This is a genomic window from Halomonas beimenensis, from assembly GCF_002549795.1.
Taxonomy (GTDB): domain Bacteria; phylum Pseudomonadota; class Gammaproteobacteria; order Pseudomonadales; family Halomonadaceae; genus Halomonas; species Halomonas beimenensis.
This window is the reverse complement of record NZ_CP021435.1, coordinates 1-55750: the sequence shown is the minus strand read 5'-3', so window position 1 is coordinate 55750 and position 55750 is coordinate 1. Positions and strand designations below refer to the sequence as shown.

General features: G+C 69.2%; 51 protein-coding genes and 1 other RNA gene (1 of these 52 cut by a window edge). 23 read left to right on the top strand and 29 right to left on the bottom strand.

From position 1 onward, the window contains the following. A protein-coding gene (gene ispA, locus BEI_RS00265) for a (2E,6E)-farnesyl diphosphate synthase (protein WP_097787629.1) crosses the window boundary here: on the bottom strand, positions 1-122 show its 5' portion. It extends 766 nt beyond the left edge of the window; 122 of the gene's 888 nt are visible here — the first part of the coding sequence; the start codon lies at positions 120-122; its stop codon lies off the left edge, out of view. After that, a complete protein-coding gene (locus tag BEI_RS00260) occupies positions 109-387 on the bottom strand; it encodes an exodeoxyribonuclease VII small subunit (protein WP_097787628.1) in 279 nt (92 codons plus the stop codon). Before BEI_RS00260 ends, ispA begins: the two co-directional genes overlap by 14 nt. Positions 388-724: 337 nt before the next feature. On the opposite strand from BEI_RS00260, the gene serA reads away from it, so the two are divergent. The 4 genes from serA (at position 725) to BEI_RS00240 (ending at position 5941) form a co-directional block, all read left to right on the top strand. Continuing rightward, positions 725-1975, top strand: coding sequence for a phosphoglycerate dehydrogenase (gene serA / locus BEI_RS00255; protein ID WP_097787627.1), 1251 nt, complete (start codon positions 725-727; stop codon positions 1973-1975). A 112-nt stretch (positions 1976-2087) separates the two neighbouring features. Further along, positions 2088-2978, top strand: coding sequence for a DMT family transporter (locus tag BEI_RS00250; RefSeq protein WP_097787626.1), 891 nt, complete (start codon positions 2088-2090; stop codon positions 2976-2978). Between the two features lie 208 nt (positions 2979-3186). Then, the gene (locus BEI_RS00245; protein ID WP_097787625.1) at positions 3187-4542 is read left to right on the top strand and encodes an 8-oxoguanine deaminase; all 1356 of its coding nucleotides are present in this window, start codon (positions 3187-3189) and stop codon (positions 4540-4542) included. A 52-nt stretch (positions 4543-4594) separates the two neighbouring features. Next, positions 4595-5941: a uracil-xanthine permease family protein gene (locus BEI_RS00240; protein WP_097787624.1), complete on the top strand. Its 1347-nt coding sequence runs from the start codon at positions 4595-4597 to the stop codon at positions 5939-5941. Positions 5942-5974: 33 nt separating this feature from the next. Here BEI_RS00240 and BEI_RS00235 read toward each other — a convergent pair whose 3' ends face one another. Continuing rightward, a complete protein-coding gene (locus BEI_RS00235; RefSeq protein WP_097787623.1) occupies positions 5975-7192 on the bottom strand; it encodes an alanine racemase in 1218 nt (405 codons plus the stop codon). Between the two features lie 149 nt (positions 7193-7341). On the opposite strand from BEI_RS00235, the gene bhcR reads away from it, so the two are divergent. After that, complete coding sequence (gene bhcR, locus BEI_RS00230; protein WP_097787622.1) at positions 7342-8178, top strand: HTH-type transcriptional regulator BhcR; 837 nt, start codon at positions 7342-7344, stop codon at positions 8176-8178. 14 nt (positions 8179-8192) lie between these two features. Here bhcR and BEI_RS00225 read toward each other — a convergent pair whose 3' ends face one another. Next, positions 8193-8654 carry a MarR family winged helix-turn-helix transcriptional regulator gene (locus BEI_RS00225; RefSeq protein WP_097787621.1) on the bottom strand — a complete coding sequence of 154 codons (462 nt, stop codon included), beginning with the start codon at positions 8652-8654 and terminating at the stop codon, positions 8193-8195. Positions 8655-8765: 111 nt separating this feature from the next. Between BEI_RS00225 and hmgA the strand changes: the two genes are divergently transcribed. The 4 genes from hmgA to BEI_RS00205 all read left to right on the top strand — a co-directional run bounded on the left by hmgA (position 8766) and on the right by BEI_RS00205 (position 13101). After that, complete coding sequence (gene hmgA / locus BEI_RS00220) at positions 8766-10073, top strand: homogentisate 1,2-dioxygenase (RefSeq protein WP_097787620.1); 1308 nt, start codon at positions 8766-8768, stop codon at positions 10071-10073. A gap of 44 nt (positions 10074-10117) precedes the next feature. Next, on the top strand, positions 10118-11137 hold the full coding sequence (locus BEI_RS00215) for a fumarylacetoacetate hydrolase family protein (RefSeq protein ID WP_097787619.1): 1020 nt from the start codon (positions 10118-10120) through the stop codon (positions 11135-11137). Between the two features lie 10 nt (positions 11138-11147). Then, positions 11148-11792, top strand: coding sequence for a maleylacetoacetate isomerase (maiA, locus tag BEI_RS00210; RefSeq protein WP_097787618.1), 645 nt, complete (start codon positions 11148-11150; stop codon positions 11790-11792). A gap of 88 nt (positions 11793-11880) precedes the next feature. Further along, positions 11881-13101, top strand: a complete 1221-nt coding sequence (locus BEI_RS00205; protein ID WP_097787617.1) for a multidrug effflux MFS transporter — start codon at positions 11881-11883, stop codon at positions 13099-13101. A 7-nt stretch (positions 13102-13108) separates the two neighbouring features. Here the strand turns inward: BEI_RS00205 and BEI_RS00200 are convergent, their stop codons facing one another. Beyond that, a complete protein-coding gene (locus BEI_RS00200; RefSeq protein WP_097787616.1) occupies positions 13109-13543 on the bottom strand; it encodes a hypothetical protein in 435 nt (144 codons plus the stop codon). Between the two features lie 164 nt (positions 13544-13707). On the opposite strand from BEI_RS00200, the gene pyrB reads away from it, so the two are divergent. Continuing rightward, positions 13708-14736: an aspartate carbamoyltransferase gene (gene pyrB, locus BEI_RS00195; protein WP_097787615.1), complete on the top strand. Its 1029-nt coding sequence runs from the start codon at positions 13708-13710 to the stop codon at positions 14734-14736. Between the two features lie 39 nt (positions 14737-14775). Here the strand turns inward: pyrB and ruvX are convergent, their stop codons facing one another. From ruvX to BEI_RS00155, 8 genes are all read right to left on the bottom strand, one after another. Beyond that, positions 14776-15222: a Holliday junction resolvase RuvX gene (gene ruvX, locus BEI_RS00190; RefSeq protein WP_097787614.1), complete on the bottom strand. Its 447-nt coding sequence runs from the start codon at positions 15220-15222 to the stop codon at positions 14776-14778. Between the two features lie 19 nt (positions 15223-15241). Continuing rightward, entirely contained in the window at positions 15242-15799 is a 558-nt protein-coding gene (locus BEI_RS00185) for a YqgE/AlgH family protein (RefSeq protein WP_097787613.1), read from the bottom strand. Positions 15800-15865: 66 nt separating this feature from the next. Continuing rightward, entirely contained in the window at positions 15866-16789 is a 924-nt protein-coding gene (locus BEI_RS00180) for a TonB family protein (protein WP_097787612.1), read from the bottom strand. A gap of 13 nt (positions 16790-16802) precedes the next feature. Continuing rightward, complete coding sequence (gshB, locus tag BEI_RS00175; RefSeq protein WP_097787611.1) at positions 16803-17774, bottom strand: glutathione synthase; 972 nt, start codon at positions 17772-17774, stop codon at positions 16803-16805. Between the two features lie 85 nt (positions 17775-17859). Further along, positions 17860-18528 (bottom strand): CvfB family protein, encoded by a 669-nt coding sequence (locus tag BEI_RS00170; RefSeq protein ID WP_097790943.1) that lies wholly within the window; start codon positions 18526-18528, stop codon positions 17860-17862. Positions 18529-18646: 118 nt separating this feature from the next. Then, positions 18647-19378 carry a 16S rRNA (uracil(1498)-N(3))-methyltransferase gene (locus BEI_RS00165; protein WP_097787610.1) on the bottom strand — a complete coding sequence of 244 codons (732 nt, stop codon included), beginning with the start codon at positions 19376-19378 and terminating at the stop codon, positions 18647-18649. 243 nt (positions 19379-19621) lie between these two features. Further along, complete coding sequence (gene secB / locus BEI_RS00160; RefSeq protein WP_097787609.1) at positions 19622-20140, bottom strand: protein-export chaperone SecB; 519 nt, start codon at positions 20138-20140, stop codon at positions 19622-19624. A gap of 42 nt (positions 20141-20182) precedes the next feature. After that, positions 20183-20605, bottom strand: coding sequence for a rhodanese-like domain-containing protein (locus BEI_RS00155; RefSeq protein WP_097787608.1), 423 nt, complete (start codon positions 20603-20605; stop codon positions 20183-20185). A 199-nt stretch (positions 20606-20804) separates the two neighbouring features. On the opposite strand from BEI_RS00155, the gene gpmI reads away from it, so the two are divergent. From gpmI to BEI_RS00140, 3 genes are all read left to right on the top strand, one after another. Beyond that, positions 20805-22376 (top strand): 2,3-bisphosphoglycerate-independent phosphoglycerate mutase, encoded by a 1572-nt coding sequence (gene gpmI / locus BEI_RS00150; protein WP_097787607.1) that lies wholly within the window; start codon positions 20805-20807, stop codon positions 22374-22376. Then, positions 22373-23518 (top strand): murein hydrolase activator EnvC family protein, encoded by a 1146-nt coding sequence (locus BEI_RS00145; protein WP_227644526.1) that lies wholly within the window; start codon positions 22373-22375, stop codon positions 23516-23518. The genes gpmI and BEI_RS00145 overlap by 4 nt, the downstream gene beginning before the upstream one ends. A 77-nt stretch (positions 23519-23595) precedes the next feature. Continuing rightward, positions 23596-24924, top strand: a complete 1329-nt coding sequence (locus BEI_RS00140; RefSeq protein WP_097787605.1) for a S41 family peptidase — start codon at positions 23596-23598, stop codon at positions 24922-24924. A 123-nt stretch (positions 24925-25047) separates the two neighbouring features. On the opposite strand, the gene BEI_RS00135 is transcribed toward BEI_RS00140, so the two are convergent. The 4 genes from BEI_RS00135 to BEI_RS00120 form a co-directional block, all read right to left on the bottom strand. Next, on the bottom strand, positions 25048-26310 hold the full coding sequence (locus BEI_RS00135; RefSeq protein ID WP_097787604.1) for a UbiH/UbiF/VisC/COQ6 family ubiquinone biosynthesis hydroxylase: 1263 nt from the start codon (positions 26308-26310) through the stop codon (positions 25048-25050). Then, positions 26307-27530 (bottom strand): 2-octaprenyl-6-methoxyphenyl hydroxylase, encoded by a 1224-nt coding sequence (gene ubiH / locus BEI_RS00130; protein ID WP_097787603.1) that lies wholly within the window; start codon positions 27528-27530, stop codon positions 26307-26309. Before ubiH ends, BEI_RS00135 begins: the two co-directional genes overlap by 4 nt. A gap of 63 nt (positions 27531-27593) precedes the next feature. Beyond that, the gene (locus tag BEI_RS00125; protein ID WP_097787602.1) at positions 27594-28931 is read right to left on the bottom strand and encodes an aminopeptidase P N-terminal domain-containing protein; all 1338 of its coding nucleotides are present in this window, start codon (positions 28929-28931) and stop codon (positions 27594-27596) included. A 67-nt stretch (positions 28932-28998) separates the two neighbouring features. Further along, on the bottom strand, positions 28999-29586 hold the full coding sequence (locus BEI_RS00120; RefSeq protein WP_097787601.1) for a UPF0149 family protein: 588 nt from the start codon (positions 29584-29586) through the stop codon (positions 28999-29001). Between the two features lie 154 nt (positions 29587-29740). Between BEI_RS00120 and BEI_RS00115 the strand changes: the two genes are divergently transcribed. The 3 genes from BEI_RS00115 to BEI_RS00105 all read left to right on the top strand — a co-directional run bounded on the left by BEI_RS00115 (position 29741) and on the right by BEI_RS00105 (position 30911). Continuing rightward, positions 29741-30040, top strand: a complete 300-nt coding sequence (locus BEI_RS00115) for a cell division protein ZapA (protein ID WP_097787600.1) — start codon at positions 29741-29743, stop codon at positions 30038-30040. Positions 30041-30085: 45 nt separating this feature from the next. Then, a non-coding RNA gene (gene ssrS, locus BEI_RS00110) (6S RNA) lies at positions 30086-30270 on the top strand. Positions 30271-30278: 8 nt separating this feature from the next. Further along, positions 30279-30911, top strand: a complete 633-nt coding sequence (locus BEI_RS00105; protein WP_097787599.1) for a 5-formyltetrahydrofolate cyclo-ligase — start codon at positions 30279-30281, stop codon at positions 30909-30911. Between the two features lie 392 nt (positions 30912-31303). On the opposite strand, the gene ilvA is transcribed toward BEI_RS00105, so the two are convergent. Then, positions 31304-32824: a threonine ammonia-lyase, biosynthetic gene (gene ilvA, locus BEI_RS00100; RefSeq protein ID WP_265331692.1), complete on the bottom strand. Its 1521-nt coding sequence runs from the start codon at positions 32822-32824 to the stop codon at positions 31304-31306. A 297-nt stretch (positions 32825-33121) separates the two neighbouring features. On the opposite strand from ilvA, the gene rpiA reads away from it, so the two are divergent. Next, positions 33122-33799: a ribose-5-phosphate isomerase RpiA gene (rpiA, locus tag BEI_RS00095; RefSeq protein ID WP_097790942.1), complete on the top strand. Its 678-nt coding sequence runs from the start codon at positions 33122-33124 to the stop codon at positions 33797-33799. Between the two features lie 13 nt (positions 33800-33812). On the opposite strand, the gene waaA is transcribed toward rpiA, so the two are convergent. From waaA to BEI_RS00080, 3 genes are read right to left on the bottom strand one after another with little or no spacing between them, the layout of a single operon-like run. Next, entirely contained in the window at positions 33813-35111 is a 1299-nt protein-coding gene (gene waaA, locus BEI_RS00090) for a lipid IV(A) 3-deoxy-D-manno-octulosonic acid transferase (protein WP_097787597.1), read from the bottom strand. Next, positions 35111-36541 carry a bifunctional D-glycero-beta-D-manno-heptose-7-phosphate kinase/D-glycero-beta-D-manno-heptose 1-phosphate adenylyltransferase HldE gene (gene hldE / locus BEI_RS00085; protein WP_097787596.1) on the bottom strand — a complete coding sequence of 477 codons (1431 nt, stop codon included), beginning with the start codon at positions 36539-36541 and terminating at the stop codon, positions 35111-35113. Before hldE ends, waaA begins: the two co-directional genes overlap by 1 nt. Next, on the bottom strand, positions 36531-37628 hold the full coding sequence (locus tag BEI_RS00080) for a glycosyltransferase family 9 protein (protein WP_097787595.1): 1098 nt from the start codon (positions 37626-37628) through the stop codon (positions 36531-36533). Before BEI_RS00080 ends, hldE begins: the two co-directional genes overlap by 11 nt. On the opposite strand from BEI_RS00080, the gene BEI_RS00075 reads away from it, so the two are divergent. Next, positions 37627-38352 (top strand): 3-deoxy-D-manno-octulosonic acid kinase, encoded by a 726-nt coding sequence (locus BEI_RS00075; RefSeq protein ID WP_097787594.1) that lies wholly within the window; start codon positions 37627-37629, stop codon positions 38350-38352. The genes BEI_RS00080 and BEI_RS00075 overlap by 2 nt on opposite strands. A gap of 7 nt (positions 38353-38359) precedes the next feature. Here BEI_RS00075 and BEI_RS00070 read toward each other — a convergent pair whose 3' ends face one another. Both BEI_RS00070 and BEI_RS00065 read right to left on the bottom strand, forming a co-directional pair. After that, positions 38360-39352 carry a glycosyl transferase family 90 gene (locus BEI_RS00070; RefSeq protein WP_097787593.1) on the bottom strand — a complete coding sequence of 331 codons (993 nt, stop codon included), beginning with the start codon at positions 39350-39352 and terminating at the stop codon, positions 38360-38362. Then, on the bottom strand, positions 39352-40392 hold the full coding sequence (locus BEI_RS00065) for a glycosyltransferase family 4 protein (protein WP_097787592.1): 1041 nt from the start codon (positions 40390-40392) through the stop codon (positions 39352-39354). Before BEI_RS00065 ends, BEI_RS00070 begins: the two co-directional genes overlap by 1 nt. A 96-nt stretch (positions 40393-40488) precedes the next feature. On the opposite strand from BEI_RS00065, the gene BEI_RS00060 reads away from it, so the two are divergent. Continuing rightward, positions 40489-41253 (top strand): glycosyltransferase family 2 protein, encoded by a 765-nt coding sequence (locus BEI_RS00060; protein WP_097787591.1) that lies wholly within the window; start codon positions 40489-40491, stop codon positions 41251-41253. 50 nt (positions 41254-41303) lie between these two features. Further along, the gene (locus BEI_RS00055) at positions 41304-42926 is read left to right on the top strand and encodes a sulfatase-like hydrolase/transferase (RefSeq protein WP_097787590.1); all 1623 of its coding nucleotides are present in this window, start codon (positions 41304-41306) and stop codon (positions 42924-42926) included. On the opposite strand, the gene waaF is transcribed toward BEI_RS00055, so the two are convergent. After that, entirely contained in the window at positions 42923-43939 is a 1017-nt protein-coding gene (gene waaF, locus BEI_RS00050; protein WP_097787589.1) for a lipopolysaccharide heptosyltransferase II, read from the bottom strand. The two genes, BEI_RS00055 and waaF, sit on opposite strands and share 4 nt — an antisense overlap. Further along, positions 43932-44888 (bottom strand): ADP-glyceromanno-heptose 6-epimerase, encoded by a 957-nt coding sequence (gene rfaD / locus BEI_RS00045; protein WP_097787588.1) that lies wholly within the window; start codon positions 44886-44888, stop codon positions 43932-43934. The genes waaF and rfaD overlap by 8 nt, the downstream gene beginning before the upstream one ends. A 286-nt stretch (positions 44889-45174) precedes the next feature. Between rfaD and glyQ the strand changes: the two genes are divergently transcribed. From glyQ to gmhB, 3 genes are all read left to right on the top strand, one after another. Then, a complete protein-coding gene (gene glyQ / locus BEI_RS00035) occupies positions 45175-46122 on the top strand; it encodes a glycine--tRNA ligase subunit alpha (protein ID WP_097787586.1) in 948 nt (315 codons plus the stop codon). A 1-nt stretch (position 46123) separates the two neighbouring features. Further along, the gene (gene glyS, locus BEI_RS00030) at positions 46124-48190 is read left to right on the top strand and encodes a glycine--tRNA ligase subunit beta (RefSeq protein WP_097787585.1); all 2067 of its coding nucleotides are present in this window, start codon (positions 46124-46126) and stop codon (positions 48188-48190) included. A 340-nt stretch (positions 48191-48530) separates the two neighbouring features. Continuing rightward, positions 48531-49091: a D-glycero-beta-D-manno-heptose 1,7-bisphosphate 7-phosphatase gene (gene gmhB, locus BEI_RS00025; RefSeq protein ID WP_097787584.1), complete on the top strand. Its 561-nt coding sequence runs from the start codon at positions 48531-48533 to the stop codon at positions 49089-49091. Positions 49092-49267: 176 nt separating this feature from the next. On the opposite strand, the gene gyrB is transcribed toward gmhB, so the two are convergent. From gyrB to dnaA, 4 genes are all read right to left on the bottom strand, one after another. Further along, positions 49268-51688, bottom strand: coding sequence for a DNA topoisomerase (ATP-hydrolyzing) subunit B (gene gyrB, locus BEI_RS00020; RefSeq protein WP_097787583.1), 2421 nt, complete (start codon positions 51686-51688; stop codon positions 49268-49270). Between the two features lie 11 nt (positions 51689-51699). Then, positions 51700-52815 carry a DNA replication/repair protein RecF gene (gene recF, locus BEI_RS00015; protein ID WP_097787582.1) on the bottom strand — a complete coding sequence of 372 codons (1116 nt, stop codon included), beginning with the start codon at positions 52813-52815 and terminating at the stop codon, positions 51700-51702. 35 nt (positions 52816-52850) lie between these two features. After that, positions 52851-53954, bottom strand: coding sequence for a DNA polymerase III subunit beta (dnaN, locus tag BEI_RS00010; RefSeq protein WP_097787581.1), 1104 nt, complete (start codon positions 53952-53954; stop codon positions 52851-52853). A gap of 71 nt (positions 53955-54025) precedes the next feature. Next, positions 54026-55492: a chromosomal replication initiator protein DnaA gene (dnaA, locus tag BEI_RS00005; RefSeq protein ID WP_097787580.1), complete on the bottom strand. Its 1467-nt coding sequence runs from the start codon at positions 55490-55492 to the stop codon at positions 54026-54028. Positions 55493-55750 lie beyond the last annotated feature (258 nt).

Sequence of the window (55750 nt, the reverse complement as noted above, 5' to 3'; positions counted from 1 at the left end):
CGCATCGCCGCCTCGAGACGGGGCGCCGGGGCCTCCCGTGTCTCGAACAGCGTCTCCAGGCAGGTATCCACCCGTGCCCGGTCCGCGGCCAGCCGGGCCGCCAGGCTATCAGCGTTCACCATCATCCTCCCCGGGTGGGGCGAAGGGCTGGAGGTCGATGCCGCCGTCCTCGCCCTCGGTCAGGGTGCGCACCTTGAGTTCGGCCTCGTCGAGGCGACGCTGGGCGTCACGGGTCAGGCGCACGCCCTGCTCGAAGGCCGCCAGCGATCCCTCCAGCGTCAGCTCGCCGGATTCCAGCCGCTCCACCAGCGCCTCCAGGCGCTCCACGGTCGCGGCGAAATCCCCCGGGGCCGCCTCACTACCGGGCTGTGTGTCCTGTTCCGCCATGGCTTTCCTCGTCGGTCGCTCCCACCATGAGGGCGACAGTATACACGCTCCCCCCGGGGGGTCGTCTGCCCCGGCCCCTTCCGGCGTGAGGCTCGGCGGCCTCAGTCATGCAGATGACTCATGCCTGCAGCGCAGCAATTTCATCTTGGCGCCCTCCCGCTGTGGTAGCATATGGGGCCTCGTTTCGAGCCGGCACCGGCCAAGACCTCCCGATCCCTGGCGGGTTCCGGGCTCACCCACCCTGGGCGTTGTCTGAAGAGTCGACGAGCCAAGCGGCCACTTTTCAGACATGGCCCAACCGCAAGCGGCGCGCACCTAAGAAGGGGTTGAATCGACCATGGCCAAAACGTCCCTGGACAAGAGCAAGATCAAGATCCTGCTGCTCGAGGGCGTCCACCAGAGCGCAGTGGACAATTTCCTCAACGCCGGGTACACCAACATCGAGCACCTGCCGACCTCGCTGGACGAGGAGACGCTGATCGAGAAGATCCGCGACGTCCACTTCATCGGCATCCGCTCCCGTACCCAGCTCAACGAGCGCGTCTTCGACGCCGCCGAGAAGCTGGTGGCGGTGGGCTGCTTCTGCATCGGGACCAACCAGGTGGACCTCGATGCGGCCCTGGAGCGAGGCATCCCGGTCTTCAACGCCCCCTATTCCAACACCCGCTCGGTGGCGGAACTGGTGCTCGCCGAGGCCATCATGCTGCTGCGCGGCATCCCCGAGAAGAATACCCGCGCCCATGAGGGCGGCTGGCTGAAGTCGGCCAAGAACGCCCACGAGGCCCGCGGCAAGACGCTCGGCATCATCGGCTACGGCAACATCGGCGCCCAGCTCTCCGTGCTGTCCGAGGCGCTGGGCTTCGACGTCATCTACTACGACGTGGTCACCAAGCTGGGCATGGGCAACGCCCGCCAGGTGGCCAGCCTGGAGGAGCTGCTGGCCCGCGCCGACGTCGTCAGCCTGCACGTGCCGGACCTGCCTTCCACCCGCTGGATGATCGGCGAGGAGCAGATCGCCCTGATGAAGCCGGGCAGCATCCTGATCAACGCCTCCCGGGGCAGCGTGGTGGTCATCGAGGCCCTGGCCGAGGCCATCCAGGCCGGCCGCCTCAACGGCGCCGCCGTGGACGTCTTCCCGGTGGAGCCCAAGGGCAACAAGGAAGAGTTCGTCAGCCCCCTGCGCGGCCTGCCCAACGTCATCCTCACCCCCCACATCGGCGGTTCCACCCTGGAGGCCCAGGAGAACATCGGCATCGAGGTCTCCGAGAAGCTGGTGACCTACTCCGACAACGGTACCACCATCACCTCGGTGAACTTCCCCGAGGTGGCCCTGCCGGCCCACCCCGGCAAGCATCGCCTGCTGCACATCCACGACAACGTGCCCGGCGTGATGTCCGAGATCAACAAGGTGCTCTCCGAGAACGACATCAACATCCTCGGCCAGTACCTCCAGACCAACGAGCGCATCGGCTACGTGGTCATCGATGTGGACAAGGACTATGGCCCCAAGGCCCTGGAAGCGTTGAGCCGGGTCGACCATACCAAGCGGGTCCGGGTACTCTACTCCGAGACCAGCTACGAGGGCTGAGACCGCCCGAGGTCCTGCCGCCGCCGCGTCCTCGACGCGGCGGTTTTTTTTCGTGCCGAGCAGGCGTCGACGAACGCCCGCTCGCTTCTCCCCATACGACAAGGATGCCGTCATGCCGACCGGACCGGCCTATCTGATCGTGGTGCTGGTGTGGGCCACCACCCCCCTGGGTATCAAGTGGAGCGCCGAAGCCGGGGCACCGATCGGCAGCGTGATGCTGCGCATGTCGATCGCCCTGGTCATCGGCGCGCTGATCCTGACGCTCCGGAGGAGCGGACTGCGGCGCGACCGCCGGGCGCTGGCGAGCTACGGGGCCGCGGTGCCGGGGGTCTTCGGCGCCATGGCGCTGAGCTACCACGCCTCCCAGCAGCTGCCCTCCGGGCTGCTCTCGGTCATGTTCGGCATGGCCCCGCTGATCTCGGGGCTGATCCTCCAGGCCCTGCCCGGGGCCCGACGACTCGGCCGCTGGCACTGGTTCGGCTGCACCCTGGGGGTGATGGGGCTCGCGGTGGTCTTCCTCGACAGCCTCAGGGTCGGCGGCGGCCAGCTCGGCGCCCTACTCATGATGCTCGCCGCGGTCACCCTGTTCAGCGGCAGCGGCATCGCCGTGCAGCGGGTGGCGGCCGGCCTCGGCCCGCTGCAGCAGACCGTCGGGGCGCTGGCCCTCAGCCTGCCCTGCTTCCTCGTCCTCTGGTTGAACAGTGGCGAGCCGCTGTCCATTCCGCTCAGCGAACGAGGCCGCTGGGCGGTGCTCTATCTGGCGCTGTTCGGCTCGCTGGTCGGCTTCCTCTGCTACTACCTGATCCTCTCCCGGCTGCATGCCGCCACCGTGGCCCTGGTGACCCTGATCACCCCGATCCTGGCGCTGGGGCTGGGCATGGCCTTGAACCAGGAACGCCCCTCGGCGTCGATGCTGGCCGGCGCCGTCGTCATCCTGGTGGCCCTGGCCGCCTACCTGTTCGGCGACCGCCTGAGCCGCCGCCGGGCCGCCTCGCCGAACTGAGCCCGGGGTCCCGGGGGACCGGGATGCCCATCTTGACAAGGGCATCAAAGCCGATCATTTTGTACACAATCAATGTTGCTCATTGATCGACACCAGCGTACACACTTGGTCGAAGGCACCTGAACCAAGGCTCTGGTTCGTCGCGAGACTTGGGTAACCCTTGGCCCACGACAGGGGCCGCCGAAGGCGGACACCCGGGAGGACCAACATGACCCCGACCCCCAAGACCCTGTGGATTCGCCACCCCCTGGGCTGCAGCGATGCCCGTGCCGCCGGCGGCGTGGTGATCCGGGACTCGCGAATCCTCGAGGCGGTGCCGGCGGGCGGCACGCCCGCCACCCCGATCGACGAGACCTTCGACGCTCGAGACCATGTGTTGCTGCCCGGCCTGGTCAATACCCATCACCACTTCTACCAGACCCTGACCCGGGCCTATTCGCCGGCCCTGAACAAGGAACTCTTTCCCTGGCTGACCACGCTCTACGAGGTCTGGGCGAACCTCACCGAGGACCAACTGGCGGTGGCCAGCGAGCTGGCGATGGTGGAGCTGCTGCTGTCCGGTTGCACCACCGTGGCCGACCATCACTATGTGTTCTCCGGGGCGCTCTCGCAGGCGATCGACGTTCAGGTGGCGACCGCCCGGCGGCTGGGGGTGCGCGCCGCCCTGACCCGGGGCTCGATGAGCGTGGGCCGTGACGACGGCGGCCTGCCCCCCCAGTCGGTGGTCCAGGACGAGGCCACCATCCTCGACGAGAGCGCCCGGCTGATCGACGCCTACCACCAGCGCGGCGAGGGCGCCATGACCACCATCGCCCTGGCGCCCTGCTCGCCGTTCTCGGTGAGCCGGGAGCTGATGCAGGAGAGCGCCCGGCTGGCCGGGGCGAAGGACGTGCGCCTGCACACCCACCTGGCCGAGACCGAGGCCGAGACCGCCTACTGCCAGCGGTTGTTCGGCCAGCGCCCCCTGGAGTACCTGGAGGCCGTCGGCTGGCTGGGCAGCCGGACCTGGCTGGCCCACGGGATCCACTTCAACGACGAGGAGGTGAGCCGGCTCGGCGCCGCCGGCACCGGTATCGCCCACTGTCCCTCCTCGAACATGGTGCTGGGCTCAGGGCTGTGCCGCACCCTGGAGCTCGAGGCCGCCGGCTGCCCGGTGGGCCTGGCGGTGGACGGCTCCGCCTCCAACGACCACTCCAACCTCGCCGAGGAGATGCGCCAGGCCCTGCTGCTGGGCCGGCTGCGCTACGCGCCGAGCCGGGTCACCCACGAGGACGTGATCCGCTGGGCCACCCAAGGCTCGGCCCGGTGCCTGGGCCGCGACGACATCGGCGGACTCGAGGCCGGCCAGCAGGCCGATCTGGCGCTGTTCCGCCTCGACGAGCCGCGCTTCTCCGGCGCCGAGAACCCCATCGCCGCCCTGCTGCTGTGCGGCGCCCATCGAGCCGACCGGGTCATGGTCGCCGGGCAGTGGCGGGTGACCGAGGGCCAGCCGACGGGCGTCGACCTCGACGCCCTGCTGGCCCGCCACGACCAGGCCGCCCGGGCGCTGCGCAGCGCGCTCTAGGCGGCGGGCCACACCCTCAGCCACTCCCAACAACGACAACAGGAGAGAGCCCATGTCGACGTCCGATACCGCCACCGAGGCGAGTCCCCCGAAGGTGCGCAGCACCCATGACGTGAACGCCATGCCGCCCCTGGGGCGGGCCATCCCGCTGGGCCTGCAGCACGTCCTGGCGATGTTCGTGGGCAACGTCACCGTGCCCATCATCATCGCCGGCGCCGCCGACCTGCCCCCCGAGCAGACCGCCTTCATGATCCAGGCCGCCATGTTCGTGGCCGGCGTCGCCACCCTGGTACAGTCCCTGGGGCTGGGTCCGATCGGCGCCCGCCTGCCGATCGTCATGGGCACCAGCTTCGGCTTCGTGCCGGTGCTGATTCCCATCGCGGTGGGCATGGGCCTGCCGGCGGCGCTGGGTGCGGCCTTGTGCGGCGGGGTCGCCATGGCCCTGGTGGGGCTCTTCCTGCCCTGGGTACGCTTCCTCTTCCCCCCGGTGGTCACCGGCACCTTCGTGATCATGCTCGGCACCCTGCTGATGCCGGTCGGCTTCGCCTACGCCGGCGGCGGCTTCGGCGCCGAGGACTTCGGTGCCCTGCACAACATCCTGCTGGCCGGGCTGGTGCTGCTGATCACCCTGGGCCTGCACCAGTTCGGCCGCGGCATCTGGTCCGAGGCCGCCCCGCTGGTGGGGCTGGTGGTGGGCTATGGCACCGCCGTGGCCTTCGGCCTGGTGAACTTCGGCGAGATCGCCTCCGCCGACTGGCTGTCGCTGCCCATGCCGCTGACCATCGGCCTGGAGTTCCACATGGCCGCCATCCTGCCGGTGGTGCTGCTCGCGGTGGTGACCTGCGCGGAGTCCATCGGCGACATCGTCGGCACCACCGCCGGCGGCATGGACCGTGAGCCGACGCCCAAGGAGCTGTCCGGCGGGGTCATGGCCGACGGCCTGGCCAGCGTCTTCGCGGCCATCTTCAATGCCTTCCCCCAGATCAGCTTCAGCCAGAACGTCGGCATGGTGGCCCTGACCGGGGTGGTCAGCCGCTTCGTGGTGGCCATCGGCGGCGTCTTCCTGGTGCTGGCCGGCCTGCTGCCCAAGCTGGGCGCCCTGGTCTCGAGCATCCCCAATGCCGTGCTGGGCGGCGCCGTGCTGATCATGTTCGGCATGATCGCCAGCGCCGGCATCAAGATGCTCTCCCATGTGCCCTTCAACAAGCGCAACATGGTGATCATCGGCGTCTCGCTGTCCGCGGCCGTGGGCCTGCCGGCCCAGGAAGGGCTCTATGCCGGCCTCACCGAGAACGTCCAGGCGATCATCGAGTCCGGCCTGATCCCCGGCGCGCTGTGCGCCATCATCCTCAACCTGGTGCTGCCCAAGCACGACCGCACCTTCCGCGACGACGTCTGAGGCGTCGTCCGCCGACCGCCCCGCCCGGGGCGGTCAGAAGCAGGTATCCAGGACCTCGACCACCTCGAGGTCCCGGTTCACCCGGCACAACTTCCGCCACTTGTCGAAGGTCAGGCAGGGGTGGGAAATGCCGAAGGCCACCACGTCTCCCACCGCCACGTCCTCGACACCCGCCGGCAGCGCCACGAAGGCGTGCTGGTCCATCAGCTTCTCCACCCGCCAGCCGGCCGCCGACAGGGCCGCGTCCGCGGCGCCGCCCTCCCGATACCGCCGCAGCGCCACGGGCAACCGATCACCGCCGACGTCGCGCCGCCCCATGGCGACGATGGCGAGCCCCGGCTCCGGCAGCGACTGCACCTGGGCGAAGACCTCCAGGGCCGGCTGCAGGCCCTCGGCGAACTCGGGACGCCGCGCCAGCAACCGCGCCTGAGCCTCGCCGTAGAGCCCGTGGTCATGGGTCACGTAGCAGCCCGGACGCATCACCCGGCGGACTCGCTCGCCCAGGCCCGCATCCCGGAAGGCCTCGGCGATCAGGTCATGCCAGGCCGACCCGGAGGCGGTGACCAGCGGCCTGGCCACCCGCAGCAGGCCATCGGTGTCCAGGGCCTGCAGGGTCGTCACCAGCTCCCGGGCGTAGGCGGCCACCGCCGCGGCCGGGGCGTGGCCGGCCTCGGCCCGGATCACGCCCTCGTAGCCCTCCACCCCGGCCAGCTCCAGGGCCGCCGCGTCGTCGACGGCCCGGGCCAGGGCCATCACCTGGTCGCGGTCCCGGCAACCGCAGCGCCCCCCGGGCACACCGAGTTCGATCAGCACCGGCAGGCGCAGGCCCCGCTCGCCGAAGAAGGCCTCCAGCTCGCGGACGTTGGCCACCGAGTCCACCAGGACATAGAGCTCGGCGCCGGCGGCCAGCAACTCGGCGGCGATCGCCATGTTGGCCCGCCCCACCAGCTGGTTGGCCATCAGCAGCCGCGTCACCCCATGGGCGAAGGCGGCACGACACTGGGGCGCGGTGGCCAGGGTGATGGCCCAGGCGCCGGCGGCGAGTTGCCGGTGGAAGAGGGCCGGCGCCATGCTGGTCTTGCCGTGAGGCGCGAGGCTGGCGCCATGGGCGTCGCAGAAGCGTTGCATCCAGGCCAGGTTGTGGGCCAGGGGTCGCTCGTGGAGCACCGCGGCGGGCAGGCTGACGTCGGCGAGCAGTCGGTGGCCCGTCTCGGGCAACCCCTTGTCCAGGGAGGGGGAGGCAGGGGGCATGGATTCTCCGGCGATGGCACAGGGTCGCCGACCAGCCTAATCGAGACTTTCATGCCGGCACCAGTGTGGAAACGATTTCCGAAAGCAAGACAGCGCGGCTTCGACGCGGTATGCTGGAGATCGGCCAGCATCAATCGGGGAGAGAGGCAGTGAGCGAAGTCAAGCGCAGAACGGCGGGACGACCGGCATCCGGCAAGAGCAGTGGCGGCCATAGCCAGTCCCTGGTGCGCGGGCTCAACCTGCTCGAGCGCCTGGCGGCCAGCCCCGGCGGGCTGGCCCTGTCCGAGATCGCCGAGCAGGCGGAACTCGCCCCCTCCACGACCCATCGACTGCTCCAGGCCCTGCAGAGCCAGGGCTTCGTGACCCAGGACAACGAGCTCGGGGTGTGGAAGATCGACGTCAAGACCTTCCGCATCGGCAACAGCTTCGTCGAGGCCCGGGACTTCGTGGGCACCAGCCGTCCCTTCCTGCGCCGGCTGACCGCCCAGACCGGCGAGACCGCCAACCTGGGCGTGCGCGACGGCAGCACCGCCGTCTTCCTGGCCCAGAGCGAGTCGCCGCAGATGATGCGCATGATCACCCGGCTCGGCTCCCGGGCGCCGCTGCATGCTTCCGGGGTGGGCAAGGCGCTGATGGCCTGGCTGCCCGACGACGAGCTCGAGCGCGTGCTCGACGAGCGGGGCCTGGCACGGGTGACCACCAATACCATCCACGACCCCGTCGAGCTGCGCGAGCGCCTGGCCGAGATTCGCCAGCAGGGTTACGCCTGCGACCGCGAGGAGCACGCCATCGGCCTGCACTGCGTGGCCGCCTGCATCCACGACGAGCACGGCACCCCGCTCGCCGCCATCTCGGTGTCCGGCCCCATGGCGCGGATTCCCGAGGAGCGCCTCACCGAGCTCGGCGAGCTGGTCCGCGACACCGCCAACGAGATCACCGCCCTGCTCGGCGGCCGCGTGCCCGCCCCCGAGGAAGCCCTGGCCTGAGCCCGAGCGGGCCCCTACTCCAGCCGCGCCAATTGGCGCTCCAGCTTGCCCATGACGTCGAGGAGCTCCCGGTACTCCTCGACGGACAGCGGCGCCACCAGCTCCGCTTCCCAGGCCCTGGCCTCGGGAATCAACTCCGCCAGCAGGTCCTTTCCCGCCGCGGTGAGCCGCAGGTCCTGGACCCTCTGATCCTGCGGAGAGGGGCGTCGCCGAATCAGCCCCCGATCCTCCAGCGCCTGCACCGCCCGGGAAACCTTGGCCTTGTCCATGCGGGTCGCCTCGCGGATCTGCTTGGCGGTCATTTCCTCGCGATGATGCAGCCACGCCAATACCCGCCATTGGGCCACGCTGAGGTCATGACGCGTCTCGTAGAGGCAGGCCAGGGCCTGGCTGATCCGGTCGGCCAGGCTGTTGAGCCGGTAGGGCAGGAAGCGCTCCAGGTCGAAGCCTGACGCCGAGGCATGATCGGGGGGCATCGCATCGCTCTCGATCGGGAAGGAGGCGACAAATGGTTGCATATGAAACCAACAGGGTCTAGCATTCCCGATATAGTTTCATATGAAACCAATGAACAGAGGTCGCACAGAATGACAACAGCGCTCGACTATCAACCGGGTTTCCGCAATCACTTCGCCACCGAGGCCCTGGCCGGCGCCTTGCCGGAAGGGCAGAACTCCCCCCAGCGTTGCGCCTACGGGCTCTATGCCGAGCAACTGACGGGCTCGGCCTTCACCTCGCCGCGTCACCAGAACCTGCGCTCCTGGCTCTATCGCATCCGCCCCTCGGTAGCCCAGAGCGCCTACCGTCGCCTGCCGCACGACGCCGTGGTCACCGCCCCGCCGGCCCGCCCCGCCGCCGACCCCAACCAGATGCGCTGGGATCCACTGCCGGTGCCGGAGGCCCCTACCGACTTCGTCGACGGCCTGGTCACCATCGCCGTCAACGGCGACGCCGGCACCCAGGCCGGCTGCGGCGTGCACCTCTTCGCCTGCAACCGCGACATGACCGAACGCTTCTTCTACGACGCCGACGGCGAGCTGCTGATCGTGCCTCAGCTGGGCACCCTGCGGCTACGCACCGAGTTCGGCGAGCTCGAGGTGACCGGCGGCGAGATCGCCGTCATCCCGCGGGGGGTCAAGTTCCAGGTGCGCCTGGCCGAGGGCCGTGACGCCGCTCGGGGCTATATCTGCGAGAACTACGGCAGTCCCCTGGAGCTGCCCGGCCTCGGGCCCATCGGCGCCAACGGCCTGGCCAACCCGCGGGACTTCCTCACCCCCGTGGCCGCCTACGAGGACCTGAAGGGTGACTTCGAGCTGGTGGCCAAGTTCTCCGGGGCCTTCTGGTCCGCCCGCCTGGATCACTCCCCGCTGGACGTGGTGGCCTGGCACGGCAACTACGCCCCCTACAAGTACGACCTGGCTCGCTTCAACACCATCAACACCGTGAGCTTCGACCATCCGGACCCGTCGATCTTCACCGTGCTGACCTCGGCCTCCGACACCCCGGGGATGGCCAACGTCGACTTCGTGATCTTCCCGCCGCGCTGGATGGTCGCCGAGGACACCTTCCGCCCGCCCTACTTCCATCGCAACCTGATGAGCGAGTTCATGGGCCTGATCCACGGCGAGTACGACGCCAAGGCGGAAGGCTTCGTGCCCGGCGGCGCCAGCCTGCACAACTGCATGTCGCCCCACGGCCCGGACGCCGAGACCTTCGAGAAGGCCTCGAACGCGGAGCTGACGCCCCAGTATCAGGGCAATACCCTGGCCTTCATGTTCGAGAGCCGCTACGTCTTCCAGCCCACCGAGGCGGCCCTGAACGCGGACTTCCGCCAGCGCGACTACGTCGACGTCTGGGCCGGGCTGGATTCCCACTTCGATCCGGCGTCACCCTGAACGCCGGACAGCAAGAACCCTCTGACACCGAAAGGACCGACATCATGAAACTCGCCACCCTGAACACCGGCCGCGACGGCGAACTGGTCATCGTCTCCCGGGACCTGAGCCGCGCCGTGCGCGCCACCGAGATCGCCACCACCCTGCAGCAGGCCATCGAGCACTGGGACGAGCTCGCCCCCCGCCTGGAGGAGCGCTACGCCGAGCTCAACGAGGGCCGCGTCGAGGGCGCCTTCGATCTCGAGGTCGAGAGCCTGCATTCGCCGCTGCCGCGCAGCTACCATTGGGCCGACGGCTCCGCCTACCTGAACCACGTCCAGCTGGTGCGCCAGGCCCGCGGCGCCGAGATGCCCGAGACCTTCTGGACCGATCCGCTGATGTACCAGGGCGGCGGCGACAGCTTCCTGGCCCCCACCGAGGACATCGAGGCCGTCAGCGAGGACCACGGCATCGACTTCGAGGGCGAGATCGCGGTGATCACCGACGATGTGCCCATGGCGGTGACCCCGGAACAGGCCGCCGGCCATATCAAGCTGATCATGCTGGTCAACGACGTCAGCCTGCGCGGCCTGATCCCCGGCGAACTGGCCAAGGGCTTCGGCTTCTTCCAGGCCAAGCCGGCCTCCAGCTTCTCGCCGATCTGCGTGACGCCGGACGAGCTGGGCGACGCCTGGAAGGACGGCCGCGTCCACCTGCCGCTGACCGTGCATCTGAACGGCGAGAAGTTCGGCGAGCCCGAGGCCGGCCCGGACATGATCTTCGGTTTCCCGCAGCTGGTCGCTCATGCCGCTCGCACCCGCTACCTGGGGGCCGGCACCATCATCGGCTCGGGCACCGTCTCCAACCCCGACGCCGATGGTGGCCCCGGCAAGCCGATCAAGGACGGCGGGGTGGGCTACAGCTGCCTGGCCGAGGTGCGCATGGTCGAGAAGATCCTCTACGATGAGGTCAAGACGCCGTTCATGCGCTTCGGCGATCGGGTCCGCATCGAGATGCTCGATCGCCAGGGCCGGAGCATCTTCGGCGCCATCGACCAGAAGGTCGTGAAACACGAGGCGAAGTGAGGAGGTCGGCATGACGACGCTCTATGGCTACTTTCGTTCCTCGGCCGCCTACCGGGTGCGTATCGTCCTCAACCTCAAGGGCCTGGACTACGAGCAGGCCCCGGTGAACCTGGTCAAGGGCGAGCAGCGCGATGCCGCCTTCCGGGGCCAGAATCCCCAGGGCCTGGTGCCCATGCTGGTCACCGACCATGGCGTGCGGCTAACCCAGTCGCTGGCGATCTGCGAGTACCTGGACGAGCGCCATCCCGAGCCGGCCCTGTTGCCGGCCGACCTGGAGGGCCGTGCCCGGGTCCGCGCCCTGGCCCAGCTGGTGGCCTGCGAGATCCACCCGCTGAACAACCTGAGGGTCCTCAAGCACCTGACCGGCGAGCTGGGTCTCGACGAGGCCGCCAAGCTGGCCTGGTACCGACACTGGATCCACGAGGGCTTCACCGCCCTGGAGGCGATGCTCAACCGGGAAACCGGCAGCGGCGACTTCTGCCACGGGGACAGCCCGACCCTGGCCGATGTCTGCCTGGTGCCCCAGGTCTACAACGCCGAGCGTTTCGAGTGCAATCTGGAGGCCTACCCGCGCATCCGGCGCATCGTCGCCAACGCCCGGGCCCTGGAAGCCTTCCGGCACGCCGCTCCCGAGGCTCAGCCCGACGCCGGCTGAGATGTGCTAAGCTGGCTAACGACATGCGGGCGCGGCCATGGCCGCGCCCGCCTGCTTTCCTGCTTGCCCATCCACCGAGGAGCCCGATGTGCTGAGGCCGACCTCTCCCGCCACCGTCGTCCTGCTGGCGGCACTCACCGCCCTGGGCCCCCTGGCCACCGACATGTACCTGCCCGCCATGCCGGCCATGGCCGCGGCGCTGGACGCCGGCCCGGACCAGGTGCAGCTCACCCTCAGCCTGTACATGGCCGGTTTCGCCCTGGCCCAGTTGATCTGCGGCCCCCTGGCCGATCGCTTCGGCCGCAAGCCGGTGCTGATCGGCGGGCTGGCGCTGTTCCTCGCCACCAGCATGCTGTGCGCCCTGGCCCAGAGCATCGAGGCGCTACTGCTCGGCCGCTTCCTGCAGGCCCTGGGCGGCTCGGTGGGGCCGGTGCTGGGGCGCGCCATGGTGCGCGACATCCACGGCCCCACCGAGGCGGGGCGCATCCTCTCCTACATGGCCATCGCCATGGCCGTCGCCCCGGCCGTGGCGCCGGTGGCCGGCGCCGGCCTGCTGGTGGTATTCGGCTGGCCCGCGGTGTTCTGGCTGCTCGCCGGCTATACCCTGCTGATCCTGGCGCTGATCGCCGGCCAGCTGCCGGAGACCCTGGCACCCACGCAGCGCCGCTCGATCCAGCCCCTGGCGCTGCTCGCCACCTTCCGCATGCTGCTGGGCGAGCGACGCTTCGTCGGCTATACGCTGACCAACGCCGCGGTCTTCTCGGGCCTGTTCGCCTTCCTCTCGGGGTCGTCCTTCGTGCTCGTCGACTTCATGGGGCTCAAGCCGACCGACTACGGCCTGCTGTTCACTCTCGTGGTGCTGGGCTTCGTCAGCGGCTCCTTGATCAGCGGCCGCTACAGCCACCGGCTGGGCCGCGAGCGCCTGCTGGCGCTGGGGACCCTGGCCTGCGCCCTGGGCGGCGGGAGCATGGCGGCATTGTCGCTGGCCGGGGTATTCGCCCCCTGGGCGGTGGTCGCCCCGCAGGTGCTGTTCGTCGCCGGCTTCGGCATCGTCATGCCCCAGAGCATGTCCGGCGCCCTGGCGCCGCATCCCGAGTGCGCTGGTTCCGCCTCCTCGCTGTTCGGTTTCCTGCAGATGAGCATCGCCGCGCTGGCCGGCGCCCTGGTGGGCCGGCTGCACGACGGCACCTCCCACAGCATGGCGATCGCCATCGGGCTGGCCGGCCTGGTCGCCGTGATCAGCTACTGGGGGTTGGTCCGCCGTGCCGGCACGCAGCGGCGACCGGCTCCGGCACCGCTCGCCAAGTAGGCTCCCCCTATCGCGGCGAGTCGGCTTCCCGTTCCAGGGCCGGCGCGTTGGGGCAGAACTCGCGACACTGGGCCGCGGAGGCGCCGTGGCGCAGGGCCCGCCAGCAGCGTCCCGCCGCCGGGCAGCCGTTGCAGGTGGCCTTCATGGTGCGCCCCTCGGGGGTCCTCGCCACCATCGGGTCCAGGCCGTAACGCTGGCGCATCACCGGCAGCAGGGTGCGAGCGGGCGCGATGTCCCGATGGCCGGGCTCGTCGAGCAGGCGGGCGAGTTCCCGCTCCAGGGCCGGGTCCAGGGGACGCGCCAGGTCCTCGACCAGGGTGGCGAGTACGCCGGGGCTGCCGTAACGCACTTCCTGAAGCTGCTGGCGGAGACTCGCCCGATGGCAGCGTTCGGCGAAGCGGGTCCAGCGGGACGTCTGACGGGGGGCGGTCTCGGGCATCATGGCGGCATCCTCCTCGAGGGTGGTTAATACTATATAGTATTAACCCGGCCGCACCGCCGCGCCTTGATCCAGGTCAGTTCCCGGCCAACTCCGCGGGAGGGCTGAAGCCAACGGCTACGCGGAGTACACTAGCGCCCGTCCCCAACCGCCAGCCGAGGCCCGCGATGAGTTCCCACCTGCTCTCCGTCGATTCCCTGTCACGAGACGATGTCGATCACCTGATGCGCGTCGCGGCCCGCATGGAGCCGATCGCCCAGCGGCGCAAGGTCACGCGGGTGCTGGAGGGGGCGGTGCTCGGCAACCTCTTCTTCGAGGCCAGCACCCGCACCCGGGTCAGCTTCCACGCCGCCTTCTGCCGGCTGGGCGGCAGCGTCTGCGACACCACCGGCTTCACCTTCTCGTCCATGGCCAAGGGCGAGTCCCTCTACGACACCAGCCGGGTGATGAGCGGCTACTGCGACGCCATCGTCATGCGCCACCCGGAGCAGGGCTCGGTGGCCGAGTTCGCCCACGCCACCAATGTGCCGGTGATCAACGGCGGCGACGGCCCCGGCGAGCATCCCAGCCAGGCGCTGCTGGACATCTACACCATCCACAAGGAGTTCGCCCGCCAGGGCAGGTCGTTGAAAGGGGCCCATGTGCTGATGACCGGCGACCTCAAGTACGGGCGCACCGTGCATTCGCTGATCAAGCTGCTGGCCCTCTATGGCCCCATGCGCGTCACCCTCGTGGCCCCGCCGGGGCTGGAGATGCCGCACCCGCTGATCGAGCACGTGGCGCGCCAGGGGCTGGACGTGCAGGTCCGCGAGAGCCTGGCCGGCGACTTCTCGGACGCGGACGTGGTGTACACCACGCGCATCCAGAAGGAGCGCTTCACCGCCGAGATGACCGAGGGCTTCAGCCTGTCCCGGGACTACACCGTGGACCGGGCCTTCATGGACGGACGCTGCAACGACCACACCATCGTCATGCATCCGCTGCCGCGCGACAGCCGCCCCGACGCCAACGACCTGGACGTGGACCTCAACGGCGACCCGCGCCTGGCCATCTTCCGCCAGACCGACAACGGGCTCACCATGCGCATGGCGATCTTCGCCACCCTGCTGAAGGTGGACGACCTGGTCGAGAAGGACATGCGCGACGTGCCCTGGTTCGTGCCCAGGACCTTCGGCGTGGACGACGCCGGAGCCTGAGAGGAAGGACAGGAGGCGGGCCGGCGATTGCCGGCCCGATCAGGGGCGGGAGGGCAGGCCTTCCCGTTCGGCCAGCCAGGCCTCGAGGATCAGCACCGCGGCCAGGCCGTCGACGCCCTCGTCGCGATAGTTGCCGCGGTGGCCGGCCTCCCGGGCGATGGCCTTGGCTTCCCGGGTGGAGCCGCGCTCGTCGGCCATCTCGCAGGGAATCCCGAAGCGGCCGAACAGGCGCTTGCCGAACTTGCGAGCCCGGCGGCTCATGTCGCTCTCGCTGCCGTCCATGTTGAGCGGCAGGCCGACCACGAAGAGGTCCGGCTGCCATTCCTCCACCAGCCGTGCGACCCGGGGCCAGTCGGGGATGCCGTCGCGCGCCGGCAGCGGTTCCAGGGCTCGGGCGCTGGCCGTCAGCTCGTTGCCCACCGCCACCCCGATGCGCCGGGTGCCGAAGTCGAACCCCAGGATCAGGCGCTGGCCGCTGTGACTCATCGGCACCGCTCCGTTCCTATCAGCCGTGGCCCGCTTCGCGGGTCATCAGGTTGAGATCGATCCCCAGCAGGTTGGCGCTGGCACCCAGGCGCTGCTCCGGGGGCACCTCGAAGAGGATGTCGGCGCGGCCCTCCACGGTCAGCCAGGCGTTGTCCTTGAGTTCCTCCTCGAGCTGGCCGGATTCCCAGCCGGCACACCCCAGGCAGACCAGGAACTGGTCGGGGCCGCGACCGGCGGCCAATGCCTCGAGGATGTCCATGGAGGTGGTGAGGGCGATATCCTCGGCCACCTGGAGGCTCGAGTCCCAGTCCTCGCTGCGGCCGCGATGCAGGATGAAGCCGCGGTCCTTGTGCACCGGACCGCCGTAGTAGACCGGCGCATTGAGGTGCGGGCTGCCGGCGCCCTCCAGCTCGAGCTGCTCGAAGAGGGCGTCGAGGGTCAGCTCCAGGGGCCGGTTGACGATCACTCCCATGGTGCCCTTGTCGTCATGGTCGCAGAGGTAGCTGAGGGTGCCGGCGAAATTGGGGTCTTCCAGGTGCGGCATCGCCATCAGGAAGTGGTTTTTCAAGCTTTGCATGGGACTCCCCAGCGGAACTAGGTGCGATCTGAACGTCCGGCGGCCCGCCGACGGCTCAGGACGGGCCTAGCGCACGCCGTAGTGATTGCCTTCGCCGAACCGCCAGATGCGGGTGATGGACAGGCTGTCCAGCTCTCCCATGCCCGCGTCGAAGGGACGATAGGGCGCGGCGCCATGGACGGTGTCCAGGGCCGCCTGGTCGAGTTCGGCATGTCCCGAGGATTGTATCACTTCCGCTCGCCGAACCTGACCGTCGCGACCGATCACCACCCGGATCCGCAGCTGGCCCTCCAGCTCGGCCGGCGCCGGGTGCACCCGATTGCCGTAATCCTCGACCCGCCGGGTCCAGTCGTCGATGTAGCGGGCCTCGGCCGCCTGCTGGGCCGCCGGCCGGGCGACCCCCGAGGCTTCCCCGGCATGGTCGGCGGAGAGTCCCTGCTCGCGGATGCTGGCGGTGGCCTGGGCCAGCAGATCGCGCCCCGAGGCGGACGGCGCGGCGGCGGTCGAGGTCGCGGCGGTATCGGCGGACTGGGGGGCGCTCTCCCGGGGGTCGGGGGTAACGGCCTCCTCCCGCGTCCGCTCCTCGGCGGGCGGGGCCGCCTCGTCGACTCGGGCCTGGGGAGCGGGACGCGCGGGGGCCTGGGGCTCGGCCGGGGTCGCCGGATCCACGGCACGCTCCGCGGCCTGACGCGCGGGCATCGACTCCAGGGGGGCGGCGCGCGCTTCCGCGGGCGGCGACTCGGCCGTCTCGCCCGCCGCCCGCTGGGCCGACTCGGCCAGGGCCTCCGCCTCCACCGGCGCCTCGGCGGGCCGGCTCACCAGCACCACGTCCAGGGCCGAGGAGGCGGGTGGCGATGGCGCGAACTGGCGGCTGGCCACCACGCCGATGATCGCCAGGTGCAGCAGCAGCGACACCGTCCAGGCCAGCCAGTGCCGATGCGGGCGGGTCACCGGGGCATAGCGGATGGGGTCGTTGACGGGCGCGACCATGGGCGGCCTCGGCTCAGCCCCCGCGACGCTCGGCGAGACGTCGCAGGATGGCATCCATCAGCTGCGCGGCGATGTCGGTGTCGCGCTGATCGTCGATCTCGCGCACGCAGGTGGGGCTGGTGACGTTGATCTCGGTGATGTAGTCGCCGATGACGTCCAGGCCGACGAACATCAGGCCCTTCTCGCGGACCATCGGCTGGACCTGCTCGATCAGCCAGCGATCCCGGTCGGTGAGCTCGCGGGTGATGCCCTGGCCGCCGGCGGCCAGGTTGCCGCGGGTCTCGCCGGCCATGGGCACCCGGGCCAGGCCATAGGGCACCGGCTCGCCGTCCACCAGCAGGATGCGGGTGTCGCCGGCCTTGATCTCCGGCAGGTAGCGCTGGGCCATGATCTGGCGGGTGCCGCGCTCGGTGAGCATCTCGATGATGGCGCCCAGGTTGCGCCCGTCCGGCAGGACGTGGAAGACGCCGGTACCGCCCATGCCGTCCAGGGGCTTGAGGATGACATCGCCGTGTTCGGCGTGGAAGGCGCGCAGTTCCTCCTCGCGACAGGACACCAGGGTAGGGGCGCAGCACTGGGGGAACTGCTGGGCGAACAGCTTCTCGTTGCACTCCAGCAGGGCTCGGGTGGGATTGACCACCAGCACGCCTTCTCGCTCGGCGAAGCCCAGCAGGTGGACGGCGTTGAGGAAGTGGGCGTCGACCGGCGGATCCTTGCGCATCAGGATGACGTCGAGCTCGGCCAGGGGCCGCGGCATCGCCTCGCCGAGGGCGAACCAGCGGGCGGGATCGCGGAACACCTCGAGGTCGCGCAGCCGGGCATGGGCGCGGCCGTCGCGCAGGAAGAGGTCCTCCTGCTCCATGTAGTGCAGCGACCAGCCACGATCCTGGGCAGCCCACAGCATGGCCAGGCTGGTGTCCTTCTTGTAGCTGAGGTCGGCGATGGGATCCATCACCACGCCGACCTTGAGGGGGCGTTGGCTCATCGGTCTTCTCGTCGGCGCCGGGACATGGCCGGCGGGGAATGATGGCTCGCAGTATGCCGCAGGGCCGCGATGGACTCCAAGGCGCTCAGTCCTCGCCGCTCCCCGGGGTAAGCCGGATGCCGTCGGCCTCGATGGTGATCCGGCGATGCTTGTAGAGCCGGCCGATGGCCTGCTTGAAGGCGTTCTTGCTGACGCCGAGGCGCGCCTTGATCGCCGGGGCGGGGCTGGCATCGGACAGCGGCAGGTAGCCACCGCTCTCGCGCAGCGCCTTGAGCACGGCCTCGCCCACCACGTCGAGCCGGGCCGGTCCCGGGGGGAGCAGCGAGAGGTCCAGCCGGCCGTCGTCGCGGAGGCGCTTGACGTGGCCCCGGAGACGCTGGCCGCGGCGCAGCGAGCGGGTCACGTCGTCGTGGTAGAGCAGCCCCCAGAAGCGATGGTTCACCACCGCCTTGTAGCCGAGGTCGGTGCGCTCGGCGATGACCAGGTCCACGGCATCGCCGGCGACGAGCCCCTCGGCGCGATCGGCCAGGTGGCGATCCAGCCGCTGGGTGGCCACCGGACGGCCACGGTCGTCCTCGCGGATCATCACCAGCACCCGCTTGCCCACGGCCGGGCGGAAGCGTTGCTCCCCGTAGGGCAGCAGCAGGTCACGGGAATGCCCCCAGTCGAGGAAGGCGCCGGTCTCGTTGACCGTCACCACCGGCAGGTAGGCCACCTCGCCGATCCGGGCCTTGGGTTCGCGGGCGCGGCGCATGGGCTCGCGGCGGGAATGGCCGGCACGGGACGTGCGGCGGTGGGCATCGGTCATGACGCGGGTACCGGGAGGAAGTGTCCCGCCATTATGGACACGAGCCGGCGGCGGGGAAAGCCGCTCAGAGGTCGCCGAAGCGATCCTGCAGCAGCGTCAGGGCCACCACCGGGGCGGTCTCGGTGCGCAGGATCCGCGGCCCCAGGGACAGGGGGGCGAAATCGGCGCCGATGGCGGCCTCGACCTCTGCCGACGACAGCCCGCCCTCGGGGCCGATCAGCAGCGCCGCCGAGGCGGTCTCGCCCTGGCGGTCGAGCACGCCCGGCGTGCCGGGATGCAGCACCAGGCGAAGGGCCTCGCCGCGTCCGCCCAGCCAGTCGGCCAGCGCCAGCGGGGGGTGCACGGGAGGCAGGGTGGCACGGCCACACTGTTCGCAGGCGCTGGCGGCCACCGCCTGCCAGTGGGCGAGCTTCCTGGCCTCCCGCTCGCCCTTGAGGCGCACGTCGCCGTGTTCGGTGTAGAGCGGCGTGATCTCGGCGACGCCGAGTTCCACGGCCTTCTGGATGGCGTAGTCCATGCGATCCCCCTTGGAGATCGCCTGGCCCAGATGCACCGCCAGGGGCGACTCGCCGCGCCCCTCATGCACCGCCTCCACCCGGGCCACCACCCGCTTGCGGCCGGCCTCGACCAGCACCGCCTCGGCCTCGATGCCCCGACCGTCGAACAGCACCAGGGGCGCGCCCTCGCCCAGGCGCAGCACCCGGGCCACGTGGCGGGCGGCGCCCTCGGGGAGGACGACGTCGGGGCCGTCGGTGAGCGCGGCGGCGACATGGATACGAGGAGGTCTGATCGCCATGGACGGAAAGGATCTCCGGTTGCTCCATCGAGGCGATGAGCTTTCCCGGGGGCAAGCCTGTGCGAGGGCGCTGTGAACCCATCCCTGGGCGCTACCCACGCCCTGCGGCGCTCTCGCGTCCTGCGCCGCTTGCAGGGCCGGTGCTGGCCATCCCTGGCCAGCCCGTTCGGAGGAATCCTCCTCACCCATGGCGTAGGACCCTCGCGCCGCCTTGCCCCCGGCGCTCATCCCGCAAGGGGTCGCTTACTGGGTGGCCTGCTGGTCCTGCTGCTGCTGGGCCTCGCGCTGCTTCTTCTGGGCGTAGATCGCCTCGAAGTTCACCGGCGAGAGCATCAGCGGCGGGAAGCCGCCACGGTTGACCAGGTTGTCGATGCATTCCCGGGCGTAGGGGAAGAGCACGTTGGGGCAGAAGGCCCCCAGGGTGTGGTCCAGCTGGGCGCCCTCGATGCCGCCGATGCGGAACAGGCCGGCCTGCTCGATCTCGGCCAGGAAGGAGGTGGTGCCTTCCTCGCTGTGGGTCACCTGGGCGGTGACCTTGATCACCACCTCGAAGAGGTCGTCACCGACCTGCTGGTGGGTGGTATTCAGGTCCAGGCCGACCTTGGGCTTGAACGGCTGCTGGAAGACCGCCGGGGAGTTCGGCGCCTCGAAGGAGATGTCCTTGACGTAGATGCGCTGCAGGGCGAACTGCACCTGGGGCTTGTCCTGCTGACCGGCGGCCTGGCCGCCTGCGCCGTTGTTCGGGTTGTTGTCTTCCGCCATGGAAAGGGATCCTTTGGTCGATAGATGAGAAAATGGCGTCGGTCACTTCTTGACCACGGGCAGGTTGTCGGCCTGCCACTGGGACATGCCGCCCTTGAGCTTGAGCACGCGCTCGAAACCGGCCTTGGTGAGCTTGGCCAGGGCGACACCGGAACTCTGGCCGTGCTTGCAGACCACGATGATCGGCTTGCTCTTGAACTTCTCGAGCTCGCCCATCCGGTCCTCGAGACGGCTCTGGGGAATGTTGCGGGCCCCGGCGATATGGCCGGCCTTGAAGTCGCCGGCCTCGCGGATGTCGAGCACCACGGCGTCCTCGCGATTGACCAGCTGGGTGGCCTCGCCGGTGGTCACGCCGCTGGCGCTGCTGTTGCGGATCTCGTAGGCGATCCAGGCCACCAGTACCAGCACGAAGGCACCCACCAGCAGCGGATGGTTCTGCACGAATTCGAACAGCTGATCGATCATGGCTTAGGGAAACTCTTCTTCTCGGGTGCACGGTGAACGATGCCGGCCCGGGCCGGCGGCGCCCAGTATACATGATGCCGACGCGGCGATATGACGCCCGGCGGGACCGTGCGATATGATGCCGCAAGCAACGGCAAGTCGCGACCCCGCCGACGGGACACCGTGGCGGGCATCGCCCCCAACACGAGGCCTGGACCCCATGACCGACTCTTCGACCCCGACGCCCCGCCCGGTGGCGCTGCTCATCCTCGACGGCTATGGCCACAACCCGGATCCCACCGACAACGCCATCCTGGCGGCCCGGACGCCGGTGATGGACCGCCTCTGGGAGACGCGGCCCCATGCGCTGGTGCATACCGACGGCCGGTACGTGGGGCTGCCCGACGGCCAGATGGGCAATTCGGAGGTCGGCCACATGAACCTCGGCGCCGGCCGCATCGTCTACCAGGACTTCACCCGCATCACCAAGGCCATCGAGGACGGGGACCTGGACCGCAACGCCACCCTGACCGGGCCGCTGGACGCCGCCGCCGAGGCCGGCCGTGCCGTGCACCTGCTCGGCCTGCTGTCGCCGGGCGGCGTGCACAGCCACGAGGACCACCTGCTGGCGATGGCCGAGCTCGCCGTCCGTCGCGGCGCCAAGCGCCTCTACGTGCACGCCTTCCTCGACGGCCGCGACACCCCGCCGAAGAGCGCCCGCGCCTCCATCGAGCGGACCAACGCCCGGCTCGCCGAACTGGTCGGCGCCGACAACGGCTACGTGGCCTCGCTGATCGGCCGCTACTACGCCATGGACCGCGACAACCGCTGGGAGCGGGTCGAGCGGGCCTACCGCCTGATCACCGAGGGCGTCGCCGATCATACCGCCGGGAGCGCCGAGGCCGGCCTGGACGCGGCCTACGACCGAGGCGAGACCGATGAATTCGTCACCGCCACCGCGGTGCTCGGCGACGACGAGCCGGTGCGCGTGGCAGACGGCGACGCCGTGCTGTTCATGAACTTCCGCGCCGACCGGGCCCGGGAGCTGACCCGGGCCTTCGTCGAGGACGACTTCCGCGGCTTCGAGCGCCACGCCCGGCCCCGCCTGGCCGGCGGCAGCCTGGTGACCATGACCCAGTATGCCGCCGACATCCCGGCCCCGCCGGGCTTCCCCCCGGCCGACCTGCCCAACACCCTGGGCGAGGTGATGGAGCGGCGCGGCCTCACTCAGCTGCGCATCGCCGAGACCGAGAAGTACGCCCATGTCACCTTCTTCTTCTCCGGCGGCCGCGAGGCCGAGTACCAGGGCGAGACCCGGGTGCTGGTCCCCTCGCCCCAGGACGTCAAGACCTACGACGAGAAGCCCGAGATGAGCGCCGTGGAGGTCACCGACCGCCTGGTGGAGGCCATCGAGTCCGGGGCCCACGACCTCATCGTCTGCAACTACGCCAACGGCGACATGGTCGGCCACACCGGGGACTTCGAGGCCGCCGTCAAGGCCATCGAGACCGTCGATGCCTGCGTGGGTCGCGTGGTCGAGGCCCTGGAGAAGGTCGGCGGCGCCTGCCTGATCACCGCCGACCACGGCAACGCCGAGCAGATGGTGCACCCGGAGACCGGTGCGGCCCAGACCGCCCACACGACCTTCGACGTCCCGCTGATCTACGTCGGCGAGCGCCCGTGGCGCCTCGCCCAGGATGGCCGGCTGTGCGACATCGCCCCGACCCTGCTGACCCTGATGGACCAGCCGGTGCCCGAGGAGATGACCGGCCGGGTGCTGATCGAGGCGTGAGCCCCCGCCTGCCGGCCCGGTGGCTGCCCCTGCTGCTGGGCCTCGCCCTGGGCGTCGCCCAGGCGGCGCCGACCGGCGAGCGGGAAGCCCGCGCACGCCTGGATGCCATCGGCGAGCGCATCGAGGCGGTCACGGAGGACCTCGCCGCCACCCGAGATGCCCGGGACGCGGCCGGCGAGGCCCTGCGCGAGGTGGAGACGGCGCTGGCCGAGACGCACCGCCGACTGGACGCCCTCCAGGCCGAACGTCGCAGCCTGGACGCCGAGGTCGCCGACCTCCGGGCGCGTGGCCAGGCCCTCGAGGCCGAACGCGCCGACCAGCTCGCCGCCCTGGGGGAGCAGCTCGACGGCCTCTACCGCCTGGGCCTCAGTCCGCAGCTCAAGCTGCTGCTGAACCTGGACGACCCCGCCCGTCTCGATCGCCTGCAGGCCTACCTCAACCGTCTCGCCCGGGCCCGCCATGCGCGGCTGGACGCGATCGCCCGCCTGGAATCGGCGCTGGCCGAGAATCGCGAGGCGCTGGACGCCCGTCGCGACCGGCTGGCGGACCTGGCCGAGGAGCTCGAGACCCGCCAGGCCGAGCTCGCCGAGCGCATGGCCGCGCGCCGCACCCTGGTGGAGGAACTGGACGCCCGCTATGCGAGCGAGCAGGCGCGGCTCGCCGACCTCGACCAGGACCGGGCCCACGCCGAGCGGGTGCTGCGACAGATTCAGGAACGCCTGGCCCGGCTGGAACGGCCGCCGCCTTCCACCGACATCGGCGCCACCCGGGGGCAACTGCCCTGGCCGGTGCAGGGCAACGTCGCCTCCGGGTTCGGCGGCGGCAACGGCGTGCATCGCAACGGCCTGGTGATCCGCGCCGCCGAGGGCACGCCGGTGACCGCCATCCACCCCGGCCGGGTGGTCTTCGCCGACTGGATGCGCGGCTTCGGCAACCTGTTGATCCTCGATCACGGCGACGGCGTGATGACCCTCCACGCCCACCTCCAGCGCTTCCGCGTCCGGGTGGGGCAGGCCGTGGCAAGGGGCGACGCCCTGGGCGTGGTGGGCGCCACCGGCGGCCAGGCCTCGCCGGGGCTCTACTTCGAGGTGCGACGCGACGGCGAGCCCATCGACCCGCGCGCCTGGATCGCCCGCCGCTAGCGCGGCGCCACTATTCCATTAGCGACCACGGGCACGCTATGCTGGTCCCCCATCTGCCTGCCATCACGAGAGAGCGCATGCCCCTGACGCCCGCCGACCCGTTCGCCCCGCTGCGGCGCCTGAGCGCGGCGCTGCTGCCGGTCGCCCTGCTGGCGCTGCCGTTGCCCGCCCCGGCCCAGACGGAAACCGGGGCCGGCGACCTGCCGGTCGAGGAGATCCAGGCCTTCGGCGAGGTGTTCGAACGCATCAAGCGGGCCTACGTCGAGGAGGTCGACGACGCCACCCTGCTGCGCAACGCCATGCGGGGCATGCTCAGCGAACTGGATCCCCATTCCACCTTCCTCGATGCCGAGGCCTACCGGACCCTGCAGGAATCCACCCAGGGCGAGTTCGGCGGGGTGGGCATCGAGGTCGGCAAGCGCGACGGCCAGCTCACCGTCGTCACCCCCATCGACGACACCCCGGCCTCCCGGGCCGGGCTCCAGGCCCAGGACATCATCCTGCGCATCGACGACACGCCGACCGAGGGGCTGTCGCTGCAGGAGGCGGTGGACCTGATGCGCGGCGACCCCGGCACCGAGATCCGCCTGACGATCATGCGCGAGGGCGAGAGCGCGCCGCTGAGCGTGACCATCGAGCGGGAGATCATCCGTACCCAGAGCGTCAAGCACGAGCTGCTGGCCCCGGGCTTCGGCTACCTGCGGATCAGCCAGTTCCAGACCCGCACCGGCGACCAGGTCATCGAGGCCCTGGAGACGCTGCGCCAGGCGGGGGCCTCGAAGGGGCTGGTCCTGGACCTGCGCAACAATCCCGGCGGCGTGCTGCAGGCCGCGGTGGACGTGGCCGACGCCTTCCTCGACGAGGGGCTGATCGTCTACACCGAGGGACGCCTGCCGGACAGCGCCATGAGCTTCTCGGCCGGCCGCGAGACCGCCGCCCCCGAGGTGCCGCTGGTGGTCCTGATCAACGGCGGCAGCGCCTCGGCGGCGGGGATCGTCGCCGGCGCCCTCCAGGACCAGCGACGCGGCGTGGTGATGGGCACCGAGAGCTTCGGCAAGGGGTCGGTCCAGCAGATCATGCCGCTGGGCGAGGACGAGGCGCTCAAGCTGACCACCGCCCTCTACTTCACCCCCAGCGGACGCTCCATCCAGGCCCAGGGCATCGCCCCCGACGTGGAGGTGGTGCGCGGTCGCCTCGAGGTGGCCGAACGCAGCGCCCTGAGGGTCCGCGAGGCGGACCTGGAGGGGCACCTGGAGGGCAACGGCGACGGTCGCCGGGCGGACGAGCTCAGCAGCCGCCTGCGCGACGACTACCAGCTCGGGGAGGCGCTCAACCTGCTCAAGGCGCTGAACGTGCTGAGCCAGCGGGATGCCCCGGTGACCGAGTCCCCCGCCGCGACCGAGTGACGGGCGTCCCCAGGCCGGCGGGCCAGGCCAACCCCCGTCGCCGGGCCGTAGGCCGGATAAGCCGAAGGCGCATCCGGCGGGAGCCGTCGGGTGCGCCTTCGGCGTTGCTTAACCCACGTACGGCTAGCGACAGGCGGCCGGCAGCCGCCCGCGCTTCCCCGCCGCCTGCTGCATCAGCAGCCGCTTCACCGGGGCCAGCCGGTCGACTCCCGACATGCCCAGGTTGCGGGCCAGGGTCACCGCCGGGTGGCGGGCGCCGAACAACCACCGGAAGCCGTCCATGAGCCCCAGCATGGCCGCGTTGTCGCCCCGGCGCCGGCGGGCATAGCGCGACAGCCAGGCCTCGCCGCCCAGGGTCGCGGTCCGGCGCCGCCCCTCCAGCAGCTCCTCCGCGAGCACCGCGGCATCCATCAGGCCCAGATTGACCCCCTGGCCGGCCAGGGGGTGGATGCTGTGGGCGGCATCCCCGACCAGCGCCAGCCCCGGCAGCACGTAGCGCTCCGCATGACGCTGGACCAACGGCACGGCCTGGGCGCGATCCATGACCGACACCGGCCCGAGCCGAGCCGCGAAGGCCGTCTCCAGTTCCGCGGCCAGGGCCTCGGCGGGCAGGCCGCAGAGCCGCTCGGCCTCCTCCGGGGCGGTCGACCAGACGATGGAGCAGTAGCGATCGTCCCCGTCCACGGTCAGCGGCAGGAAGGCCAGGGGCCCCGACGGCAGGAAGGCCTGACGGGCCACCCCGCCGTGGGCCTGGGCGTTGCGCACCGTGGTGACCACCGCGGCATGCCCGGTGTCCCGGGCGCTCACGCCGATGCCGGCCAGCTCGCGCAGCGGCGAGCGTGCCCCGTCGGCGGCCACCACCAGCGGGGCGGCGAGCCGCTCGCCTCCCTCCAGCACCACCGCGCGCCCCGGCGATGCGGACTCGAGGCCGGCCACCCGAGCGCCGAAGCGCCGGGTCACCGTGGGCAGGGCGGCCAGACGCGCCTCCAGGGCGGCCAGCACCACGTCGTTCTCGACGATATGCCCGAGCACCGGCAATCCGGCCTCGTCGGCGGAGAAGCTCACCTCGCCGGTTCCCTCGGCGTCCCAGACCCGCATGCCGCGGTAGGGCGTGACCCGCCGCGCCTGCATCCACTCCCAGGCCCCCAGGCGCTCCAGCAGCCGCTGGGACACCGGGGTCAGGGCGCTCACGCGGCGCCCCGGGAGGCCGCGACCCACCGCCTCGGCGTCCAGCGGTCCCGGTCGCGCGTCCAGCAGGGTCAGCGATACGCCGGCCTCGCCGAGCAGGCAGGCCAGGGCCGCCCCCACCATGCCGCCGCCGACGATGATCGCCTCGCCGCCGTCGCTCGCCGTGTCGCGCATCGTCGTCTCCTCGGTGTTGCTCATCGTTCCACTCCCATGGCGCGTCGCGCCAGGGTGCGACGCAGCGGCCCCGTCAGGTTCAGCCCCACCAGCCCCGCCGCCCGGGCATGGGAGAGCAGGGCGCTGTCGAGGCCGAACAGCCGTACCAGGCCGTCGCTGAAGCGGATGACGTTGTGACGATCGCCGGCCCGGCGCCGCTCGAACTCCTGCAGGACGGCGGGGCTGCCCGGGGCCTCGCCCCGGTCGAGGCCGCTCTCGAGGGCCGCGACCAGGTCCATGACGCCCCGCAGGGCCAGGTTGAAGCCCTGCCCGGCCACCGGATGCAGGGCGTGAGCCGCATTGCCCATCACCGCCAGGCCCGGCCGTGTGGTTTCCCGAGCGGTGACCAGGGAGAGCGGGTAGGCATGGCGCCGCCCCACCCGCCGGAAGCGGCCGGCCCGGTCCCCGAACGCCCGCTGGAGCTGGGCCAGGAAGTCGCCGTCCGACGCCGCCAGGCGTTGCTGCTCCTGGCCGGCCTCGTGGGTCCAGACCAGCTCCATGGCCTGTCCCCGGAGTGGCAACAGCGCCATGGGGCCCGCGGTGGTGAAACGCTCGTAGGCCACGCCGCCGTGGGGCCGGTCGGCCTCGATGCTGGCGATCAGCGCGACCTGTTCGTAGGGCCGCTCCCGGCTCTCGATGCCCAGGCGCTCCTTGAGGCCGGAACGCCCCCCGTCGGCGAGCACCGTCAACCCGGCCTCGAGCCTGGCCCCGTCGGACAGGGCCAGGCGGTGGCCCGACGGGACGGGTTCGATCTCCTCCACCCGGGCCGGGCAGTGCCAGCCCAGGGGCAGGTCCGCCAGCCGACGATGCAGCACCCGCCCCATCCAGGCGTTGGGAATCACCTGGCCGAGGGCCTCGCTGTCCAGTTCCTCGGCGCGCAGCCTCGTCACGCCCAGGCGGCCCTGCTCGCTGACATGGATACGGCGGATGGGCGCCGCCTGTTCGACCAGGGCCGACCAGAGTCCCAGCTCGCGGAAGTGCTGCACCGATCCCTGGGCGATGGCGCTCGCCCGGGCATCGAAGCTCGGCTGCCAGGGGGCATGCAGGTCCTCCGGCAAGGGCGCGGCCTCGATGACCGCCACCTCGAGTCCCCGGCGACGGATCAGCGGCGCCAGGGCGCAGCCCAGGCTGGCCCCCACCAGGCCGCCACCGATGATGGCGATATCCACGCGACGCGAGGCATCGTCCCCGGTCATGTCGCTCATGGAAGGCTCCTCGGTATCATAATGTAATTTACGTAATGGGTTGCCCGGACGACATTGCACAGATCAACCCTTGACCATCAGGGCCTCGATCTCGGCCACCCGCTTGGGCGCCCCGGCGCTGAGGACCTCGTGACCCTCGGGGGTGACCGCCACGTCGTCCTCGATGCGGATCCCCAGCCCGCGGAAGGCGGCGGGGAGGTCGTCGTCCTCGGGAACGTACAGCCCCGGCTCGATGGTCAGCACCATGCCCGGGATCAGGAGGCGGGGCTCGCCGTCATGGCGATAGCTCCCGACGTCATGCACGTCGAGCCCCAGCCAGTGGGAGGTGGCATGGGGATAGAAGCGGCGGCAGGCGTGGGCCTCGAGGCAGGCTTCCAGGTCGCCGGACAGCAGGCCCAGCTCCAGCAGGCCGGCCGTCAGGTCCCGCATCACGCCCTGGTGGATCGTCTCCAGGGTGGCACCGGGGCGCACCGCCAGGATGGCGCGCTCCTGGGCGGCCAGCACCACCTCGTAGAGCGCCCGCTGGGCCTCGTCGAAGCGCCCGTTCACCGGAAAGGTCCGCGTGACATCGCCGGCGTAGAGATCGAACTCGGCCCCGGCATCGATCAGCACCAGGTCGCCATCCCGCAGGGGGGCCGAGTTCTCGACGTAGTGCAGCACACGGGCACTGTCCCCGCCAGCGACGATGCTGGCATAGGCCGGGCCGCTGCCGCCCTGCCAGCGGTACTCGTGCTCGAGTTCCGCCTGCAGCTGGTACTCGGTGAGTCCCGGGCGGGCGATGCGCATCGCCCGGCGATGGGCCCGGGCGGAAATCGCCCCGGCGTGGCGCATCAGGGCCAGCTCGGTCTCGCTCTTGACCAGGCGTTGCTCGTGGATCGGTCCCGACACGTCGGCGAAGGACAGCGGCGCCCGGGCCCCCTTGCGCGCCCCCGCCACCAGGCTGGCCCGCACCCGCTCGGCGAGGCGCAGGGCCGGCCCGGCATCCAGGGGCAGGTAGAGGGTATCCCGGCCATCCAGCAGCTCGGTCAGCCGGGCGTCACGCTCGGCGTTGGCGAAGGCCTGGTCGAGACCGTGCTCACGTTCGGCGCCCTCCGTGCCCAGCCGGCGCCCCGTCCAGGCCTCCATCTCGGGGTCCCGATCCTGGCAGAAGAGCACGCATTCGCCGGCCTCGCGTCCCGGCAGCAGGAGCAGGAGGGCATCGGGCTCGGGGAAGCCGGTCAGGTAATGGAAGTCGCTGTCCTGGCGGAAGGCGAACTCGCTGTCCCGGGAGCGGGGAACCAGCGAGGCGCCCGGGAGCAGCACGGCCGCATCGGCGGGCAGCCGGGCCATCAGCCGGCGACGGCGCTCGCGGAACTCCTCGGGGGCGATGGGGGCGGGGCGGGGCAGGGTCTCGGGCGGCATGGGCACCTCCTTGGCAGGGGGAATGGCCGAAAGAGGAGCGGCGCCACCTCCTCCGGCGAGGGAGGCCTCAGTGGCTGGGCGGGTTCTTGGGGTCGTCCACCTGTTCCACCTGCGGCTTGCCGGGATGCTGTTCGGTATAGAGCAGCATGGCCGCCATGCGGGCATGCTCGGTCAGGGCGAAGAGGTCGTTCTCGTTCTCCGGACTGTCCTCGAGATCGGTCTCGATGGCGGTCAGCCCGTGCAGGTCGTCGATGGCCTCGCGCAGGGCCTCGGACCAGCCCTTGCGGGGCCCGTCCCCGGCATCCTCGATGACCTCGAGGAAACCCTGGGTCCACTCCTTCAGGCCCTGGGCCCGCTCGGCGAGGGAGAACAGCTCGTCGGGGAGCAGCGGCTCGAAGTTGAGCTCGCTCCCGGACAGCGCCTCCAGCGTCTGGCGGCGCCAGCCCAGCAGGCGCTCGGCGGCGACCTCGTCCCGGGGCTGCTCGACGCCCAGGCTCAGGCAGACCGCCTCGAGCCAGGCCTCGGCGCTGAGATCATGCAGGGCCAGGGAAGCGCACAGGCGACCATCGAGGAAGGCCGGGGACTGCATGCTGCCGTGCAGCAGGAAGGTGTCGGCGATATCGGCGAAATCCTGACGTTCGTTGATCAGTGACATGGACCCATCCGGTGCTGGAGCCGCGCGGCGCGTTGACCGCCCGCGAACGGCTCTCTTATAGTGGCTTGACGTACGTATTCTCCCCATGATGTTAACGCATCGGCCCCTCCTGGCGCGCACCCGAGTGCTGCCAATACCCCCATCGGAGTCCACCATGACCGACGCCGCCCGGCCCACCACCGAGATCACCCTGCTGGAGCGCCAGTACGTCATCGCCTGCCCGCCGGAGGAGCAGGGCAAGCTGGAACGGGCCGCGCGGTACCTGGATCGGGCCATGGAGGGCATCCATGCCCAGGGCAAGGTGGTCGATCGGGAGAAGGTCGCCATCATGGCCGCGCTCAACATCACCCATGAGCTGCTCGAGGCCCTGGATGAACGCCGCGCCGGGGAACAGAGCCTCAGTGAATTGAGTGCGCGACTGGAACGCGCCCTGGGCGACGCCACCGGCCGCTGAGGATTCTTTGCTTTGGCCCCGGCCGTGCCTCTGCTACGATGGAGACGTTCCCTGGGGTGTTCGCCAGTCGTTATCGTCCCTCGAGCCTATGCGCAGTACCCAGGGGGCCAACAGCTAGCCGGACCCGTGTGCATGTCCGTGCGTCGGAAAGCCTGACGGTTCGGCTGCGGCCACCCACCTTGAACCACAGGGTTCAAGGGCCAGAACGACAGCGGCACTCTGGGGAACTCCATCCGACATGACTCACATGCAGGATACCGCCGCCTACGCCTCCCGGGACGACGCCCGACGCGCCCTGCGTCGCGAGCTTCGACGTCGTCGCCGGCACCTGAGCGCCCAACAGCAACGCGATGCCGCCCTGCGGCTGTGTCGCCACCTGCGTCAGCTCCCCGAGGTCCGCCGGGCCCATCGGGTCGCGCTCTATCTCCCCAATGACGGCGAGATCGACCCGCGACCGCTGATGCCCTGGCTGCACCAGCGCCAGGCGCGCCTCTACCTGCCGGTACTGCGCCCGCTGTCCCACAACGCCCTGTGGTTCGTGCACTACCATCCCGGCACCCCCATGGTGACCAACCGTTTCGGCATTCCCGAGCCCTGCACCCGCCATGGCGCGCATCGCGCCCGGCGCCGCGCCCCCTGGGCCCTGGATCTGATCCTCCTGCCGCTGGTGGGCTTCGACGATCATGGTCAGCGCATCGGGATGGGCGGCGGCTTCTATGACCGCACCCTGGCCTTCACCCGACGCGCGGGGCCCCGGCCGCGACTGATCGGGCTGGCACACGACTGTCAGCGGGTCGAGCGCCTCCCGGTCGCCCCCTGGGACGTGCCCCTGGACGCCATCGTCAGCGACCAGCGGGTGATCCGCCCCTAGGCACTCCGTTTTACCCGATCGCCCAGATGCCGCGCCAGGCCGCCGGAAACGCGAAAGGCGGCCGATGCCATGCATCGACCGCCTTTCGAGAATCGGCCCCGCCAGGAGGGCTCAGTGGCCCGCCAACGCCTGGGCATAGCCGGTCGCCACGACGCCGATACCGAAGATCAGCACCAGGGTCATGACCAGGTCGGGCTTGCGCTTCATTGTTATCGACTCCCTTCGGCTTGAATCACGCGAAACGTCGGTGATGGGGAGGCGACGGCCGCGTCGCCTCACGACGCGATAGCCTATCGGAAGCCCCCTCGCATGACAATACTCATACCCGGCGAACGACAAATCTCGCCCAGGCCGCGCCCGGCCTGCCGCGTCAGCGACCGCTCACTCCGGGGTCAGGCCATGAAGAGGCGATAGGCGGCGTTGTCCGACTCCTTCCAGTAGCGGTAACCGATGTCATCGAAGTATTCCTCGACATGGCTGCGATCGCCGTTGGGCACCTGCATGCCGACCAGCACCCGGCCATAGGCGGCGCCGTGATTGCGGTAGTGGAACAGCGAGATGTTCCAGTCCTGGGGCAGATGGGTGAGGAAGTTCATCAGCGCCCCGGGACGCTCCGGGAACTCGAAGCGATAGACCTCCTCCTCGAAGTGCTCCTTGGGGCGGCCGCCGCCCAGGTGGCGGATGTGCAGCTTGGCCAGCTCGTTGTCGGTGAGGTCCTCCACCGGGTAGCCGGCCCCCCGGAGCTTGTCGATGACCGCCTGGCGGTCCTCGCCGCCTGGCTTGACCTGAACGCCGACGAAGATGTGGGCCTGCTCGGGATCCGCGTAGCGGTAGTTGAACTCGGTGACCATCCGCTTGCCGATGGTGCGACAGAACTTCTTGAAGCTGCCCGGCTTCTCGGGGATGGTCACCGCCAGGATCGCCTCGCGCTGCTCGCCGAGCTCGGTGCGCTCGGCGATATGCTGCAGGCGGTCGAAGTTGGTGTTGGCGCCGGAGTTGATGCACACCAGGGTCTGGTCCCGGGCGCCGGTCTGCTGGATGTATTTCTTCAAGCCGGCCAGGGACAGAGCGCCCGAGGTCTCGGACACCGCCCGGGTATCCTCGAAGATGTCCTTCACCGCGGCGCACATCTCGTCGGTGTTGACGGTGATGACGTCATCCACCAGGTCGCGCATCAAGGTGAAGGGCGCCTCGCCGATCTGCGCCACGGCCACTCCCTCGGCGAAGACGCCGACCTGATCCAGGACCACCCGCTCGCCGCCGTCCAGGGCGGCCTTCAGGCAGGCGCTGTCCTCGGATTCGACGCCGATCACCTTGATCTCGGGCCGCAGGTACTTGACGTAGGCCGCGACGCCGGCGATCAGGCCGCCGCCTCCGACCGGCACGAAGATGGCGTCGATGGGGCCGGCGTGCTGGCGGAGGATCTCCACGGCGATGGTGCCCTGTCCGGCGATGACGTCGATGTCGTCGAAGGGCGGGATGTAGGTATAGCCGTGCTCCTCGATCAGTTCCTGGGCATGGGCGGCGGCCTCGGCGAAGGCATCGCCCTTGAGCACCACCTTGGCCCCCCGGGCACGGACCGCGGCGACCTTGATCTCGGGGGTGATCCGCGGCATCACGATCACCGCCTTGACCCCCATCTGCTTGGCCGCCAGGGCCAGCCCCTGGGCATGGTTGCCCGCCGAGGCCGCGATCACGCCCTTGGCCTTCTGCTCCTCGCTGAGCTGGGCCATCTTGTTGTAGGCGCCGCGAATCTTGAAGGAATGGACGGGCTGCAGGTCCTCGCGCTTGATCAGGATCTGATTGTGGAACCGGCGGGAAAGGAAGGGAGCCGGGGAGATCGGCGTTTCCCGGGCGGCCTCGTAGACCCGGGCCTGGAGAATCTTCTTGACGGTGGCTTCGAGCATCCTGATATCCCGATGGGTGGGGCGAGAGGGTTGATGGGTGGCGCCGAGAGGGTGTTTACAAATGTCACGAGCGACGGCCAGGCAAGGCGAAATCAACCGAAAAAGCGGAGTTTACGAGGAGGTAAATGAGCATTTTAAGGCTGATTTCAACGCCGCATGGCCTAGCGCAATCGTTTGTAAACACCCTCTGAGGGAAACCCGTATTGGTACCATCCCCCGTACCACGGCGTCCAGCACGGGACCCATGGCATGGCCTATAATGGCGCGGCATTCACATCCTTCCCCCATGACAGCGAGCAGGACATGACCCAGGACGAACTCAAGGACGCCGTGGCGGCGGCCGCCATCGACGAGATCCGCCCCCTCCTCGGACGCGACATCGTCATCGGCGTGGGCACCGGCTCCACCGCCGACCGCTTCATCGACCGACTGGCCGCCCTGCGCGGCGACTTCCGCGGCGCCGTGGCCAGCTCCGAGGCCAGCGCCGAACGCCTGAAGGGCCACGGGATCGACCTCTTCGATCTCAACGAGGTGGGCACCATGCCCGTCTACGTCGACGGCGCCGACGAAGTGAACGCTCACCTCCACATGATCAAGGGCGGCGGAGCGGCCCTGACCCGGGAGAAGATCGTCGCCGCCTGCTCGGAGCGCTTCATCTGCATCGCCGACGCCTCCAAGAAGGTCGAGCGGCTGGGCGACTTCCCGCTGCCGGTGGAGGTCATCCCCATGGCCCGCTCCTACGTGGCCCGGGAGCTCGTCAAGCTGGGCGCCGATCCGGTCTACCGCCAGGGGGTGGTCACCGACAACGGCAACCAGATCCTCGACTGCTACGAGTTCATGATCGACGACCCGGTGGCCATGGAGGCCCGGCTCAACGCCATCGTCGGGGTGGTGACCAACGGCCTGTTCGCCGCCCGCGGCGCCGACCTGCTGCTGCTCGGCACCGACCAGGGCGTGCAGCGCCTGACGCCGGAGTCGTGAGGTAAGAGAGCGCTCACTCCGCCGGCAGAAGCCGCGCCAGGCCCGCCAGGGTGCGGGCCAGGGCGCCGCGGTTGGCCTCGACGACGCCACGGCCGGCGGCGCCGAGGCGGCGTCGCGCCTCGCCGTCGTCGAGCAGCCGGGCGAGCGCCTCGGCCAGGGCCTCGGCGTCGGCGACCTCCACCAGCGCCTCGCGCTCGCGCAGCGCCTCGGCCACCTCGGTGAAGTTGGCAAGCTCGGGACCGGTCAGCACCGGCACCCCCAGGGCGGCCGGCTCCAGCAGGTTGTGTCCTCCCACCGGCACCAGGCTGCCCCCGACGAAGGCCAGGTCCGCCGCCCCGTAGAGGTCGGTCAGCTCGCCCATGGTATCCCCCAGGTAGACCGCCGTGCCGGCCTGCGGCCACTCCCCGGCGGAGCGCCGCGCCATGGCCAGTCCCCGGCGCAGGCACAGCTCGGCCACCGCGTCGAAGCGCTGGGGATGGCGCGGCACCAGGATGAGCAACGCCTCGGGCCGGGTCTTCCGCAGCCGGACATGGGCCTCGAGCACCGCCTCGTCCTCGCCGGGATGGGTCGAGCCGGCCACCCAGACCGGGCGCTCGCCCAGCCGGCGACGCAAGCGCACACTCGCTTCCCGGGCCTCGTCGTCATCGGCAAGATCGAACTTCAGCGAGCCCGTGATCCGGATGGCGTCGGTCGCCATGCCCAGCGCGCGGAAGCGCTCGGCGTCGGCCTCGGACTTGGCGCCGAGCCAGCTCACGTGGGACAGCGCCTCGGCCATCAGCCGGCCCAGGCGCCGATAGCCGCGGAAGGCTCGGGGCGAAAGCCGACCGTTGACCACCGCCACCGGTACCCCCCGCGCGTCGCAGGCAGCCAGCAGGTTGGGCCACAACTCGGTCTCGAAGAAGATCGCGAGTTGTGGCCGCAGGCGGTCGACGAAGCGTCGGGCGGCGCCGGGGAAGTCCAGGGGGACGAAGTGATGGCTCACTTCGCCGTGAGCCGGCCGGCCACGCAGCGTCTCGGCCAGCGCCTGCACCCGTTCGGCGCCGGTGGCGGTCATGGTGGTGACGACCAGGCGATGGTCGGGATGGCGACGGGCCAGGGCCTCGATCAGCGGTCGGGCGGCCTGGACCTCGCCCACCGAGGCACAGTGCAGCCAGAGGGTCCGCGCATCCGGGCCGGAGGCAGGGACGCGGCCCAGGCGCTCGCCCCGGGGCCGATGGGGCAGCCGCTCGCGCCAGACCCGCCGCCAGACCAGGGGCGACAGCGCCAGCAGGGCGGCCGAATAGCCGCGACGAACCCAGGGGTGGGCGGCCATCAGGCCTCGCGATCGAGGATGGTGGAGATCATCGCCGTGGTGGAGACGCCGTCCTCGAAGCCCAGCACCTTCACCTCGCCTCCGGCGGCGCGCACGGCCTCCCCGCCGGCGATCTCCTCGGGTCGATAGTCGCCGCCCTTGACCAGGACATCGGGCAGGACCGCCTCGATCAGGCGCTGGGGCGTGTCCTCGGTGAAAGGCACCACCCAGTCGACGGCCCCCAGCCCGGCGAGCACCTGCATTCGCCTTGCCAGGGGATTGATCGGTCGCTTGGGGCCCTTGAGCCGGGCGATGGAGGCATCGTCGTTGACCGCCACGATCAAACGATCGCCGAGCTGCCGGGCATGCTCCAGGTAGGCCACGTGGCCGGCATGGAGGATGTCGAAGCAGCCGTTGGTCATCACCACCCGCTCGCCGCGGGCCTGGGCGGCCCGAACCGCCTCGATCAGGGGAGCCTCCTGGATGACGCCGAACTCGGCCAGCTTGTCGCCGTGCAGGGCGGTATAGAGCTCGGCGATGGACAGGGTCGCGGTGCCGGGCTTGGCGACGACCAGCCCGGCCGCCAGGTTGGCCAGGGTCATGGCCTCGGGGAAGCCGTGCCCGGCGGCCAGCGCCAGGCCCAGCACGCCGATCACGGTGTCGCCCGCACCGGTCACGTCGAAGACCTCCCGGGCGCGGGTCGGCAGGTGCAGCGGCTCGTGGTCGGCGCGGATCAGGGTCATGCCCTTCTCGCTGCGGGTGATCAGCAGCGCCTCGAGCTCGAGCTCGGCCCGCAGGGCCTCCCCCCGCGAGGCCAGGGTGGCGTCATCGGGGCAGGGCCCCGCCACCGCCTCGAACTCGGCCAGGTTGGGAGTGATCACGCTGGCCCCCCGGTACTTGTGGAAGTCGCCGCCCTTGGGGTCCACCAGGACCCGCTTGCCGGCCTCGCGGCCCTGACGGATCAGCCCCTGGACGTCGGCCAGGGTGCCCTTGCCGTAGTCGGAGAGGATCACCAGGTCGGCGTCGCCCAGGGCCTCCTCGACCCGGGCGGCCAGGGCCTCGGTGTTCACTCGACCGAGGCCTTCCTCGAAGTCGAGGCGGATCAGCTGCTGATTGCGGCTCATCACCCGCAGCTTGGTGATGGTGGGGATGTCGGCACTGCGGGCGAAGTGAGTGCTTACACCGGCATCCTCCAGCCGGGTGGTCAGCAAGTCGGCGTTGTGGTCGTCGCCGACCAGCCCGGCCAGCGCCGCCCGGGCCCCGAGGGAGGCGATGTTGAGGGCCACGTTGGCGGCCCCGCCGGGCCGGTCCTCGGCCTGTTCGACGCGCACCACCGGGACGGGCGCCTCCGGGGAGATGCGCGAGGTGCCGCCGTGGAAGTAGCGATCGAGCATGACGTCGCCCACCACCAGCAGCCGGGAACGTTCCAGGGCGGTCAGATCAAGCTTCATCGGAAGACTCCCTTTCCTTGCGGGACGGGGAAGCGGCCAGCACCGCCTCGAGGTTGCGGATGACGTCGTCGGCGTGGATCAGCGACATGGCATCGGGGTGGCGGACCCGTTGGCCCCAGGGCAGCGACTCCGGCTCCTTGTGCAGGAAGTGGCGCACCGCATCCGGGTAGCGGTTGACCACCTGGTCGCGCCAGCAGTAGGGCGCGGCCCGGTCCGGGTTGGTGGTGGCATAGAGCCCCACCACCGGGGTAGCCAGGGCATTGGCCATGTGCACGGGCCCCGAGTCCGGGGCCACCACCGCCCGGGCCCGGTCGATCAGCGCCAGCAGGCCCTTGAGGGAGGTGGCGCCGATGGCGTCGATGACCGAGCCGGGCTGGGACAACGACTGGATGCGGCTGCCCATCTCGCGCTCCTGGGTGCTGCCGCCGCCGGTGATCACCGTCTTCAGCCCGTGCTGGACCCAGGCGTGCTCGACCACCGTGGCGTAGCCCTCCGCCGACCAGTTGCGGAAGTTGCGCAGCCGGGGGTTGGCACAGGGGCTCATCAGCACGTAGGGCGCCTCGCCGGTCAGCCCGGCGGCCTCCTCGTAGGCGGACTCGGGGATCGGCAGGTCCCACGCCAGGGAGAGATCCTCCACCCCCAGCAGCCGGGCGAAATCGAGGAAGGACTCCAGGACATGGGCGCGGGGGTGGGGGGCGAGTTGGCGATGGGTGAACCAGTGCTGGGCATCCTTGGCCCGTGCCTTGTCGTAGCCGACACGCACGTCCGCCTTCAGGCCCAGGGAAAGCACGCTGGCGCGGATCGCCTGCTGCATGTGAAGCAGGACATCGAAGCGGGTATCGGCGAGCTCTCGCCAGAGCGCGCGCATGCCGGCCAGCCCCGTGGCCTTGTCGTAGACGACGAACTCGACCCCGGACAGGCCGGCCAGTAGACTGTGCTCGCCCTTGCCGATGATCCAGGTGATGCGCGCCTCGGGCCATTGGCGCTGCAGGGCGCGAACCGTCGGCACCAGGTTGCAGACATCGCCCAGGGCGGAGAGACGCAGCACGCCGATGTGTGCGGGCCGGGCGGGCAGAGGATGCTTCATGCGATTGGCAACGTATCGAACGGGAAAGATCATCATTTTATATGATGCGGACAGTTTATGTGACGCCGATGGGGCGCCACAAATCGGCCCGCAGGACTTCGATCCCGAGCACTGGCGCCGCGCCGGCCGCGTCAGGGGGGAGGCGCCGGGACGCGGCGCCAGCCTCTTCCTCGACGCCGGCGAGGACCAGTGGGTGCTGCGCCCCTATCGCCGCGGCGGGCTGATCGCCCGGCTAAGCGAGTCCCGGTACCTGTGGACCGGCCTGGAGCGCAGCCGCCCCTTTCGCGAGCTGCGCCTGACCGCCCGCCTCTTCGACCTCGGCCTGCCGGTGCCCCGTCCCGTGGCCGCCGCCGTCTTCCGTCACGGCCCCGCCTACGAGGCGGCGCTGATCACCGTTCGCCTGCCCGGGGCCCGCTCGCTCGCCTCGCGTCTCCAGCAGGGCGAGGTCGACGACGCCCTGCTGCGCCGGGTGGGCGCCACGATCCGCCGCTTCCACGACGCCGGCCTCGATCATGTGGATCTCAACGCCCGCAACCTTCTCGTCGATGCCGACGAGAAGGTGTGGCTGATCGACCTGGACCGCTGCCGACTCCGTTCGCCCGGAAAATGGCAGGAAGCCAACCTCGAGCGGCTGGCCCGGTCGCTGGTGAAGTTCGAGGCCGCCCCCGCCCTGGCCGCGATTCGTCAGGGTTATGGGACATCCCATCCGGTGCCGGGAAGCTGACCGGACATCAAGGGACAGGCACGAACCGGGGACGGTCCGATAGCTGCCCCGAGAGTTCGAAGTATTTCTGCATCACCATGAGGCCGATCAGCCGCTCCTTCCTCTCATCCTGGAAGCGAGCCACGTGCCGATTGGCGTTGCGAATGATCCGCTTCGCTTCCTCCGGGTGAGCCTGATAGTGGTCCAGCTTCTCCTCGAGATCCGAGTAGTCATCGGCCAGTTCGACATAGTGACGGCCCGGCACCAGGCGGCCTTCCATGAACCAGGTCTCATATCTGGGCCGCGTCATGAAGCAGAGAGAGTTGGACGCCAGGATCCATTTCAGGTTGGTCGCGACATCATTGCCCTCGATACTGAGGATGAAGCGGTACTGCAGCTGCTCCTGCACCGACAGGACATCTCGATGCCAGGGCTGCCCCAATGATTTCCTGTGGACGTCACCGACATCGCAGCGTGGATGGTCATGGAACGCCTCGATGAATGAGCGCCTGTGGGGCTGATGACAGCTGCCACGCCAGACCAGCAAGGGCTTCTTCTGATCGTACGGCAGCCGATCGGCGACGAAATAGTAATGTCTTACCCGGTTCAGCTTCAGGAGGATCGAGCGTTCGTTATCGGGCGAAATGGGCCGGCTCTTGACGAAGGTGGGGAACTCGAACAGGTCGACGACATCGCCGAAACGGTAGCTCAGTCGGAGATCCCGGGGGAAATAGCGTAGCAGGGCTTTCAGATCGAGATAATATGCCCAGCTCTTTTCCCGGCGGAAATCGCTCACACTGACGGCATCCTCTGGCAGGAAAAACTCGCGGCCCAGCTGATTGTAATATGCGACCCGATCCAGGATGTCATGACGCTCCGCCTCGGGCAGGGCATGGAACTCTTCCAGCAGGGGCCGGCGTCGCCCCCGGTGCCAGTGATCCGGCAAGAGGAGCCCGCCCGCCTGGGAGGCGTAGAACCGGAACTTGTGCAGATTGCGGCGAAACTTTTCCCTGCCTGCCATCAGGTCGATCCCCTCAGGGTCCGTTCATACAGGCCCAGGTAGGCCTCCGCCATGCGCGCGGGCGAGAAACGCTCGAGCCGTTCGCTGGCGGTGGCCGCCAGGCGCGCACGCAGCCCGGCGTCCCCCTTCAGTCGAAGCAGGGCCTCGGCGAGCGCGGTCGCATCCCCCACCGGGACCAGCAGCCCGGTCCGTTCCGGCTCGACGATGTCGGGGATCCCTCCCGCCTCGGAGGCCACGATGGGCACCCCCAGGTGCATCACGTCGAGCAGGACCGAACCCAGGCCCTCGTTACGGGAGGGGAAGGCGAAGACATCGAGTCCTGCGAGATAATCCGCGATGTTGTCCTTGAAGCCGAGCCAGCTGACGTTGTCCAGGTCGGCCGAAGCGGTCTGCAGCGCCTCGGCATCCTCGCCTTGCCCGAGGAAGACGAACTGCATCTCCGGTGCCTCATGCTGCAGCCGGCGGGCGGCCTCGATGAGCACTCGCTGCCCCTTGTGCCGATCGACCAGGGCTCCGGCATGGCCGATCAGGAACTTGCCGTCGAAGCGGCGCCGAAACGCCGCCGTCTCTCGCGCATCCGTCGTCGGCTCGGAGTGCGCGCTGGGAACGCAATCCACCTCGCCCCAGCCTCGTGCCGCCAGCTGGCGATGGATGATCGAGGAGATGGCGACCCTGCTGGCGGCATGTCGATAGGTCAGGCGATTGACCCACTTGTCCTTGACTTGCGCATCCACGCGTCGAGTGATGACATAGGCACTGCCGGTGGCGATGCGGTGAAGGGCGGCCCAGTGTACCGCCTTGGCCTCATGGGCATGCACGAGATCCACGCGCCCGGTGCGGGCGTGTCCGGCCAGCTGATGGGTCGCCTCGACGACCCGCAGGCCGGGCACCGGCGCCAGTGCATCGCGCAGGGGCGAGTCCTTTCGGCACACCAGGGTCTGCTGGAGGTGGGGACGGCTCGCCAGCGCCTCGATCAGCAATGCGGTCTGCCGCTCTCCGCCGCGAAAGCCCTTGGCCAGGTTCACATGCGCGATCTTCAATGCTCTTCCATAGGTTTCGTTTCAACGTAGTCGAGGATACCAAGCCGCCCCGACGGCCGCACTAGCCTCCCCTGCCTTGCCACAACAGGTACCCCAATGATTCACGGCATCAGCGCCGTCATCATCACCCGTGATGCCGGCCCGACCCTGGAACAGACGCTGACGGCACTCACCCCCTTCGACGAAGTCGTCGTCTATGACAATGGCTCCACCGACGACACCCGGGAGATCGCCTCGCGCTTTTCCAATGTCCGCTTCCACGAGGGGGACTTCCTGGGGTTCGGTCCGACCAAGCGCCATGCCGTGTCGCTCGCCGCCAACGACTGGATTCTGTCACTGGATGCCGATGAACGGCCGGATGACCGCCTGTTACAGGCATTGCGCCGATGGGATACCGATCCCGAGGCGAATGCGGCCGCCCGAATCCGTCGCGAGAACCTGCTGCTGGGGCATCCCGTGCGTCACTCGGGATGGGGTAACGACTGGCTGGTCAGGCTCTTCAACCGACGGTACTGCAACTTCAATGACGCCATGGTGCACGAGTCGGTGGCCCTGTCCGGCGATACGCAGTGTTCCCGAATGGAAGGCAAGCTGATCCACCTCGCGGTCACCGACCTCTCCCAGTTCCTCGAGAAGGTCAATCGCTATTCCTCCCTGCGGGCCGAGAGCAGCGAGCGAACCAAGCATCCGGCGGTGATCGTCGCCAAGGCCCTGTTCGCCTTCGTTCGCACCTATGGGCTCAGGCTCGGCTTCCTGGATGGCTGGAGAGGCCTCGTCATCGCCTTCTCCAATGCCAACGGTGTGTTCTGGAAATACATGAAAGCCTATGCAGCCGACCATGAGAAGTCGCAGCGTCCCTGAGCCCGATCGTCCCGCCCCCTTCATTCGCTGCCGGAGACGGTTCGCTGCCCATGCCCGATTCCCCTGACACGGCCCCGGTGTTTCGGGCCCGCTGGTGGGCCCTGCTGACCCTGGGCCTGGCCCTGGGGCACACCGCCGTGACCGTCACCCGCCTGCCCTACGCGGCGCTCCTGCCCATCGCCGCCGGCTGGCTGATCCTGGCGAAGGCCCTGCGCTGGGGAGCACCGCCGGCCGGCTCCTCCCCCGCCCGAGTCTGGCCCTGGTCGCTGGTACCGCTCGCGCTGTGGGGCGTCTACGTCTACCTGGCCGACAGCTTCGGCGACGTCGACCTGGGCGCGGTCTTCTTCCACCTCCAGGCGGGCATGAGCGAGCATGGCGGCACGGATCGCATCCTCGCCGCCATCCTCTATACCCTGGCCATGCTGCCGGTACTGGCGGCCTTCACCTGGCTGGTCCGCGTCGATCCCCGCTGGAGACTGGCGGAGCGTCTGCTGGCGCTGGTGCTGCTGGCCGCCAACCCCCTGTTGTATGGCCTCGGCCAGCGCGGCGCGGCCATCGTCACCGAGGACGGGGCCTGGCTGGACCGGCGCTACGTCCCCCCGACCCTGCGCACCGTCCCCGCCGAGCCGCCCAACCTGCTGGTGCTCTACCTGGAGAGCCTCGAGCGCACCTACGCGGACCGTGAACGCTTCGGCGATGCCTATGCGCCGCTGGCCGCCCTGGGCCGCCGCGGCGTGGTGGTCGAGGGGATCCGCCAGCTGGACAATACCGGCTGGACCATGGCCGGGATGATCGCCAGCCAGTGCGGCACGCCCCTGATGCCGGCGGGGCTGCTGCATGACAGCCAGTTCGAGCCGCTGGCGCGGGTGGTGCCGGGGGTGGACTGCCTGGGCGACCTGCTGGATGCGCAGGGATACCGCCTCAGCTACCTCGGCGGCGCCAGCACTCGCTTCGCGGGCAAGGGCCGGTTCTACACGGACCATGGCTTCGATCGGGTCCGGGGACGCGAGACCCTGGCCCCGCGCCTCGACGAACCGGACTATCTCAACAGCTGGGGGCTGTACGACGACAGCCTCTACGACTTCACCCGGGAGGAGATCCGTCACCTCGAGGCTCAGGGGACACCCTGGGCCGTGGTCACCCTGAGCCTCGGCACCCACCCCCCCGCCGGCTTCCCCGCCCGGGCATGCCGCGAGCGCCAGGGCGCGTTCGACGGCGAGGACATCCTCTATGCGGTGGAGTGCTCCGCCTGGCTGGCCAGACGCCTGGTCGAGTGGCTCGAGGCAGAGGGGCTGCTCGAGGACACCCTGGTGATGATCGCCAGCGATCACCTGAGCATGCGGGTCTCGGCCTGGGAGGCGCTCACCGAGGGCCCAAGGGAGAACACCTTCATCCTCCTCGGCAACGGCCTCGCGCCCGGCCGGATCGTGCGCGAGGCCTCGACCCTGGACCTCCTGCCCACGGTCCTCGAGGCCATGGGCTTCAGACCCGACCGCCACAGGGCCGGGCTGGGGGTGTCGCTCCTCTCGGACCAGCCGACGCTGGTCGAGCGGCACGGCCTGACGGCCCTCAATGGCCGGCTCAAGGAGGAGACCGCTCTCCAACAGCGGCTCTGGGAAGGGCTCGGGCACCTGCCGCGCCCCGAGCCGAAGGCGGTGAATCCGAACCGTTAGCCCTCGGCCCGGATGGCGGCCAGCACTCGAGCGGGGGACAACTGCTTGAGGCAGTTCGTGTGGCCCAGCGGGCAGTTCCGCTCGAAACAGGGCGAGCAGTCCAGGGCCAGGTAGTGGACCTCGGCATTGTCGGTCAGCGGCGGGGTGTAGGCCGGCGAGGAGGACCCGTAGACGGCCTGGACCCGGGTTCCCGCGGCGGCGGCCACGTGCATCAGGCCGGAATCGTTGGTCACCGCCTGGCGGCAATCGGCGAGCAGGTCCACGGCATCCGCCAGGCGAGTCTGTCCGCACAGGTTGTGGACATGGCCGAGCCCGGCGGCGATGGTCTCGCCGGCCCCGGCGTCCTTGGGGCCGCCGAGGACCCGCACCTCATAACCGTCGTCGACCAGGGTCTCGGCCAGGGTGCGGAAATAGGCCAGCGGCCATTGCTTGGCGGGACCATACTCGGCGCCGGGCATCATGGCGATGGCCGGTCGTTCCGAGAGGCCGAGCCTCTCGCGCAGGGCCGTCAGGTTGACATCGTCCCGGCGCAGGGCCGGCCGGGGGATGGCGAAGTCGCCGGTAGCCGCCTCCTCGGCCGTCAGGCCGAGCGCCACGAAGCGCTTGACGGTCTGGTCGAGCACCGCCTTGTCCAGGCGGCGACGATCGTTGAGCAGGGCATAGCGCTGCTCGCCGAGGAAGCCGGTGCGGCGGGGGATGCGGGCCAGGAAGGGAACCAGGGCCGACTTCCAGGAACGGGGCAGCACGATGGCCCGGTCGAATCGCTCGCGCAGCGAGGCGGCCAGGCGACGCCGGGGCGCCCAGCCGAACTCGCCGTGTCCCACCTCCAGGCCGGCGACCTCGTCGACCTCGTCCATGCGCTCGAGGATGGGCTGCGACCAGGCCGGTGCCACCACGCCGATGCGGGCCTGCGGGTCACGCCCCTTGAGGGTCTTGAACAGGCTCTGGGCCATGACCATGTCGCCGACCCAGGAAGGTCCGACGACCAGGATGCGCTCCCCCGTCTCAACCATTCAGCCACTCCAGGTAGGCGCGTACGCCCTCGGCCACGGTGCGGAATTCCCGGTCGTAGCCGGCCTCCCGCAGCCGGGTGATGTCGGCGCGGGTATAGCTCTGGTAGCGTCCCTTCAGTTCCTCGGGGAAGTCGATGTAGTCGATCCGGCCCTGGCCGTAGTAGTCGATCACCGCCTCGCCGATGGCCTTGAAGGGCTCGGCCCGCCCGGTGCCCAGGTTGAAGATGCCGGAGGCCTCGGGGTGATCGAGGAACCAGAGGTTGACGTCCACCACGTCGCCCACGTAAACGAAGTCGCGGCTCTGCATGCCCGCCTCGTAGCCGTCCCAGGCGCCGAACAGCCGGAGGTTCTCGCCGGCGCTGACCTGGGTGTGGTGATGGTAGGCGACGCTGGCCATCTTGCCCTTGTGCTGCTCCCGGGGGCCGTAGACGTTGAAGTAGCGGAAGCCCACCACCTGGCTCTCGAACTCGTCGTGACGGGCGCGCACGTACTGGTCGAAGAGCAGCTTGGAGTAGCCGTAGACGTTCAGCGGCTTCTCGTGCTCGGGCTCCTCCCGGAACACCTCGCTGCCGCCGTAGGTGGCGGCGGAGGAGGCATAGAGGAAGGGAATGCCCTCACGCTGGCAGTAGTGGAGCAGCTCCTTGGAGTACTCGAAGTTGTTGTGGAGCATGAAGCGCCCGTCCCACTCCGTGGTGTCGGAGCAGGCTCCCTGGTGGAAGATCGCCTCGATGGGCGGCAGGTGCGGGTCCTCGCCGTCGAGGGCGGCGCGGATCCGCGCCAGGAAGTCGTCCTTGTCCAGGTAGTCGCCGAGGGTGCAGTCGGCGAGGTTGACGAACTTGGTGCCGTCCGAGAGGTCGTCGACGACCAGCACGTCGTCGCGACCGCGCTCGTTGAGTGCCTTGACCAGATTCGAGCCGATGAAGCCGGCTCCGCCTGTCACTACGATCATGGGGATTCCTCTCTATGCGGGCAGGGCCATCTTGATGGGTGATGACGAGGGGCGCCGGGGACAGGTCGAAGAGGCGGTCGACGCCCTGGGTGGCGTCGGTAGCACCCAGGGAAGGGTTCACAGCGCCTCCTCGATGGTCCGGCACACCGGGACCTGTCGCCGGATCGGCCCCGAGTCGTCATTCGACGGAGGATAGCCCCAGGGATTCCGGGCTGTGCCTATAACCGATCTGCCCGTGATTGTATACTTGACGGCTCGTGAATTCATGGCCAACGGTGCTTCCGCAATGACACAGTCGACGCCAGACGTGACAACCTTCCAGGGCCTGATCCTGGCCCTGCAGCAGTACTGGGCCGAACAGGGCTGCGTGGTGCTCCAGCCCCTGGACATGGAAGTCGGCGCCGGGACCTTCCACCCCGCCACCTTCCTGCGCTCCATCGGTCCCGAAACCTGGAATGCCGCCTACGTGCAGCCCTCGCGACGCCCCACCGACGGCCGCTACGGGGAGAACCCCAACCGCCTGCAACACTACTACCAGTTCCAGGTGGTGATGAAGCCCTCCCCCGCGGAGCTGCAGGAACTCTACCTCGGCTCGCTCAAGCGTCTCGGCATCGACCCGCTGGTCCATGACATCCGCTTCGTCGAGGACAACTGGGAATCCCCGACCCTGGGTGCCTGGGGGCTCGGCTGGGAGGTGTGGCTCAACGGCATGGAGGTGACCCAGTTCACCTACTTCCAGCAGGCCGGCGGCCTGGAATGCTATCCGGTCACCGGAGAGCTGACCTATGGCCTGGAACGCATCGCCATGTACATCCAGGACGTGGACAGCGTCTACGACCTGATCTGGACCATCGCCCCGGACGGCTCCAGTGTCAGCTACGGCGACGTCTTCCTGCAGAACGAGCGCGAGCAGTCGACCTACAACTTCGAGCACGCCGACGTGCCGGCGCTGTTCGGCGCCTTCGATCACCAGGAACGCGAGTGCACCAAGCTGCTCGAGGCCGGCCTGCCGCTGCCCGCCTACGAGCAGGTGCTCAAGGCTTCGCACACCTTCAACCTCCTCGACGCCCGCCACGCCATCTCGGTCACCGAACGCCAGCGCTACATCCTGCGCGTGCGCACCATGGCCCGGGACGTGGCCCATGCCTACTACGAATCACGCAAGGCCGCCGGCTTCCCGCTGGCCCCCGAGGCCCTGCGTCGCGAACTGCTTGCCGAACAGGGAGACGCTTGAGATGGCTGCCGATACCTTTCTGGTCGAACTGGGCGTCGAGGAACTGCCGCCGGGCGCGATCGATGCACTCTCCGACGCCTTCGCCTCGGGTCTCCGCCGCGGGCTCGAGGAGGCGGAGATCGCCCATGGCGACGTGCGCGCCTACGCCACCCCGCGCCGCCTGGCCGTTCAGGTCACCGAACTGGCCGACAAGCAGCCCGACCGCGAGGTCGAGCGCCGCGGCCCGGCACTCGCCGCCGCCTTCAAGGACGGCCAGCCGACCAAGGCCGCCGAGGGCTTCGCCCGCTCCTGCGGGGTTAGCGTCGACCAGCTGATCCACCTGGAGACCGACAAGGGCACCTGGCTGGGCTATCGCGAGCAACAGCAGGGCGAGGCCACCACCGTTCTGTTGCCGGGGATCGTCGAGAAGGCCATCGCCGCGCTGCCGGTGCCCAAGAACATGCGCTGGGGCGCCTCACGGGTGGAATTCTCCCGCCCCGCCCACTGGCTGGTGATGCTCTACGGGGACCGCGTGGTGGAAGCCCGCGCCCTGGGGCTCGAGGCCGGACGCACCACTCGCGGCCATCGCTTCCATGCCCCGGCCCCCATCGCCCTGGCCCATGCCGACGACTACCTCGCCGCCCTGGAAGGTGCCTGGGTGCTGGCCGACCGCGACATCCGCCGCGAACGCATCCGCGAGCAAGTCCTGGCCGAGGCCGAGGTCCAGGAGGCCCAGGCGGTGATCGACGAGGAGCTGCTGATCGAGGTGAGCGGCCTGGTGGAATGGCCGGTGGCGCTCACCGGCGGCTTCGACGAGCGCTTCCTCGAGGTGCCCGCCGAGTGCCTGATCTCCTCGATGAAGGCCAACCAGAAGTACTTCCACCTGCTGGACGCCGAGGGCCGACTCAAGCCGCAGTTCATCACCGTCGCCAACATCGACAGCGAGTCGCCGGAGCTGGTGATCCAGGGCAACGAGAAGGTGATCCGCCCTCGCCTGGCCGATGCCGCCTTCTTCTATGACACCGACCGCCAGCGTCCTCTGGCCGATCGCATCGGCGGGCTCTCCAGCGTGGTGTTCCAGCAGAAGCTCGGCACCCTGGCCGACAAGGCCCATCGCAGCGCCGCCGTGGCCGCCTTCATCGCCGGCAAGATCGACGGCGACGTGGCTCATGCCCGGCGCGCCGCCGAACTGGCCAAGTGTGACCTGGTCACCGAAATGGTGCTGGAATTCCCCGAACTCCAGGGCATCATGGGTCGCTACTACGCTACCCACGACGGCGAGAATGCCGAGGTCGCCCAGGCGATCGAGGAGCAGTACCTGCCCCGCTTCGCCGGCGATGCCATCCCGCAGACCCGCACCGGCCAGGCCCTGGCGCTGGCCGATCGCCTCGATACCCTGACCGGCATCTTCGGCATCGGCCAGCGCCCGACCGGCACCAAGGATCCCTTCGCCCTTCGCCGGGCCGCCATCGGGGTGCTCAATATCCTGGTCAAGGGCGAGCTGAACCTGGACCTGCGTGAGCTCCTGGAGCTGGCCGCCGCCCAGCACCAGGAGCTTCCCTATGCCGAGGGCCTGGTCGAGGAGGTGCTGACCTACATGCTCGACCGCTTCCGCGCCTGGGGGCACGACGAGGGCATCGGCGCCGAGACCTACCTGGCGGTGCGCGCCCGCCCGGTCACCAAACCGCTGGACTTCGCCCGCCGCCTGGAGGCCGTCCAGGCCTTCGCCCGGCGCGAGGAGGCCGCCGCCCTGGCCGCCGCCAACAAGCGGGTCTCCAACATCCTCGCCAAGCAAGACGGCGAGGTGAGCCCCAACGTGGACGGCGCCCTGCTTCGGGAAGACGCCGAACAGGCCCTGGCCGAGGCACTGGCCGCCTGCCAGGACAAGGTGTCGCCGCTGTTCGCCGAGGCTCGCTACAGCGACGCCCTGGACATCCTGGCCGGGCTGCGCGAGCCGGTGGATACCTTCTTCGACCGAGTGATGGTCATGGCCGAGGACGAGGCGGTGAAACGCAACCGCCTGGCCCTGCTGGCCAGCCTCCAGGCATTGTTCCTCGAGGTCGCGGATATCGCCCTGCTTCAGCAGTAAGCGGCATTACGCGGATCCCGTCAGGGCCGGCGAGGCGACTCGCCGGCCCTTTTCTCTGCCAGGATGTTTCACGTGGAACACACCGGCTTCGACGGAGCTGGAAGCCTCCACTAATCGCTTCAAGGGGGTTCTTCCAGCTTCAAGCTTATGACTTCAGGCTCCGGCGCGAAGCCCGGCCGGGGCTTCTTCGAGCTTCCCGCTTACGGCCGCGAAGCGGACGATCGTCTGGCTCCGGACGAAGTCCGGGCGAGCTCCCGGCGAAGCCGGGCAGGCTTGGCAGCCGATGTTCCACGTGAAACACTCGATCTCCATGACTCCTTCACCGACAGACAATTCATCCATGCCGCAAGCCGACAAGCTCGTCATTCTCGACCGGGATGGCGTGATCAACCGGGATTCCGACGACTACGTGAAGTCCCTGGACGAATGGATCCCCTACCCCCAGGCGATCGATGCCATCGCCCGGCTGTCCCGGGCCGGCTGGACGGTGGCCGTGGCCACTAACCAGTCCGGCATCGCCCGGGGCTACTACGACGAGGCCACCCTCGCCGCCATGCACGACCGGCTCGACACCCTCGTCCGGGAGGCCGGCGGCGAGATCGCCCGTATCGTGCATTGCCCCCATGGGCCGGACGACGGCTGCGATTGCCGAAAGCCTCTCCCCGGCCTGCTGGAACGGCTTCGCGACGACCTGGGGCTGACGACCCTGAAGGGAAGCTGGATGATCGGCGACAGCTTGCGCGACCTGGAAGCCGGTCTAGCCGTCGGCTGCCGGCCGGTGCTGGTCCGCACCGGCAAGGGGGAGCGCACCCTGGCCAAGCGCCCGGATCTGGTCGAGAACGACAGGACGCGCGTCTTCGCCGACCTGGCCGGCTTCGCGGACTGGCTGCTGGCACAGTAGCGGCCAAGCGAAGGCTCAAGTAGAACGTCAAAAGTAGCAAGGAAACCCAGCCCGGGCTTCTCTTCCCATCAATAGAAAGCCCCGCCGGCGATCACCGGCGGGGCTTTCTTGTCACATTCAACTTGTCACTTGCTACTTTTTCAGCTCGGCGCTTATTGCTCCGGGCGAAGCCCGTATCAGATGTCCAGGTTGGCCACCAGGGCGTTCCGTTCGATGAAGTCACGCCGCGGCTCGACCTCGTCGCCCATCAGGGTGTTGAACATCATGTCGGCGGCCACGGCATCCTCGATGGAGACGCGGAGCAGCCGACGGGTGTTGGGATCCATGGTGGTCTCCCAGAGCTGATCGGGATTCATCTCCCCCAGTCCCTTGTAGCGCTGGATGGAGAGGCCACGCTGGGCCTCGTTCATCAGCCACTCCAGGGCATCGTAGAAGCTGACCACCGGCTGCTGGCGATCGCCCCGAGCCACGAAGGCGCCCTCCTCGAGCAGGCCGTCCAGGGTGACGCCGAGGCCGGCGATGGCACGGTAATCGGCACTGGTGAAGAAGTCCACGCCCCACACGTAGTCGGTGGTGACGCCATGGGCGGTCAGGCTCACCGCCGGGAGGAAGAAGCCACGCTCGGAGTCCTCCTCCAGCCGGAAGGTGTAGCGAGGCCCCCCCTCGTAGGCCACCAGGGCATCCATCTCCGCCTGGAGGTACTCGATCCAGTTCTGCATGGTGACGCGATCGCGCAGGCTGTCCTCGCCCTCGAGGCGAGCGGCATGGACGATCTTTCGCAGCACCACGTCGGGGTAGACCCGGGACAGGCGGTCGATGCGCCGCATCACGTCGCGGTACTCGTCGACCAGCGCCTGAAGCTGCTCGCCGGCGATGCCGGGAGCGTCGGCATTGACGTGGAGGCGGGCGCCATCCAGGGCCGTGGTGGTCAGGTAGTCGGTGAGCGCCTGCTCGTCCTTGAGGTAACTCTCCTGCTTGCCGCGCTTGATCTTGTAGAGCGGGGGCTGGGCGATGAACACGTGACCGCGCTCGATCAGCTGCGACATCTGACGGAAGAAGAAGGTCAACAGCAGGGTGCGGATGTGCGAGCCGTCGACGTCGGCATCGGTCATGATGATGATGGAGTGATAGCGCAGCTTGTCGGGATTGAACTCCTCGCGCCCGATGCCGCAGCCCAGGGCGGTGATCAGGGTGCCGACCTCCGCCGAGGACAGCATCTTGTCGAAGCGCGCCTTCTCCACGTTGAGGATCTTGCCCTTGAGCGGCAGGATCGCCTGGGTGCGGCGATCCCGCCCCTGCTTGGCGCTCCCCCCTGCCGAGTCACCCTCGACCAGGAACAGCTCGGACAGGCTCGGATCCTTCTCCTGGCAGTCGGCCAGCTTGCCGGGCAGCCCGGCGATGTCCAGCGCCCCCTTGCGACGGGTCATGTCACGGGCCTTGCGCGCCGCCTCCCGCGCCCGGGCCGCATCCAGCATCTTGTTGACGATGGACTTGGCCTCGTTGGGTTTTTCCACCAGGTACTCGGAGAAGAGTCGCCCCATCTCCTGCTCGACCGCCGTCTTCACTTCGGACGAGACCAGCTTGTCCTTGGTCTGGGAGGAGAACTTGGGATCGGGCACCTTGACCGAGATGATCGCCGTCAGCCCCTCCCGGGCATCGTCGCCGGAGGTGTTGACCTTGGTCTTCTTGAGCAGGCCCTCGGCGTCGATGTAGTGGTTCAGCGTCCGGGTCAGGGCCGCCCGGAAGCCGGCCAGGTGGGTGCCGCCATCCCGCTGGGGAATGTTGTTCGTGTAGCAGAAGATGTTCTCGGCGAAGGTGTCGTTCCACTGCATGGCCACCTCGACGCCGACCCCGTCCTCGCGCTCGACATTGAAGTGGAAGACCGGGTTGAGCACCGTCTTGTTGGTGTTCAGGTGATCGACGAAGGCCTTGAGGCCGCCCTCGTAGTGGAACAGCTCCTCCTTGCCGGAGCGCTCGTCCATCAGGCGGATCGCCACGCCCGAGTTCAGGAAGGACAGCTCGCGCAGCCGCTTGGCGAGCACGTCGTAGTGGAACTCGATGTTGTGGAAGGTCTCGGGCGACGGCTTGAAGTGAACCCGGCTGCCGGTCTGCTCGGTCTTGCCGACCACGCTCAGCGGCCCCGCCGGGACGCCATGGTGGTAGATCTGCTCGTGGACCTGGCCCTGACGCCAGATGGTGAGCTTGAGCTCCTCGGAAAGCGCATTGACCACCGAGACCCCCACCCCGTGCAGGCCCCCGGAGACCTTGTAGGAGTTGTCGTCGAACTTGCCGCCGGCGTGCAGCACCGTCATGATCACCTCGGCCGCCGAGACGCCCTCGCCCTCGTGGATCTCGGTGGGGATTCCCCGACCGTTGTCGCTCACGGTGATCGACTCGTCGGGGTGGATGATCACGCGAATCTCGCTGCAATAACCGGCCAGGGCTTCGTCGATGGAGTTGTCCACCAGCTCGAACACCATGTGGTGCAGGCCAGTCCCGTCATCGGTATCGCCGATATACATCCCGGGCCGCTTGCGTACCGCATCCAGGCCCTTGAGGACCTTGATGCTCGATGAGTCGTAAGCCTGTTCGCTCATTGACTACTCCATCATGAAGTCTGTCTGTCCATTGGCAGCAGCTGCCCCTGCCCCGATTCGGTGCGTTTCACGTGAAACATCGCCACCGGTGTTTGCGTGCTCCAGGGTCCGGCCAGGGCATCCGTATCGACGCTGGTGATGAACGCCTGGCAGCGCATGCGCTCCAGCCACTGGCAGAAGACACGGCGATGCTCGCCATCCAGCTCGGCGGGCAAGTCGTCGATCAGGTACAGGCAGGTGCGCCCCGTGAGCTCCTCCAGCAGGCGGCCCTGCGCCAATTTCATGGCGCTGACGACCAGTTTCTGCTGGCCACGCGACAGGACCTCCACGGCCGGACGCCTATCCAGCCGGATGCCGAGGTCGGCTCGTTGCGGCCCCTGTTGGGTAAAGCCCATCTGTCGGTCGGTGTCTCGCCCTTGCCTGAGCACCTCGCCCAGGGCGCGCTTGCGATCCCATCCCCGCGAGTAGCGCAACTCGAGGCCCGGCAGATCGATCAGCCCCGCCAGCGTCTCGGCGAAGACCGGCGCGAAGGCACTCATCCAGTCCCGTCGCAGGGCATCCAGATGCTCCCCCCAGGCCACCAGTTCCTGCTCCCAGGCGTTCAGTGAAGCATCGCTCATTCTACCATGCCTGATGAGGGCATTCCGATGCTTGAGCGCACGCCGGTAGCGCTGCCACGCGGGAAGGAAGTCGTGTTTCACGTGAAACACGCCCCAGTCGAGGAACTCCCGGCGCCCCGACGGGGATCCCTCGAGCAGGCGGAAGGCATCCGGGTTGATCAGCTGCAGCGGCAGCGCCTCCACCAGGCGGGAGACCCGGTCGAGTTTCTGCCCTCCCAGGCGCAGCTCGGATTCCTTGGCGTCTCGATGCCGGCGCAAGCCGACCGGCAAGGCAGGCTCTCCCGCGAGGCGGGCATGCAGGACCATGGCCTCGGCATCGTGAGCGATGGCATGGCGCAGGTGGCGTGTGCGGAAGGAACGCCCCATGCCAAGCACATGGATGCCCTCCAGCAGGCTGGTCTTGCCGCTGCCGTTGTCCCCGACGAAGAGGTTGATGCGGGGGCCGGGCGATAACTCCAGGGCCTGCAGGTTGCGCAGGCCCTGGAAGGCGAGACGCTCGAGGGGCATGAAGGAACGGAGCGGGGACGCGTCGAGAGGGATCGTCAGAGGCGCATGGGCATGACGACGTAGAGGGCGTCACCCCCGCCGGGCTCTTCCATCAGGGCACTGCTGTTGGGATCGGCCATGGTCATCTGCACCCGGTCCTCGCCCAGCACGTTGAGGACATCCACCAGGTAGCCGACATTGAAGCCGATCTCCATGGCGGGTCCGGCATATTCGATGCCCACGTTCTCCTCGGCTTCCTCCTGTTCGGGGTTGTTGGCCATGACGCGCAGATTGCCTTCCTCCAGGTTGAGCCGCACGCCGCGATACTTCTCGTTGGAAAGGATGGCGGTGCGCGACAGTACCTGCCTGAGTTCCGCCCGGTCGGCGATGAAGACCTTGTCGCCGCCCCGCGGAACCACCCGCTCGTAGTCCGGGAACTTGCCGTCCACCAGCTTGGAGGTGAAGGTGAAGTCGCCGGTGTGGGCGCGGATATGGGTGGCCCCTAGGGTGAGACTGACCGGCTCCTCGCCATCGTCGAGCAGGCGTACCAGCTCGAGCACCCCCTTGCGAGGCACGATCAGCTTCTGGGAGGGCTCCACCTGGGTCTCGGCAGGCCGCGAGCAGACCGCCAGGCGATGGCCGTCGGTGGCCACGGCACGCACCAGGTTGGTGCCGAACTCCAGCAGCATGCCATTGAGGTAGTAGCGAACGTCCTGCTGCGCCATGGCGAAGGAGGTGGCATCGATGAGGTGCTTGAGCGTTCCCCGCGGCAGGCTCAACTCGACGCTGCTCTGGCTGTCCTCGATGCTCGGGAACTCCGCCACCGGCAGGGTCGAGAGGGTGAAGCGGGAGCGGCCACTGCGCAGCACCGCCCGCCCCTCCTCCAGCGACAGCTGGATCTCGGACTGATCGGGCAGCGACTTGCAGATGTCCATCAGCTTGCGCGCCGGCACCGTGATGCCCCCCGGCTGCTCCACCTGGCTCGCCACGGTCCGACCGATCAGCTCGACTTCCAGGTCGGTGCCGGTCAGCGAGACCTGGTCCTGTTCGACCTGGATCAGCACGTTCGACAGCACCGGCAGGGTCTGGCGACGCTCCACCACGCCGGCGACCAGCGCCAGGGGGCGCAGCAGCGCTTCACGGGAGATGGAAAATTTCATGTCGACTCCACTTCTCTTGTCCTGGAGGGATGGCGGCCGGCGACCCCGACCGGTCGATCCGGTATCGCGAATCAGCTGGTGAGAATACGCAGCAGATTCTTGTAGTCCTCGCGGATGTCCGCGTTTTCTTCCTGAAGCGCCTGCACCTTCCGGCAGGCGTGCAGCACCGTGGTGTGATCCCGGCCCCCGAAGGCGTCACCGATCTCGGGCAGGCTGTGATTGGTGAGCTCCTTGGCCAGCGCCATCGCCACCTGCCGGGGGCGCGCCACCGAGCGGGAACGGCGCTTCGACAACAGGTCGGCCAGCTTGATCTTGTAGTACTCCGCCACGGTGCGCTGGATGTTGTCGACCCCGACCTGCTTGTCCTGCAGGGCGAGCAGATCCTTGAGCGACTCACGGATGAAATCCTGGGTGATCGGCTTGCCCATGAAGTGGGAGTCGGCGATGACCTTCTTCAGGGCGCCCTCCAGCTCACGGACGTTGGAGCGGATCTTCTGGGCGATGAAGAAGGCGGCATCATGAGGCAGGTCGACCTTGGCCTGGTCGGCCTTCTTCATCAGGATCGCGACCCGGGTCTCGAGTTCGGGCGGCTCGATGGCCACGGTCAATCCCCAGCCGAAGCGGGACTTGAGCCGCTCCTCCACCCCGCTGATCTCCTTGGGGTAGCGATCCGAGGTGAGGATCATCTGCTGTCCCCCTTCGAGCAAGGCATTGAAGGTGTGGAAGAACTCCTCCTGCGACCGCTCCTTGCCGGCGAAGAACTGGATATCGTCGATCAGCAGGGCATCGACGCTGCGATAGAAGCGCTTGAAGTCGTTGATGGCATTGAGCTGCAACGCCTTGACCATGTCGGCGACGAAGCGCTCGGAATGCAGGTAGACCACCCTGGCGTTCTCGCGGCGCCCGGCCAGGGCATTGCCCACGGCGTGCATCAGGTGGGTCTTGCCCAGGCCGACGCCGCCATACAGGAACAGCGGGTTGTAGGCCCCGCCGGGGTTCTCGGAAACCTGTCGGGAGGCTGCTCGGGCGAGCTGGTTGGACTTGCCCTCGACGAAGGTCTCGAAGGTGAAGTTGGGGTTGAGGCCGCTGTTGTGCTTGAGGCTTCCCTCCACCTGCACCTGCCGTTCGCCGCCCACCGGCCGACCGGTGGGCTCACCTTCCTCGCGCAACCGGTCGATCTCGCTCTCATCGGCGACGTCACCGCGCGGCGGCGTCTGCACCGCCGGCGCACGCGGGGTCGCGGAGACCGGATCCCCGAGTTCACGGGGTTGAGGGGCCGGCGCCGCGGCCCGGCGACTGCCCACCGTCAATACCACCTTGGGCGGCTTGGCCGGCGAGAGCTCGCGCATGAGTTCGCTGATGCGCTTGGCGTACTTGTCGCTGACCCAATCGCGCACGAAGCGGTTGGGGGCCAACAGCCGCAGCTGGTTGGACTCCCCCTCTTCCGCCTGCAGCGGCCGAATCCAGGTATTGAACTGCTGGGAGCTCAATTCATCCTGCAGGGTATCGAGACATTGTTGCCAGAGAGCGAGCGACACGCGACCTCACCATACGGGTTGAAGAACGACCGCACATTGTATCGTTCCGCCGAGGGGTTATCCACATGAGATGAACGAGGGGACAGCGCTGTGGAAAACCTGCCCCGGAGCCAGGGGACAATCGCTGCGGATACGGCGGACAAGTCCCGCCCTGTGGACAGCTCGACCAAGGCTCCCCGGGTCGTCCACCGTCGACCCTCCGCTTCCTCGCAGGTTGCCCACAGCCTTCTTGTGAAAGCAAGATATTGATATCTTTTG

What these genes read in the sequence shown, in the direction of transcription:
- BEI_RS00260 (WP_097787628.1), bottom strand. Translation starts at nt 387, where the DNA reads ATGGCGGAACAGGACACACAGCCCGGTAGTGAGGCGGCCCCGGGGGAT.
- serA (WP_097787627.1), top strand. Translation starts at nt 725, where the DNA reads ATGGCCAAAACGTCCCTGGACAAGAGCAAGATCAAGATCCTGCTGCTC.
- BEI_RS00250 (WP_097787626.1), top strand. Translation starts at nt 2,088, where the DNA reads ATGCCGACCGGACCGGCCTATCTGATCGTGGTGCTGGTGTGGGCCACC.
- BEI_RS00245 (WP_097787625.1), top strand. Translation starts at nt 3,187, where the DNA reads ATGACCCCGACCCCCAAGACCCTGTGGATTCGCCACCCCCTGGGCTGC.
- BEI_RS00240 (WP_097787624.1), top strand. Translation starts at nt 4,595, where the DNA reads ATGTCGACGTCCGATACCGCCACCGAGGCGAGTCCCCCGAAGGTGCGC.
- BEI_RS00235 (WP_097787623.1), bottom strand. Translation starts at nt 7,192, where the DNA reads ATGCCCCCTGCCTCCCCCTCCCTGGACAAGGGGTTGCCCGAGACGGGC.
- BEI_RS00225 (WP_097787621.1), bottom strand. Translation starts at nt 8,654, where the DNA reads ATGCCCCCCGATCATGCCTCGGCGTCAGGCTTCGACCTGGAGCGCTTC.
- hmgA (WP_097787620.1), top strand. Translation starts at nt 8,766, where the DNA reads ATGACAACAGCGCTCGACTATCAACCGGGTTTCCGCAATCACTTCGCC.
- BEI_RS00215 (WP_097787619.1), top strand. Translation starts at nt 10,118, where the DNA reads ATGAAACTCGCCACCCTGAACACCGGCCGCGACGGCGAACTGGTCATC.
- maiA (WP_097787618.1), top strand. Translation starts at nt 11,148, where the DNA reads ATGACGACGCTCTATGGCTACTTTCGTTCCTCGGCCGCCTACCGGGTG.
- BEI_RS00200 (WP_097787616.1), bottom strand. Translation starts at nt 13,543, where the DNA reads ATGATGCCCGAGACCGCCCCCCGTCAGACGTCCCGCTGGACCCGCTTC.
- pyrB (WP_097787615.1), top strand. Translation starts at nt 13,708, where the DNA reads ATGAGTTCCCACCTGCTCTCCGTCGATTCCCTGTCACGAGACGATGTC.
- ruvX (WP_097787614.1), bottom strand. Translation starts at nt 15,222, where the DNA reads ATGAGTCACAGCGGCCAGCGCCTGATCCTGGGGTTCGACTTCGGCACC.
- BEI_RS00185 (WP_097787613.1), bottom strand. Translation starts at nt 15,799, where the DNA reads ATGCAAAGCTTGAAAAACCACTTCCTGATGGCGATGCCGCACCTGGAA.
- BEI_RS00180 (WP_097787612.1), bottom strand. Translation starts at nt 16,789, where the DNA reads ATGGTCGCGCCCGTCAACGACCCCATCCGCTATGCCCCGGTGACCCGC.
- gshB (WP_097787611.1), bottom strand. Translation starts at nt 17,774, where the DNA reads ATGAGCCAACGCCCCCTCAAGGTCGGCGTGGTGATGGATCCCATCGCC.
- BEI_RS00170 (WP_097790943.1), bottom strand. Translation starts at nt 18,528, where the DNA reads ATGCGCCGCGCCCGCGAACCCAAGGCCCGGATCGGCGAGGTGGCCTAC.
- BEI_RS00165 (WP_097787610.1), bottom strand. Translation starts at nt 19,378, where the DNA reads ATGGCGATCAGACCTCCTCGTATCCATGTCGCCGCCGCGCTCACCGAC.
- secB (WP_097787609.1), bottom strand. Translation starts at nt 20,140, where the DNA reads ATGGCGGAAGACAACAACCCGAACAACGGCGCAGGCGGCCAGGCCGCC.
- BEI_RS00155 (WP_097787608.1), bottom strand. Translation starts at nt 20,605, where the DNA reads ATGATCGATCAGCTGTTCGAATTCGTGCAGAACCATCCGCTGCTGGTG.
- gpmI (WP_097787607.1), top strand. Translation starts at nt 20,805, where the DNA reads ATGACCGACTCTTCGACCCCGACGCCCCGCCCGGTGGCGCTGCTCATC.
- BEI_RS00140 (WP_097787605.1), top strand. Translation starts at nt 23,596, where the DNA reads ATGCCCCTGACGCCCGCCGACCCGTTCGCCCCGCTGCGGCGCCTGAGC.
- BEI_RS00135 (WP_097787604.1), bottom strand. Translation starts at nt 26,310, where the DNA reads ATGAGCAACACCGAGGAGACGACGATGCGCGACACGGCGAGCGACGGC.
- ubiH (WP_097787603.1), bottom strand. Translation starts at nt 27,530, where the DNA reads ATGAGCGACATGACCGGGGACGATGCCTCGCGTCGCGTGGATATCGCC.
- BEI_RS00125 (WP_097787602.1), bottom strand. Translation starts at nt 28,931, where the DNA reads ATGCCGCCCGAGACCCTGCCCCGCCCCGCCCCCATCGCCCCCGAGGAG.
- BEI_RS00120 (WP_097787601.1), bottom strand. Translation starts at nt 29,586, where the DNA reads ATGTCACTGATCAACGAACGTCAGGATTTCGCCGATATCGCCGACACC.
- BEI_RS00115 (WP_097787600.1), top strand. Translation starts at nt 29,741, where the DNA reads ATGACCGACGCCGCCCGGCCCACCACCGAGATCACCCTGCTGGAGCGC.
- BEI_RS00105 (WP_097787599.1), top strand. Translation starts at nt 30,279, where the DNA reads ATGACTCACATGCAGGATACCGCCGCCTACGCCTCCCGGGACGACGCC.
- rpiA (WP_097790942.1), top strand. Translation starts at nt 33,122, where the DNA reads ATGACCCAGGACGAACTCAAGGACGCCGTGGCGGCGGCCGCCATCGAC.
- waaA (WP_097787597.1), bottom strand. Translation starts at nt 35,111, where the DNA reads ATGGCCGCCCACCCCTGGGTTCGTCGCGGCTATTCGGCCGCCCTGCTG.
- hldE (WP_097787596.1), bottom strand. Translation starts at nt 36,541, where the DNA reads ATGAAGCTTGATCTGACCGCCCTGGAACGTTCCCGGCTGCTGGTGGTG.
- BEI_RS00075 (WP_097787594.1), top strand. Translation starts at nt 37,627, where the DNA reads ATGCGATTGGCAACGTATCGAACGGGAAAGATCATCATTTTATATGAT.
- BEI_RS00080 (WP_097787595.1), bottom strand. Translation starts at nt 37,628, where the DNA reads ATGAAGCATCCTCTGCCCGCCCGGCCCGCACACATCGGCGTGCTGCGT.
- BEI_RS00070 (WP_097787593.1), bottom strand. Translation starts at nt 39,352, where the DNA reads ATGGCAGGCAGGGAAAAGTTTCGCCGCAATCTGCACAAGTTCCGGTTC.
- BEI_RS00060 (WP_097787591.1), top strand. Translation starts at nt 40,489, where the DNA reads ATGATTCACGGCATCAGCGCCGTCATCATCACCCGTGATGCCGGCCCG.
- BEI_RS00055 (WP_097787590.1), top strand. Translation starts at nt 41,304, where the DNA reads ATGCCCGATTCCCCTGACACGGCCCCGGTGTTTCGGGCCCGCTGGTGG.
- waaF (WP_097787589.1), bottom strand. Translation starts at nt 43,939, where the DNA reads ATGGTTGAGACGGGGGAGCGCATCCTGGTCGTCGGACCTTCCTGGGTC.
- rfaD (WP_097787588.1), bottom strand. Translation starts at nt 44,888, where the DNA reads ATGATCGTAGTGACAGGCGGAGCCGGCTTCATCGGCTCGAATCTGGTC.
- glyQ (WP_097787586.1), top strand. Translation starts at nt 45,175, where the DNA reads ATGACACAGTCGACGCCAGACGTGACAACCTTCCAGGGCCTGATCCTG.
- glyS (WP_097787585.1), top strand. Translation starts at nt 46,124, where the DNA reads ATGGCTGCCGATACCTTTCTGGTCGAACTGGGCGTCGAGGAACTGCCG.
- gmhB (WP_097787584.1), top strand. Translation starts at nt 48,531, where the DNA reads ATGCCGCAAGCCGACAAGCTCGTCATTCTCGACCGGGATGGCGTGATC.
- gyrB (WP_097787583.1), bottom strand. Translation starts at nt 51,688, where the DNA reads ATGAGCGAACAGGCTTACGACTCATCGAGCATCAAGGTCCTCAAGGGC.
- recF (WP_097787582.1), bottom strand. Translation starts at nt 52,815, where the DNA reads ATGCCCCTCGAGCGTCTCGCCTTCCAGGGCCTGCGCAACCTGCAGGCC.
- dnaN (WP_097787581.1), bottom strand. Translation starts at nt 53,954, where the DNA reads ATGAAATTTTCCATCTCCCGTGAAGCGCTGCTGCGCCCCCTGGCGCTG.